The 57,501-nt window shown below is 69.0% G+C and carries 45 protein-coding genes, 1 tRNA gene and 1 pseudogene (2 of these 47 only partly in view); 19 read left to right on the top strand and 28 right to left on the bottom strand.

The window, feature by feature from the left end; translation table 11 throughout:
* Window positions 1-1,271: the 5' portion of a thioesterase family protein gene (locus tag HNR01_RS14065; RefSeq protein ID WP_183668121.1), read on the bottom strand. The gene continues 538 nt to the left of window position 1, outside the view; only the first 1,271 of its 1,809 coding nucleotides appear in the window; it begins with the start codon at window positions 1,269-1,271; its stop codon lies off the left edge, out of view.
* A 354-nt stretch (window positions 1,272-1,625) separates the two neighbouring features.
* Between HNR01_RS14065 and HNR01_RS27600 the strand changes: the two are divergent.
* Window positions 1,626-1,871 (top strand): annotated as a pseudogene (locus HNR01_RS27600) (integrase core domain-containing protein); the annotation flags it as partial.
* Between the two features lie 146 nt (window positions 1,872-2,017).
* On the opposite strand, the gene HNR01_RS14055 reads toward HNR01_RS27600, so the two are convergent.
* A complete protein-coding gene (locus HNR01_RS14055; protein WP_309236189.1) occupies window positions 2,018-2,278 on the bottom strand; it encodes a hypothetical protein in 261 nt (86 codons plus the stop codon).
* A gap of 483 nt (window positions 2,279-2,761) precedes the next feature.
* On the opposite strand from HNR01_RS14055, the gene HNR01_RS14050 reads away from it, so the two are divergent.
* The gene (locus HNR01_RS14050) at window positions 2,762-4,732 is read left to right on the top strand and encodes an alpha/beta hydrolase domain-containing protein (protein ID WP_183668117.1); all 1,971 of its coding nucleotides are present in this window, start codon (window positions 2,762-2,764) and stop codon (window positions 4,730-4,732) included.
* Window positions 4,733-4,916: 184 nt separating this feature from the next.
* Here HNR01_RS14050 and HNR01_RS14045 read toward each other — a convergent pair whose 3' ends face one another.
* On the bottom strand, window positions 4,917-6,401 hold the full coding sequence (locus HNR01_RS14045; protein WP_017485044.1) for a DUF2252 domain-containing protein: 1,485 nt from the start codon (window positions 6,399-6,401) through the stop codon (window positions 4,917-4,919).
* A gap of 327 nt (window positions 6,402-6,728) precedes the next feature.
* Between HNR01_RS14045 and HNR01_RS14040 the strand changes: the two genes are divergently transcribed.
* Window positions 6,729-7,010, top strand: coding sequence for a hypothetical protein (locus HNR01_RS14040; protein ID WP_026105608.1), 282 nt, complete (start codon window positions 6,729-6,731; stop codon window positions 7,008-7,010).
* 525 nt (window positions 7,011-7,535) lie between these two features.
* On the opposite strand, the gene HNR01_RS14035 is transcribed toward HNR01_RS14040, so the two are convergent.
* The 9 genes from HNR01_RS14035 to HNR01_RS13995 form a co-directional block, all read right to left on the bottom strand.
* The gene (locus HNR01_RS14035; RefSeq protein ID WP_183668115.1) at window positions 7,536-7,952 is read right to left on the bottom strand and encodes an ester cyclase; all 417 of its coding nucleotides are present in this window, start codon (window positions 7,950-7,952) and stop codon (window positions 7,536-7,538) included.
* 398 nt (window positions 7,953-8,350) lie between these two features.
* Window positions 8,351-8,758, bottom strand: a complete 408-nt coding sequence (locus tag HNR01_RS14030) for a helix-turn-helix domain-containing protein (RefSeq protein ID WP_183668166.1) — start codon at window positions 8,756-8,758, stop codon at window positions 8,351-8,353.
* Window positions 8,759-8,991: 233 nt separating this feature from the next.
* Window positions 8,992-9,066 (bottom strand) — tRNA-Gly (locus HNR01_RS14025).
* Between the two features lie 112 nt (window positions 9,067-9,178).
* Window positions 9,179-9,688 (bottom strand): hypothetical protein, encoded by a 510-nt coding sequence (locus tag HNR01_RS14020; RefSeq protein WP_183668114.1) that lies wholly within the window; start codon window positions 9,686-9,688, stop codon window positions 9,179-9,181.
* Window positions 9,689-9,790: 102 nt separating this feature from the next.
* Window positions 9,791-11,089, bottom strand: a complete 1,299-nt coding sequence (gene glnT / locus HNR01_RS14015) for a type III glutamate--ammonia ligase (RefSeq protein WP_183668113.1) — start codon at window positions 11,087-11,089, stop codon at window positions 9,791-9,793.
* Between the two features lie 89 nt (window positions 11,090-11,178).
* Complete coding sequence (locus HNR01_RS14010) at window positions 11,179-12,513, bottom strand: FMN-binding glutamate synthase family protein (protein ID WP_183668112.1); 1,335 nt, start codon at window positions 12,511-12,513, stop codon at window positions 11,179-11,181.
* Entirely contained in the window at window positions 12,513-13,202 is a 690-nt protein-coding gene (locus HNR01_RS14005) for a GltB/FmdC/FwdC-like GXGXG domain-containing protein (RefSeq protein WP_183668111.1), read from the bottom strand. Before HNR01_RS14005 ends, HNR01_RS14010 begins: the two co-directional genes overlap by 1 nt.
* Window positions 13,202-14,122 (bottom strand): class II glutamine amidotransferase, encoded by a 921-nt coding sequence (locus tag HNR01_RS14000; RefSeq protein ID WP_183668110.1) that lies wholly within the window; start codon window positions 14,120-14,122, stop codon window positions 13,202-13,204. Before HNR01_RS14000 ends, HNR01_RS14005 begins: the two co-directional genes overlap by 1 nt.
* A gap of 211 nt (window positions 14,123-14,333) precedes the next feature.
* Window positions 14,334-15,326: a GlxA family transcriptional regulator gene (locus HNR01_RS13995; protein ID WP_017485053.1), complete on the bottom strand. Its 993-nt coding sequence runs from the start codon at window positions 15,324-15,326 to the stop codon at window positions 14,334-14,336.
* A gap of 109 nt (window positions 15,327-15,435) precedes the next feature.
* Between HNR01_RS13995 and HNR01_RS13990 the strand changes: the two genes are divergently transcribed.
* From HNR01_RS13990 to HNR01_RS13975, 4 genes are all read left to right on the top strand, one after another.
* Entirely contained in the window at window positions 15,436-16,686 is a 1,251-nt protein-coding gene (locus tag HNR01_RS13990) for a sarcosine oxidase subunit beta family protein (RefSeq protein ID WP_017485054.1), read from the top strand.
* 97 nt (window positions 16,687-16,783) lie between these two features.
* Entirely contained in the window at window positions 16,784-17,071 is a 288-nt protein-coding gene (locus tag HNR01_RS13985; RefSeq protein ID WP_183668109.1) for a sarcosine oxidase subunit delta, read from the top strand.
* Window positions 17,068-20,097 carry a sarcosine oxidase subunit alpha family protein gene (locus HNR01_RS13980; RefSeq protein WP_183668108.1) on the top strand — a complete coding sequence of 1,010 codons (3,030 nt, stop codon included), beginning with the start codon at window positions 17,068-17,070 and terminating at the stop codon, window positions 20,095-20,097. Before HNR01_RS13985 ends, HNR01_RS13980 begins: the two co-directional genes overlap by 4 nt.
* Window positions 20,090-20,812: a sarcosine oxidase subunit gamma gene (locus HNR01_RS13975; RefSeq protein ID WP_309236190.1), complete on the top strand. Its 723-nt coding sequence runs from the start codon at window positions 20,090-20,092 to the stop codon at window positions 20,810-20,812. Before HNR01_RS13980 ends, HNR01_RS13975 begins: the two co-directional genes overlap by 8 nt.
* Before the next feature lie 107 nt (window positions 20,813-20,919).
* Here HNR01_RS13975 and HNR01_RS13970 read toward each other — a convergent pair whose 3' ends face one another.
* The 9 genes from HNR01_RS13970 to HNR01_RS13930 all read right to left on the bottom strand — a co-directional run bounded on the left by HNR01_RS13970 (window position 20,920) and on the right by HNR01_RS13930 (window position 34,421).
* Complete coding sequence (locus tag HNR01_RS13970) at window positions 20,920-22,545, bottom strand: hybrid sensor histidine kinase/response regulator (RefSeq protein WP_183668107.1); 1,626 nt, start codon at window positions 22,543-22,545, stop codon at window positions 20,920-20,922.
* Window positions 22,546-22,875: 330 nt separating this feature from the next.
* Entirely contained in the window at window positions 22,876-24,279 is a 1,404-nt protein-coding gene (lpdA, locus tag HNR01_RS13965) for a dihydrolipoyl dehydrogenase (RefSeq protein ID WP_183668106.1), read from the bottom strand.
* Entirely contained in the window at window positions 24,276-25,475 is a 1,200-nt protein-coding gene (locus HNR01_RS13960) for a DUF4241 domain-containing protein (RefSeq protein ID WP_183668105.1), read from the bottom strand. The genes lpdA and HNR01_RS13960 overlap by 4 nt, the downstream gene beginning before the upstream one ends.
* 70 nt (window positions 25,476-25,545) lie before the next feature.
* On the bottom strand, window positions 25,546-26,889 hold the full coding sequence (odhB, locus tag HNR01_RS13955) for a 2-oxoglutarate dehydrogenase complex dihydrolipoyllysine-residue succinyltransferase (protein WP_183668104.1): 1,344 nt from the start codon (window positions 26,887-26,889) through the stop codon (window positions 25,546-25,548).
* A gap of 83 nt (window positions 26,890-26,972) precedes the next feature.
* Window positions 26,973-29,963 (bottom strand): 2-oxoglutarate dehydrogenase E1 component, encoded by a 2,991-nt coding sequence (locus HNR01_RS13950; RefSeq protein ID WP_183668103.1) that lies wholly within the window; start codon window positions 29,961-29,963, stop codon window positions 26,973-26,975.
* Between the two features lie 212 nt (window positions 29,964-30,175).
* Window positions 30,176-31,060, bottom strand: coding sequence for a succinate--CoA ligase subunit alpha (sucD, locus tag HNR01_RS13945; RefSeq protein WP_183668102.1), 885 nt, complete (start codon window positions 31,058-31,060; stop codon window positions 30,176-30,178).
* An 8-nt stretch (window positions 31,061-31,068) separates the two neighbouring features.
* On the bottom strand, window positions 31,069-32,265 hold the full coding sequence (gene sucC, locus HNR01_RS13940) for an ADP-forming succinate--CoA ligase subunit beta (RefSeq protein ID WP_096484664.1): 1,197 nt from the start codon (window positions 32,263-32,265) through the stop codon (window positions 31,069-31,071).
* Between the two features lie 110 nt (window positions 32,266-32,375).
* Complete coding sequence (gene mdh, locus HNR01_RS13935; protein WP_183668101.1) at window positions 32,376-33,338, bottom strand: malate dehydrogenase; 963 nt, start codon at window positions 33,336-33,338, stop codon at window positions 32,376-32,378.
* A 351-nt stretch (window positions 33,339-33,689) separates the two neighbouring features.
* The gene (locus tag HNR01_RS13930; RefSeq protein WP_183668100.1) at window positions 33,690-34,421 is read right to left on the bottom strand and encodes a TetR family transcriptional regulator; all 732 of its coding nucleotides are present in this window, start codon (window positions 34,419-34,421) and stop codon (window positions 33,690-33,692) included.
* Between the two features lie 263 nt (window positions 34,422-34,684).
* Here HNR01_RS13930 and aroB point away from each other — a divergent pair, with 263 nt between their 5' ends.
* Both aroB and rlmN read left to right on the top strand, forming a co-directional pair.
* On the top strand, window positions 34,685-36,424 hold the full coding sequence (gene aroB, locus HNR01_RS13925; protein WP_183668099.1) for a 3-dehydroquinate synthase: 1,740 nt from the start codon (window positions 34,685-34,687) through the stop codon (window positions 36,422-36,424).
* 103 nt (window positions 36,425-36,527) lie between these two features.
* Window positions 36,528-37,805: a dual-specificity RNA methyltransferase RlmN gene (rlmN, locus tag HNR01_RS13920; RefSeq protein ID WP_017485068.1), complete on the top strand. Its 1,278-nt coding sequence runs from the start codon at window positions 36,528-36,530 to the stop codon at window positions 37,803-37,805.
* 45 nt (window positions 37,806-37,850) lie between these two features.
* On the opposite strand, the gene HNR01_RS13915 is transcribed toward rlmN, so the two are convergent.
* On the bottom strand, window positions 37,851-39,470 hold the full coding sequence (locus tag HNR01_RS13915; RefSeq protein ID WP_183668098.1) for a phosphoenolpyruvate carboxykinase: 1,620 nt from the start codon (window positions 39,468-39,470) through the stop codon (window positions 37,851-37,853).
* Window positions 39,471-39,782: 312 nt separating this feature from the next.
* Here HNR01_RS13915 and recR point away from each other — a divergent pair, with 312 nt between their 5' ends.
* The 7 genes from recR (at window position 39,783) to truA (ending at window position 46,294) form a co-directional block, all read left to right on the top strand.
* Complete coding sequence (gene recR / locus HNR01_RS13910; protein WP_183668097.1) at window positions 39,783-40,388, top strand: recombination mediator RecR; 606 nt, start codon at window positions 39,783-39,785, stop codon at window positions 40,386-40,388.
* A gap of 91 nt (window positions 40,389-40,479) precedes the next feature.
* Window positions 40,480-41,838, top strand: coding sequence for a glycosyltransferase family 87 protein (locus HNR01_RS13905; protein ID WP_312893344.1), 1,359 nt, complete (start codon window positions 40,480-40,482; stop codon window positions 41,836-41,838).
* Window positions 41,839-41,847: 9 nt separating this feature from the next.
* Window positions 41,848-43,221, top strand: coding sequence for an FAD-binding oxidoreductase (locus HNR01_RS13900; RefSeq protein WP_183668096.1), 1,374 nt, complete (start codon window positions 41,848-41,850; stop codon window positions 43,219-43,221).
* Window positions 43,221-43,955: an SDR family oxidoreductase gene (locus HNR01_RS13895; RefSeq protein WP_183668095.1), complete on the top strand. Its 735-nt coding sequence runs from the start codon at window positions 43,221-43,223 to the stop codon at window positions 43,953-43,955. The genes HNR01_RS13900 and HNR01_RS13895 overlap by 1 nt, the downstream gene beginning before the upstream one ends.
* Before the next feature lie 112 nt (window positions 43,956-44,067).
* Window positions 44,068-44,583: a peptide deformylase gene (locus tag HNR01_RS13890; protein WP_183668094.1), complete on the top strand. Its 516-nt coding sequence runs from the start codon at window positions 44,068-44,070 to the stop codon at window positions 44,581-44,583.
* A 9-nt stretch (window positions 44,584-44,592) separates the two neighbouring features.
* Window positions 44,593-45,522 (top strand): methionyl-tRNA formyltransferase, encoded by a 930-nt coding sequence (fmt, locus tag HNR01_RS13885; RefSeq protein ID WP_183668093.1) that lies wholly within the window; start codon window positions 44,593-44,595, stop codon window positions 45,520-45,522.
* A 13-nt stretch (window positions 45,523-45,535) separates the two neighbouring features.
* Window positions 45,536-46,294 carry a tRNA pseudouridine(38-40) synthase TruA gene (gene truA / locus HNR01_RS13880; protein WP_017485075.1) on the top strand — a complete coding sequence of 253 codons (759 nt, stop codon included), beginning with the start codon at window positions 45,536-45,538 and terminating at the stop codon, window positions 46,292-46,294.
* Here the strand turns inward: truA and dapE are convergent.
* A complete protein-coding gene (gene dapE, locus HNR01_RS13875; RefSeq protein ID WP_183668092.1) occupies window positions 46,279-47,454 on the bottom strand; it encodes a succinyl-diaminopimelate desuccinylase in 1,176 nt (391 codons plus the stop codon). The genes truA and dapE overlap by 16 nt on opposite strands.
* A 261-nt stretch (window positions 47,455-47,715) precedes the next feature.
* Here dapE and HNR01_RS13870 point away from each other — a divergent pair, with 261 nt between their 5' ends.
* Complete coding sequence (locus tag HNR01_RS13870) at window positions 47,716-48,540, top strand: HesA/MoeB/ThiF family protein (RefSeq protein ID WP_183668091.1); 825 nt, start codon at window positions 47,716-47,718, stop codon at window positions 48,538-48,540.
* On the opposite strand, the gene HNR01_RS13865 is transcribed toward HNR01_RS13870, so the two are convergent.
* The 5 genes from HNR01_RS13865 to rpmI form a co-directional block, all read right to left on the bottom strand.
* Window positions 48,488-49,363, bottom strand: a complete 876-nt coding sequence (locus HNR01_RS13865) for a DUF1186 domain-containing protein (protein ID WP_183668090.1) — start codon at window positions 49,361-49,363, stop codon at window positions 48,488-48,490. The two genes, HNR01_RS13870 and HNR01_RS13865, sit on opposite strands and share 53 nt — an antisense overlap.
* Before the next feature lie 27 nt (window positions 49,364-49,390).
* On the bottom strand, window positions 49,391-51,814 hold the full coding sequence (gene pheT, locus HNR01_RS13860; protein WP_183668089.1) for a phenylalanine--tRNA ligase subunit beta: 2,424 nt from the start codon (window positions 51,812-51,814) through the stop codon (window positions 49,391-49,393).
* A gap of 64 nt (window positions 51,815-51,878) precedes the next feature.
* Complete coding sequence (pheS, locus tag HNR01_RS13855) at window positions 51,879-52,958, bottom strand: phenylalanine--tRNA ligase subunit alpha (RefSeq protein WP_183668088.1); 1,080 nt, start codon at window positions 52,956-52,958, stop codon at window positions 51,879-51,881.
* Window positions 52,959-53,133: 175 nt separating this feature from the next.
* On the bottom strand, window positions 53,134-53,499 hold the full coding sequence (gene rplT / locus HNR01_RS13850) for a 50S ribosomal protein L20 (protein ID WP_153874972.1): 366 nt from the start codon (window positions 53,497-53,499) through the stop codon (window positions 53,134-53,136).
* Window positions 53,500-53,552: 53 nt separating this feature from the next.
* Window positions 53,553-53,756 (bottom strand): 50S ribosomal protein L35, encoded by a 204-nt coding sequence (rpmI, locus tag HNR01_RS13845; protein ID WP_009863555.1) that lies wholly within the window; start codon window positions 53,754-53,756, stop codon window positions 53,553-53,555.
* 440 nt (window positions 53,757-54,196) lie between these two features.
* Here rpmI and HNR01_RS13840 point away from each other — a divergent pair, with 440 nt between their 5' ends.
* Window positions 54,197-55,330 carry a glycosyltransferase family 4 protein gene (locus tag HNR01_RS13840; RefSeq protein WP_183668087.1) on the top strand — a complete coding sequence of 378 codons (1,134 nt, stop codon included), beginning with the start codon at window positions 54,197-54,199 and terminating at the stop codon, window positions 55,328-55,330.
* A 160-nt stretch (window positions 55,331-55,490) separates the two neighbouring features.
* Window positions 55,491-57,501 carry the 5' portion of an amylo-alpha-1,6-glucosidase gene (locus tag HNR01_RS13835; protein ID WP_183668086.1) on the top strand. It continues 326 nt past the right edge of the window, so only the first 2,011 of its 2,337 coding nucleotides appear in the window; its start codon is at window positions 55,491-55,493; the stop codon falls past the right edge of the window.

Genomic DNA, 57,501 nt, shown 5'->3' with positions numbered 1-57,501 from the left:
TCCGTCGCGATCGGCGCGGGCGTTGCCGGCTTGCCGCCGAAGCCGAGCAGCTCTGCCATCATCGGCAGCGCGCCGACGAGCCCGATGAGCGGGGCCAGGGTCAGATACGCCCAGTTCGGCTCGATGTAGCCGGTCAGGAAGACGAGGCAGGCGGCCAGACCGATCATGTAGCTGAGGACCGGGTCGTAGCGCCGGGACGCGCCGAGCGTCTCGCAGACGAGGCAGGCCGCTCCTCCGACGAGGAGCGTGGCGAAGGGCACCATCAGGTACATCAGCGAGAGATTGAGTTGGGTCGCAACGACCGCCGTCGCGAAGGCCGCAACCAGGATCCAGATCGGCGATGACACCAGCGAGGGCGGCACGAAGGCGAGGAGCGGCGAGTTGCTGCGCGTCGTGATGCCGGTCATGAGCCAGCGGGTCGCGCTGTAGAAGCTGTCGATCGTGGTGGCGGCCGCCACGACCGTCCAGATCAGAAAGGCGACCGTCACCCCCGCAAGGTGGCTCCGCGCCGTGGCCTGCGCCACGGCGGCGTACGCTCCGGGCAGGCCGTCGAACGACACGACCGGTTCGCCAAGTCCCGCCGCGGACGCGAGCAGGGCATTGATCGTCAGCAGGCCGACGAAGAGAACCGCCCCGATCCCATAGGCCGTCCGGACGGACGCGCCCTCGCGCTGGATCTCGACCGCACGGTGCCAATGCTGCACGTCCATCCAGGGGCCGAGCAGGAAGCCGACGAGCGAGGGAAGCACGAGGCCGTAGAAGCGCTGGTCGAAGGACGAGAGCGGAACGTCAGGACCGCTGGATCCACCCGCCAGTCCGGCGAGCGCCACGAAGCCGGCGCACACGCCCAGGATCAGGACGACGCCATGCCAGATCTTGATGCGGCGAAGTGGAACCGCATGCCCGATCGAGCAGGCGATGAGGATGAGCGCGATCGAGCCAATGATGGTGTCCCGCCCGAACAGCGGCGTCCAAGCATAGGCGGTGAAGCCGAAGATCGTGATTGCAACCGCGAGGAACTGACAGGCGAGGAACAGGACGGCGTAGGGTCCCTGAATGGCCGCCGCGATTTTGTCGGGGCTTCGCCCCGGTGCGCCGAGGACCCAACCAAATAGACCAAGCCCGACCGCGTTGGGCAAAGCAAAAGCAAGGAAGCCGAGCCAGCCATAAGTCAGTGTGACATGGATCGCGTAGAAGAAGCCGAGCCCCCAAAACCATGATAAAGCGATCGTTGGTGCCCAGATTGCTGAGCGAAGGAGCTGATTTGGCATTCTGCTTTGCGAGTCCGTTGTGCCGCCTCAAGCATAGCGAAAGGAATCAGTTGCGGGAATGAGAAAACGCCCGAGGAGGCCATGATGCGACCGGAAACGTGTTACGGCACCGAGTCGAACCGCGCCACATCCTCTGGCTGCGGGCCTCGGCGACGCCATACGACCGTACGTGGTTGCGGCATTCCGGCCGCAGTCGCGGACACGAGCCGTCGTTGTCCCGGACGTCTCCGAGCGCCGCGCCCGCCGGGCGCTCGGCCCGCATCGCTCGACGAGAGCCGCAAGTGCCGCGGGGAAGAGAGGACGAGGCCGCGCTGACAGCCGACCTCGCGGAACTGGTTCGCCCGTACGGTGCCGTCCTGGTCTGCGGCAGTCGGCAGTCAGACGGCCTGCATCGCACCGAATTCCCCATGGCAGAACGGCTGCGTCGAGAGCTGCAACGCAAGACGGCGGGGCGAGCTTCTGAACGACGAGGTCTTCGACGCACGGAGGGAGGCACAGATCATCATCGAGAGCTGGCGCCGACACTCCGACACGATGCGTCCACAGGGCGCGCTCGGCTACAGGCCGCCGGCCCCGGAGGCCTTCGTGCCAGCATCGACCGCTTGGCCGGCTGCGCGTGCCCAACCACTTTCGCCGGCCAAGCGACCCGTGGAGCAGAAGCCAACCCTGCACGAATCTGGAATTTGGACCACCGCGTCGGAGCCGATCATGGCAGGCGCTTCCGAGGAGGCTGAGGTGGCGAAGCCTCAGACCTGCCCCGGCTGACATCCGTAGGGCGGTACCGCTCGCGGAAAACGTTCCTTGATACGCGCGCAGCCCCAGTCGCGCAGGGCCTGCGGCAGCCTTCGGTTCACCTCGATCCCGACCTCATCGTAGGGTGAGGCTCCGGCTGTGACGTAGTGGTACCAGCGCCAGCCAACCGTACCGGCTGCGGCAAGTACGATGGCGAAGGCGACAGAGGCGACCAGAGCCGTCCGCGACTGTGGGCGTTGCGCTCTGTCTGTCACGTCAGCAACTCCATCAAACTCCGACCAGAGGGCCTATGCCGCGGCCCAAGCCAGAACCAGCACGCCGCTGAGGAACATGGCATAAGTCGCGAGCAGGGCGGAAATCTCGCGGTGCTTCGAAACGACGTCGCGGGAAATGGAGAGCATGGCGGCGATCAATCACGGGGTGACCGGATCAGCCTGATAGCCAAACCTTGGCGGTTTTGGAGAGGGCGATGCCCCACTTCGGAAGAATCGATGAGGTGTTGCGGCCTGGTGACTCCTCCGAAGGGCGGCCCCTACCGGGCGCCAAAGGCCTCCGTGAGTTCGAATCCCTCGCCGTCGACGAACCCACGGATTCGCGGGTGGGCAGGAATTCGAACCGAACGGCGCCCGCAAGCTGCAAAGGAGAATGCAGAGCGAGCCTCGGCATTCCTCTCGACGTCGGCCTGCCGACATGTTTGCTGAGGACACCGGCCGGAACGAGCCGGGCAGGGAGCAAACATGCGCAACGGTTGGGTTGTGGTTGGCGCACTCGGCTGCGCCCTCGGCGCTGCGCCGGTTCAGGCGGGCATCACCGGCATCGAGATCGCCAGCGTCGAGCCTTTTGCAGATGGCGCCGAGTTCGGTGCGGCCGGTAGCTACGAGCGTGTCATCGGGACGGCCCGTGGTGAGCTCGACCCGGCCGATCCGGCGAATGCCGGCATCGTCGACATCGCCCTGGCGCCCCGCAACGTCCGCGGCATGGTCGAGTACAAGACCGATTTGTTCATCCTGCGGCCCAAGGATCCGGCCCGGGGCAGCGGCACGCTCCTGTTCGAGGTCCTGAACCGGGGCCGCAAGTTTCTCTTCAACTGGGTCCTCGATGCGCCTGCGCAGGCTGTACAGGCCGTCAACGATCCGAAGTCTGCCACCGATGCCGGGACCGGTCTCGTCCTACGTCGGGGTTACACCATCGTCTGGTCGGGCTGGGAGGCCGACGCGCTGCGCCAGCAGGGCGGTATGGCCATCGACGTGCCGGTGGCCACGCGCAACGGCAAACCGATCGTCGAGATCGTGCGCGATGAGCTCGTCAGCGCGACCCGCGGCCCGCCGGAGGCTCCCTTCTATCTGACATTCAAGGTCGCCAGCCAGAACAAGGCCGATGCGCGCCTCACCGTCCGGCGCCGGGAAGCTGACCCGCCGCGGCCGGTGCCGCCTGACGCTTGGCACTACGCCACGCCGCGTCAGATCGAACTTTTGCCGAAGGGCACCAAGCCGTTGCCCGGCTCGCTCTACGAATTCACGTACCAAGCCACCGAGCCGAAGGTGCTCGGGATCGGCTTCGCCGCGACCCGGGACGTGGTGGCTTATCTCCGCGGCAACGGCGGAGACGGCGGCGGCACGGCCAACCCGGCGGGCGGCACGATCCGGCACACCCTCGCGCTCGGCATCTCTCAGAGCGGTCGCTATCTGCGCGATTTCATCCAGCAGGGCTTCAACAGGGACGAGGTCGGCAAGCGGGTTTTCGACGGCGTGCTGTCCCACATCGCTGGGGTGGGCGGCGTGTTCCTCAATGCCCGCTTCGGCCAGCCCTCGCGAACCAACACACAGCACGAAGACCACCTCTATCCCGAGAACGCCTTCCCATTCTCGGCCGGCAGCCAACACGATCCCATCACCGGGAGGACGGGCACCATCCTGCGAGATGATGGCTTCGACCCCCTGCTGATCGAAGCGAACACCGGAACGGAGTATTGGCAGAAAGGTGCCTCTCTCCTGACGACCGATCCCGTCGGCCGCACCGATGTGCGGCTGCCTGACACCGCCCGAGCCTACCTCGTCTCAAGCGGCTTCCACTATGGGCGTGCCGGTCTGGCCTCGACCAATGGTCCCTGTGCGAACCCGCGCAGCAGCCTGAACCCGGCCCCGGCGGTCCGCGCGCTGCTGGTCGTTCTCGAAGAATGGGTGAAGGAGGGTAAAGCGCCCCCGGAGAGCCGCGTGCCGCGCCTGTCCGATCAAACCCTGGTCGAGGCTGCAGATATCGGCTTTCCGTTCATGGTCGGCGTTCCCGTTCCAACGGCGCCGAATGCAATCGCGCGTTTCAGCACCTACGTCGACCCGCACCCGGAAAGTGGACCGCAATATCGTCCGCTGGTCCCACGCGTCGATGCCGACGGCAACGAGGTGGCCGGCATCCGCCTGCCGGCCGTGGCGGCACCGCGTGCGACCTTCACCGGTTGGAACCTGTATGCCGATCCGTTCCCTGCCGGGGCTTTGTGTGATCGCGAGGGCAGTCAGATACCGTTTGCGCGCACGCGTGCCCAGCGGGATGCGGCTGGCGACCCCCGCTTGTCCCTTGAGGAGCGATATCAGGATGCGGGTGCCTATGTTGCAGCCGTGACGAGGTCCGTCGATGCACTCGTGTCGGATCGACTTCTATTGCAGGAGGACGGCGACCGCATGATCGAAGCCGCTCAACAGCAGATTCCGTAACGGTCGGTCCCATGCCGCGATAGGAGATCTCGTCATAGCGAGAGCGAGCATCGGCCGCTGGCATGCTCGCGCGCCGGACGCTCGCCAAGGTTGCCCGCGCCTATGTACTTATGAGGCCGGGCACGCGTAGCAGCCCGGTGGTTCTGCGCTCGGCGATGAAGCTGTCGGTCGCCCGCTTCCTCCATCACAAGTGAGGGTCATCCGCTGCCGTGAGGCGACCTTCAGCGATTGCGGCGCAAAACATCGCGTAGTCCGCTGCATTCCGATCACCATAGGCCTGCGCCCAATCGGCCAGGGCTTCACGCAGATCAGCACGCCCGTCGTGACCGAAATAGCCCGCGATCGCCGCCGCATCTCCGGTGCGCGCATGCGCCTTCGCCAGCAGCGCACCGTACGCGTGCGAGAAGTACATCAATGAGCGGCCCGCCATACGACTGAGCGGGATATCGCCCTTCATGTTCTTCATCTGACGCACGTAGAACGGGCGACCGTCGATGCTGGTCCAGCCGAGCAGCGGATCCCCCACCGCCTGCAGCAGGCGCTGTCCGTAGATCACGCGTTCGCCCTCGTGGCTCGCATAGGGCTCGGGCATGCCGCGCAGATACGGTGCGCTTGCCGGTCGCACAGCTTCCTTGACCTGAAGGAAGAGCGCATCCTGGTCCGAATTTCCGCACAACAAGGCGACATAGGCCCGCGTGCCGACGCTGCCGACGCCGACCACCCGGTGCGCGACATCGACGACGTGGTAGCGGCTCAGCATGAACCGGCGCTCGCGCGGCAGCGTCTCGGCGTAGCGTTCCAGTCCGGCCGTGACGCTCTGGCGCGTCGCCTCATCGACACGGGTGAGGATCGGCGGCTCCTCGCGGAACCGCCACCCCCCATCCGTCCGCCGCTCGCCGACCCGATCGAGCAGGCTCTTGTTGTTCTTGCGTCTGGCCTTTTCGACGGCTCGATGGACCACCGCCTGCGACTCGGCATCGATCTCGATGCCGATGAAGTCGAGATCATCGGCCCGCGCCGCCTGCTGCCAGACATCTAGAGATCCGCGCGGGGCGAGATCGTCCATGGTGTGCTGATAGCCTGCGGCGGCGCTTTGGACCGCCTGACGCCGTTCGCTCGCAGGCACGGCAGCGTCTCGCGCCGCGACCTCGATGCTCGCGCACAGCCGCTTCAGGTCCCATTCCCACGGTCCGACCGTGACCTCATCGAAATCGTTGAGATCCAGGACCACGTCACCCTGCGGTGAGCCGAACAGGCCGAAATTCGATATGTGGGCGTCACCGTTCATGACGACATCGATCGGACCGCGCGGTCCCCGAGACAGATCCCAGGCCATGACCTGCGCCGCTCCGCGCAGGAAGGCGAACGGCGAGGAAGCCATGCGGGCGACCCGCAGCGGGATGAGGTGTTCCTGCCGGCCGGCATGCGCCCCTTCGATGAGCGAGACCGGGTCGGGTCGATCCGCGTCGGCGGTCAGGACGGCATGATCGACATGGGGAAGGTCGCGCCGAAGCGTCTTGCCCGCGGCTCGGCGCTTGTCCCACGGCTCGACACCGGTGCGCAGGTCGATGTGCGGAAAGTCGGCCAGCGGCTCCAGCACGACCTCTTCGGCAGCCTCGATGATCGCGGCCTGCTCGTCCGATCCCGGTCCTGTGACGTCGTGATCCATAGTGCGTTCCGTCGTCAGGTACGTCCGCGATGAGCCGCGGTCGATCCGCTTACGGCTTCAAGCCGTCCCCTCGCAACGCGACCGAACAGACCTCGTTCTCTTACATCCGTCTCTAAAATTTCAGCGGCCCTCGGCCCGGCCGTCGAGCACACCTACCCCTGCATCGGGGATCGGTGGCGGATGGGGGGATTGGAGGTGGCCGGCCGGCGCCAAGTTTGAGCACGACCGGCCCGGACAGCTTCACCTTTCGATCGCAGGTCCCGAGATGGAAGGAACGACCCATCGCGTCGCGCGTCTCATCCTGGAACACGCATGGAGGAAGCGACGATGTCGGTTTTCCAAATTCGGCAGAGTGGGACGGGCGCGATCCTCTGGACCGGCGCGGCCGCCAACGAGATCCAGGCCCTGGACGCGATGGCCCATGATGCCGGCTACTACGATCACTCCGATCTTCCGGAAAATATGCGTCGCGGACTGAAGGTCGAAGCGCTGTCGTTCGGGACGGCCCGCGGTCAGTCATCCGCTGGCAGAACGCAGGGCGGGCGGAGCGGTCAAATCGTGATGGGCACCGCGATCAACGACCGCAACCTCGGCCGGGCGGCCCGCTAGCGACCCTGAGGCGGCTCGTTCAGCGGCCTCCAGCCTCTGACGGCGCTCGACGGCGTCCACGAGCGCATCCGAGATGGCTTGCCGAAGAGCCGCGACAGCGCTGCCTTGCGATGTCCAGAGGTACTGCTCGACGAGGAGCTCCACCTCGTCCGCTCGCGCCGCTGCCACTGCGCGCACTGGGCCTGCCCTCTCGCTGTGACGAGGCGCGGCGTTTGATGCAGCCGTGTGACTCTGATGAGGCCCGCGGCTTCGAGCCTATCGCGGTCCGAACGATCCTCCCCCCTCACCATCCGCCTGCCCTATGGCCGCCCTCCAGTGGGTAATGCGGATCCACTGGCCCCGCCCGGTTCGCCGGCGCGGGGCTCTTCGTGCGCGAATGACACCGGACAAGGTGTGCGGGTGCCTTGCTCCGATTGCCGAGAATGGCCGCTCGGTCCAGTCGTTTACAGCACGCAACTGCCACCAATCTTCGCTCTTGAAGTTCGGGGATCAGGCAGAGCTGTTCCGAAAAGCACCCTTATCGAATCAAGCCCAACCAAATTCCTTGATGGCGCGCGTGTCGTTCCAGATTTTGGTCATATGGCTGATCTTTTCGCCATCGAATTCCATGGCATAGACGTAGTCGGTTGCAGTGCTTTTGCCGGTGGGAGGACAGGGTCCACCTTCACCGGTGTGCGTCCCTCGGAAGATGCCATACGCCAACACATTTTGGCGCTCGTCATCTGTCGCGAAGGATTTCACTTCATATCGGCCATCAGGAATGAACGTCAGCAGTCCCTTCATCCAGTTCGTATAGTCCCGCAACGTGACGATGCCCGAAAGGGCATCGGCTTGAGCTGAAAAACTGGCACTGGGTGTGCAGTATTGTTCGCAGGCTTCCCAGCCGCCGCCCGTCTCGCACGCATCGAAGAACGCTTTAGCGACGGTCGTAATCGTACTCATGAACGCTGCCTCGCTGATGTGACGAGCCAGACTAGGACGTTTGCGGATAGGCCGATATGGCAAGAGGTGCCGGATGCGTGCAGCAATTTTTGCCAGAAACGGTGCCTTCTCGGGCCTTTTGTCTACAAAATGGCTCGTCGATTGACCGCGACGCGGCGACGGGTGGCGAACGGCGCGCTCGGAATCAACGCCGGGCTGATGCGGACTATCCGCTCGCGGCCGTCCGTCTACCTCATGCCCGCTTGAACGACGGGTGCCTCCTCAGCCCCGCCGGCACCCGCCGCGCGGGGTCTTTTCGTTTCAGGTCCCGCGCCGGCCGCAGCAGCCTCTCGCCCGACAGCGTCGTAGATCTGCCGCGCGGTCGCTTCAGTTGGGCTGGGGCCGCGAGCAGCACCGGATCAACTGGCCTGATCCTGTCCGATGCGAGCCGCTCTTCGAACAATCGCCAGAACATCGCGGCGCATCTGGTCATCCTCCAGTGCGTTGAAGGCTCGCAAGAGATCGGCGGCACCATGGGCGCGCAGGATGCCGAACACCTCCGCTTGCTCCTGACCAGCGTCGCCTTCGTCGCTATCGAAGAACGTCGTGACTGGCACTTCAAGAACCCGAGCGATCTCGCTCAGGCGGCCGGCGCCGACGCGGTTCATCCCCCTCTCGTACTTCTGGACCTGCTGAAACGTTACGCCGAGGGCGCTGCCGAGCGCGGTCTGCGAGAGGCCTTTGGACTTGCGCAGCGCTTGGATGCGCTCGCCAACGATCCGGTCCTGCTCAGTCGTTTTTTTCGGCGTCGCGCCAGGAGTGTTCATGGCATTGAGCCCTGCATGGGAGAACGGCAGGGCGGGTTGATCGAAAGCCCAGCCGGAAGGTCCCAGCAACGCTCCCGGGAGGATTTCCGTTGCGTTGAGCCGCGTGGCCTCAGTACCCGAGTTCGCTCCCGTCCTGCCTCAGCCAGCCAATCAGGCCGGCGCATCATCCCGCGCGCTGGGAGCCCGAAGTCAGCGGCAGAGCGTTGAGAAGGCTGACACTTCGGTGGGTTGATTGGAGCGGGCGATCGGGATCGAACCGACGACATTCAGCTTGGGAAGCTGACGTTCTACCACTGAACTACGCCCGCATCCGGCCGCTCATGGAGCGTTGACGCTGCCTCGAGCCGGAGCGCGCTTTCCGAGCGGCAAGGCTTGGAAAGCACCTCATTTTCATAAGCGATGGCAGGCGCCTGTCCACCCCTAAAATGCGTCTGCGCCCCGTCGCGGCATCCGTGCGCCGACGCTGCGGCCGGCGACCAGCCAGTAGACCAGTCCGGACACGACGCCCGTTATCAGAAGGATCACGGCGAGCCGTGCTTCCGCGCCCGCCGCCGCCGAGCCGGCGGCGGGTGGCGGGCCGCCGCGGGCGAGCCAGGGCAGGAGCGCCGTGAGACCCCCCGTCGCGCCGCCGTACCAGAACGGGGAGCGCAGCCCGAGCGTCTCGCCGAGGAGCGCTGCCAGCGTCGGCGGCAGGATCAACAGCAGGCTGAGCGCCTGGGCGAAGAGGAGGACGGCCATCACGGCCACGTCCGGCGGAAGGCCCTGCGCGAGATCCGACAGGCCGGCGAAGAGGCCGACGAGACCGAGCTCGCCCAGCGTCTCGCGGAAGGTCGGATCGAGCAGCACCCCGACGGTGAGCGCCAGGGCGCCGGCCGGGATCGCCAGGATCAGGGCGAAGACGGCGAGGAGGACGCGTCCCAGCCCCATCATCGGCATATCAGCTCCTCGCGCTCCGTCGGGGACGGCCGAAAAACCGATAAGCTCTTGGGGCGAGGACGGGCAACCGGCCTCACAGATCGGCGCCGGGGCGGCTCAGCAATCGAGCGTGGTGTCGCGCTCCCATTGCGTCAGATGGCGGCAGTAATCGTCCCATTCCTGGCGCTTGAGCTTGAGGTAGCTCGGCACGAAGGCGCCGAGCGCCTCGTTGAGGACCGGGCTCGCCTCGAGGGCGCGCAGCGCGTCGAGCAGGTTGAGCGGCAGGCGCTTGACGCCCTCGACCGTGTGCCCGTCGGTGTACATGTTGATGTCGAGGCGCTGGCCCGGATCGCGCCGCTGCCGGATGCCGTCGAGGCCGGCGGCGAGGATGCCCGCCTGGAGCAGGTAGGGGTTGGCCGCCCCGTCCGCGAGGCGGAATTCGAACCGCCCGCCATCGGGGATGCGGATCATGTGGGTGCGGTTGTTGCCCGTGTAGGTCACGGTGTTGGGCGCCCAAGTCGCGCCGGAGGTCGTGCGCGGCGCGTTGATCCGCTTGTAGGAGTTCACGCAGGGATTGGTCAGCGCGGCGAGCGCGTCGGCCGAGTGGATCAGGCCGCCGATGAAGTGGTAGCCGATCTGCGACAGGCCGATCTCGTCCGAGCGGTCGGAAAACACGTTCTGGCCCTCGCGCCAGAGCGAGACGTGGGCGTGGCAGCCGGAGCCCGTCAGGTCCATGAAGGGCTTGGGCATGAAGGTCGCGCGGAAGCCGTGCTTCTCGGCGATCGAGCGGGTCATGTACTTGAAGAAGGCGTGCCGGTCGGCGGTGATCAGCGCGTCGTCGTAGTCCCAGTTCATCTCGAACTGGCCGTTCGCGTCCTCGTGGTCGTTCTGGTAGGGCTTCCAGCCGAGGCTCAGCATCGCGTCGCAGATCTCGGTGATCACCTCGTAGCGGCGCATCAGGGCCGACTGGTCGTAGCAGGGCTTGGTCTGCTTGTCGGCGGTGTCGGCGGGCTCCGAGCCGCAGGGCGTGATCAGGAAGAACTCGCACTCGACGCCACTCTTCATCTGCAGCCCCTCGCGGGCCGCTTCCTTGATCAGGCGCTTGAGGATGTTGCGCGGGCCCTGCTCCACCGCCTTGCCGTCCATCACGAGGTCGGCGGGCAGCCAGCCGACTTCCGGCTTCCACGGCAGCTGGATCAGTCCCTCGGGGTCGGGCATGGCCAGCAGGTCGGCATCGGCCGGGCTCATGTCGAGCCATGTGGCGAAGCCGGCAAACCCCGCGCCGTTGCGGCAGGTGCTGGCGATCGCGGCGGCCGGCACCAGCTTGGCGCGCTGGGTGCCGAACAGATCGGTATAGGAGACGAGAAAGTACTTGATGCCGCGTTCCCGGGCGGCGGCTTCGAGTTCGTGCGTCATTGCAAGAATCCTCCCGGCTTGGTGGTTCGGCCCCATCGCCACAAAAGAAAGAGGGCCGCCCTCGAAGCCTCGGGAGCGGCCCTCGCAGATCACATGCCGGTCTTGCCGGGAATCCAGCCGGTGCCGGCGAGCGGCACCTGCGCCATCGCCGCGGCCTCGATGGTGAGCGCCACCAGATCCTCGGGTTCGAGGTTGTGCAGGTGGCTCTTGCCGCAGGCGCGGGCGATGGTCTGGGCCTCCAGCGTCATCACCGCGAGGTAGTTGGCGAGCCGGCGGCCGGCGAGTTCCGGATCGAGGCGCTTGGCGAGTTCCGGATCCTGCGTGGTGATGCCGGCGGGGTCGCGCCCCTCGTGCCAGTCGTCGTAGGCGCCCGCCGTGGTGCCGAGCGCCTCGTACTCGGCCTGCCAGCGGGGATCGTTGTCGCCCAGCGCGATCAGGGCGGCGGTGCCGATGGCGACCGCATCGGCGCCGAGCGCCAGCACCTTCGCCACATCCGCGCCGGAGCGGATGCCGCCGGAGACAACGAGCTGCACCTTGCGATGCAGGCCGAGATCCTGGAGCGCCTGCACGGCGGGGCGGATCGCGGCGAGCGTCGGGATGCCGACATGCTCGATGAACACGTCCTGCGTCGCGGCGGTGCCGCCCTGCATGCCGTCGAGCACCACCACGTCGGCGCCGGACTTGGCCGCCAGCGCCGTATCGTAATAGGGGCGGCTCGCGCCGACCTTGACGTAGATCGGCTTCTCCCAGTCGGTGATCTCGCGCAGTTCCTCGATCTTGATCGCGAGGTCGTCCGGCCCGGTCCAGTCCGGATGGCGGCAGGCGGAGCGCTGATCGACGCCCGGCGGCAGGCAGCGCATGCCGGCGACGCGCTCGGTGATCTTCTGGCCGAGCAGCATGCCGCCGCCGCCGGGCTTGGCGCCCTGGCCGATCACGACCTCGATGGCGTCGGCCTTGCGCAGGTCGTCCGGGTTCATGCCGTAGCGCGACGGCAGGTACTGGTAGACCAGGGTCTTGGAATGCCCGCGCTCCTCCGGCGTCATGCCGCCGTCGCCCGTCGTGGTGGAGGTGCCGGCGATGGTGGCACCCCGCCCGAGGGCTTCCTTGGCGTTGGCCGAGAGCGAGCCGAAGCTCATGCCGGCGATGGTGACCGGCGTCTTCAGGTGGATCGGCTTGGAGGCGAAGCGCGAGCCCAGCACCACCTCGGTGCCGCAGCGCTCGCGGTAGCCCTCGAGCGGGTAACGGCTGATCGAGGCGCCGAGGAACAGCAGGTCGTCGAAATGGGGCAGCGCCCGCTTCGCCCCGGCGCCGCGGATGTCGTAGATGCCGGTCGCCGCCGCGCGGCGGATCTCGGACATCACGTCGGGGGTGAAGGTCGCCGACAGGCGCGGCTTGGTGCGCGGAGGCTGGCGATGATCGGTCATCAGTAGGCTCCGGCGTTGTCGACGTGGAAGTGGTAGAGGGTGCGGGCCGAGCCGTAGCGGCGGAACTCGCTCGGGCTCACTTCCCCGGCCAGCCCGGCGGCGGCGAGCTTGTCGGCGAGTTCCCGCAGGTGCTCGTCGCGCATGGGCTTCTCGACGCAGTCGGCGCCCAGACTCTTGACCGAGCCGCGTACGTAGAGCTTCGCCTCGTAGAGCGAGTCGCCCAGCGCCTCGCCGGCGTCACCCAGCACAGTCAGCGTCCCGGCCTGGGCCATGAAGGCCGACATGTGGCCGATTGAGCCCTTCACGACGATGTCGACACCCTTCATCGAGATGCCGCAGCGGGCCCCCGCATTGCCGTCGATGATGAGCATGCCGCCATGCGCCGTGGCGCCGGCCGACTGGCTGGCATCGCCGCGCACGTGGACGAGGCCGGAGATCATGTTCTCGGCGACACCGACGCCCGCATTGCCGTTGACGAGAACGGTGGCGAGCTTGTTCATGCCGGCGCAGTAATAGCCGACATTGCCCTCGATCTCGACGCTGATCGGCGCGTCGAGCCCCGCGGCGATGGCGTGGCGTCCGTCCGGACCGGTGACGGTCCAGTGGGTCTCGTTGGTGTCGGGCCGCAGGGCGTGCAGGGCCCGGTTCAACTCGCGCAGGGGCGCGGATCGCAGGTCAAAGCTCGGCATCAGTGGCGCTCCCCGGATTCGCGTTCCCACGCGTAGACCTTGGCCGGCTCGGGCTCGAACACCCGGGCCTTATCGATGCCGGGCAGGCCGACCAGCGCCCGGTACTCGGAGCCGAAGGCGACGTAGTCGTCGGTCTCGGCCATCACGGCGGGCTTGCAGGCGATGGGATCGCGCACCACGGCGAAGCCCGTCTCGGTGCCGACCACGAAGGTGAAGAAGCCGTCGAGATCGGTCAGGCTCGATTCGAGCGCTTCCTTGAGCGAGGCGCCCTCGCGCATGCGCCAGCTGAGATAGCCGGCGGCGACCTCGGTGTCGTTCTGCGTGGCGAAGCTCAGGCCCTCGTGCCGGAGGCGGCGGCGCAGGTCGTTGTGGTTCGACAGCGAGCCGTTATGGACGAGGCACTCGTCGGTGCCGGTGGAGAACGGGTGGGCGCCGTTGGTCGTCACCGCGCTCTCGGTGGCCATGCGGGTATGGCCGATGCCGTGGGTGCCGGACATGCCCTCCAGGGCGAAGCGCTCGGCGACGGAGGCCGGCAGCCCGACCTCCTTGTAGATCTCCATGCGCCGGCCCGCGCTCACCACGTCGATGCCGGGGGCGCTGGCCTTGAGCCACGCCCGGATCTCCTCCTCGCGCCCGGCGGGCACGGTGAGGACGGTATGGGTGTCGCGCTCCGTCGCCTCGGCGGAGAGGGACAGTGCCTTCTCCAGCCCCGAGACCGCGCCGCGCAGCTCTTCCGGGCCGGGGCCGCGCAGGGTCAGCTTGACGCTGCCCGCATCCGAGACGCCATCCGAGCCGTAGACCGCGAAGCCGGCGCTGTCGGGGCCGCGATCGGTCATCGTCTCCAGCATCTTGGACAGCATCGCGCCGAGCTGCGGTTCAAGCTTCGGATTCTTGAGGAATAGTCCGACAATACCGCACATCGGCGTCGCCCCGTCCGTTCGTTCACTGGTGAAAGGGATCGCACGCTGTGCCGGCTACGTCAACTTTCAAGCACGAAAATTTCCTCTCATGAAACGCTTTCCCGTCGATGCGAGGCGATTTGGTGCGCCGCCCGATCCGGAGAGGGAGCGGTGCTGGATCGCTTCGCGGCCGCTCGCGATGACGGAGGGACGGTATCGGCCGGCGGCCCTCTCAGATTTCCGCTCCCTGCCGCCGGCGCCGACGCTCGGCCCGCGATAGCTCGTCCGCGCTCGCGAAACCCGTCGCCGCGGCGATTTCGGCGCGGCTCAGCGCGCTCTCGCGGCCGAGCTGGTGCGCCCGGTCCAGGCGCAGGTCGAGGTAGTGGCGGTGGAGACCCTGCCCGAGCCCTTCGCGAAACAGCCGCTCCAGCTGCCGCACCGAGACGCGGGCGAGACCGGCCAGGACCTCGCGGGCGAGCGGCGCTTCGAGGTTGGCCTCCATCGCCGCGAGCACCCGCAGCAGGCGCGGGTCGCGCACGCCGAAGCGCTGGCGCAGGTCCATCCGCTGCGGGCTCAACCCCTCGCGGATCTGATTGTGCAGGAACCAGTCGCTGACCCCCGCCGCGAGCCCGGCGCCGTGGTCGCGGCCGATCAGGTCGAGCATCAGGTCGAGGGCGGCGATGCCGCCGGAGCAGGTGATCCGCTCGCCCTGGATCTCGAACAGCGAGCGGACCACCTCGATGTCGGGATAGCGCTCCTCGAAGGCCGGCACGTGCTCCCAGTGCAGCGTGCAGCGCCGGCCCGAGAGCAGGCCGGCGCGGGCCAGCAGATAGGGGCCGCCGGAAATGCCTCCCAGCGTCACCCCGCGCCGGGCGAGCCCGCGCAGCCACGCGAAGAGGGCGGGATCGTCGAACTCGGCCGGATTGCCGCCGGCGCAGACGAAGACGCGGTCGGCGGCGATGTCGCTTGAGCCGACCGCGACATCGGTGAGGATGCCGAGCCCGTTCGAGGCCTGCACCACGCCGCCGCCGGGCGCGGCGTGCCACCAGCGATACAGTTCGCAGCCCGACAGGGTGTTGGCCGCCCGCAGCGGCTCGACCGCCGCCGTGTAGGCCATCAGCGGAAAGTCCGGCACCAGCACGAAGCCGACCGTCAGGGTCGCGGGGTGTTCCACCCGCGGCGGCTTCGGCCCCGGCCGGGCGCGGGCTTCGGGCTCGGTTCGCATTTCTGCGCGATTTGCCGGAATCATGTCGCAAAACGCAAGTCGGCGCGCCCGAGATCTCGGTTAACCCTGGGACATACGGAACATCCTCCGGCGGTGAGCGGATTCCCGCATGCGCTACTCCCTTTTCAGCGTGCTCGGACAGGCCCTGCGCGGCCAGCGCGATTGGACGCCGCAATGGCGCGACGCGGCCCCGCAGGAGGCCTACGACGTGGTGATCGTCGGCGGCGGCGGGCACGGGCTCGCCACCGCCTACTACCTCGCCAAGGAACACGGGATCACCCGCGTCGCCGTGCTGGAGAAGAGCCACGTCGGCTCCGGCAATGTCGGGCGCAACACCACCATCGTGCGCTCGAACTACGGCCTGCCCGGCAACATCCCGTTCTACGAGCGCTCGATGAAGCTCTGGGAGGGACTGGAGCAGGACATCAACTACAACGCCATGGTCAGCCAGCGCGGCGTGCTGAACCTGTACCATTCCGACGCCCAGCGCGACGCCTACGCCCGCCGCGGCAACGCCATGCGGCTCGCCGGGATCGACGCCGAACTGCTCGACCGCGAGGGCGTGCGGGCGATGGTCCCGTTCATCGATTTCGACAACGCGCGCTTCCCCGTGAAGGGCGGCCTGCTCCAGCGCCGCGGCGGCACCGTGCGCCACGACGCGGTGGCCTGGGGCTATGCCCGCGCGGCGAGTGACCGCGGCGTCGACATCGTCCAGAACTGCGCCGTCACCGGCATCCGCCGCGAGAACGGCCGCGTCACCGGGGTCGAGACCAGCCGCGGCTTCATCCGCGCGGGGAAGGTGGCGCTGTCGGTGGCCGGCTCGTCGTCGCTGCTCGCCGGCATGGTCGACATGCGCCTGCCGATCGAGAGCCACGTCTTGCAGGCCTTCGTCAGCGAGGGCGTGAAGCCCCTGATCGACTGCGTCATGACTTTTGGGGCCGGCCACTTCTACGTCAGCCAATCGGACAAGGGCGGCCTCGTCTTCGGCGGCGACATCGACGGCTACAATTCCTACGCGAGCCGCGGCAACCTCCACACCATCGAGGACGTGATGGAAGGCGGCATGGCGCTCTGGCCGGGGCTCGGGCGGCTGCGGCTGCTGCGCCACTGGGGCGGCATCATGGACATGTCGATGGACGGCTCCCCCATCATCGACCGCACCGACATCGGCGGCCTCTACCTCAATGCCGGCTGGTGCTACGGCGGCTTCAAGGCGACGCCGGCGGCGGGCTTCTGCTTCGCCCACCTGATCGCCCGCGACGAACCGCATGCGGATGCGAGCGCCTACCGCCTCGACCGCTTCGCCACCGGCCACCTCATCGACGAGAAGGGCATGGGCGCCCAGCCCAACCTGCATTGAGGCTCCCCTGGTGGCGCCGGCTCCGCCGACGCCACCCGCCGCACGGGCGGCGACGCCTGCTCCAGCGGGCACCGATCTTTAATGAGGACGATACGCCATGCGCATCCGGTGCCCCCATTGCGGCGAGCGCGACAACGGGGAGTTCAGCTACCTCGGCGACGCCGCGCCCCGGCGCCCCGACGGGATGGAGGCCTCGGCGCAAGCCATGCACGACTACGTCTACCTGCGCGACAACCCCGCCGGGACGCTCCGCGAACTCTGGTATCACGCCGCCGGATGCCGCTCCTGGCTGGTCGTGACCCGCGACACCCGCACCCACGCCATCGAGGCGGTCGAACCGGCGCGCGACGTCGCGCGGGCCCGCAGCTCGGGAGAGGCCGCATGACCACGCTCGCCCTTCAGCGCGCGGAGGCGCCCGTTTCCGCGACCTCGGCCGATCAGCCGTTCCGCACCGCCACCGGCGGCCTGATCGATCGGAACCGGCCGCGCGACTTCAGCTTCGACGGACGCCGCCTCACCGGCTACCACGGCGACACGCTGGCCTCGGCGCTGCTCGCCAACGGCGTGCGTCTCGTCGGCCGCTCGTTCAAGTATCACCGGCCCCGCGGCATCCTCTCGGCCGGCTCGGAGGAGCCGAACGCCCTGGTCGAACTGCGCTCCGGCGCCCGGCGCGAGCCCAACACCCGCGCCACCATGGCGGAACTCTACGAGGGGCTGGAGGCGACGAGCCAGAACCGCTGGCCCTCCCTCGCGCTCGACGCGCTCTCGGTCAACGCGCTGCTCTCGCCGATCTTCGCGGCGGGCTTCTACTACAAGACCTTCATGTGGCCGGCCGGCCTCTGGGAGAAGCTGTACGAGCCGATGATCCGGCGCGCGGCGGGCCTCGGCCGGGCCGCCGACGCCCCCGATCCCGACACCTACGACCACGCCCACGCCCATTGCGACGTGCTCGTCATCGGCGGCGGCCCGGCCGGTCTCGCGGCGGCGCTCGCCGCCGGCCGCTCCGGGGCGCGGGTGATCCTGGTGGACGAGGATTTCGCCACTGGCGGGCGCCTGCTCGCCGAGCGGCGCGAGATCGGCGGCGTGAGCGGGGCCGAGTGGGCCGCCCGCGCGGTCGCCGAACTGGAGAGCCTGCCCGAGGTGCGCATCCTGACGCGCACCACCCTGTTCGGCGTCTACGATCACGGCGCCTACGGCGCGGTGGAGCGCGTCTCCGACCATCTCGCGGTGCCGGCTCCCCACGCGCCGCGCCAGCGGCTGTGGCGGATCGTGGCCCGGCGGGCGGTGCTCGCGGCCGGCGCCATCGAGCGCCCGCACGTGTTCGGCGGCAACGACCGGCCCGGCGTGATGCTGGCCGGCGCGGTGCGGACCTATCTCAACCGCTACGGCGTGCTGCCGGGCCGCCGCCTCGCCGTGTTCACGTCGAGCGACGACGGCTGGCGCACCGCCGCCGACGCGATCGCCGCCGGCGGCGGGCTCGCGGCGGTGATCGACACCCGCACCTCCGTCCCGCCGCATCTGCGCCGGATGGCGGAGGCGGCCGGGGCGCGGGTGGTAACCGGTGGGTACGTCGCCGGTGCCAAGGGCCATCTGGGCTTGAGCGCGATCCAGGTCGTGGACGGCTACCACAGCACGGAGACGATCGCCTGCGACGGCCTCGCCATGGCCAATGGCTGGAACCCTGTGGTGCATCTCGACTCGCACCTGTCGCGCCGGCCGGTCTGGGACGAGGCGATCCACGCCTTCGTGCCGGGCGCCCTCCCCTCCGGCATGCAGGCCGCCGGCGCCGCCGCCGGGCGCTTCACCCTGGCCGAATGCCTGGAGACCGGCGCCCGGGCCGGTGCCGAGGCCGCGACCGCCTGCGGCTTCGAGGCCTCCGCCGAGGCGGTGCCGCAGACCGACCCGGAGAGCGTCGCTCACACCCCGCTCTGGCGCGCTCCGAAGCCCCGTGGAAAAGCCTTCGTCGATTTCCAGAACGACGTCGCCGCCTCCGACGTCGAACTCGCCCACCGCGAGGGGTTCCGCGCGGTGGAACTGCTGAAGCGCTACACCACCCTCGGCATGGCGACCGACCAGGGCAAGACCTCGAACCTCGCCGGCCTCTCGATCATGGCCGAGCTGACGGGCAAGGACATTCCGAGCGTCGGCACCACGGTGTTTCGCCCGCCCTTCACCCCCGTCGCCATCGGCGCCTTCGCCGGCCATCACCGGGGTAAGGAGTTCCGGGCCACCCGCCACGTCCCCTCCCACGCCTGGGCCGAGGAGAACGGGTGCGTCTTCGTCGAGACCGGCCTGTGGCTGCGCCCGGCCTACTTCCCGAAGGCCGGCGAGACCGACTGGCTCGATACGGTGGTGCGGGAGGTCGAGACCGTGCGCACCAAGGTCGGGATCTGCGACGTCACCACGCTCGGCAAGATCGACATCCAGGGCCGCGACGCGCTGGCCTTCATCGAGCGGGTCTGCGCCAACCCGTTCGGTACGCTCCCGGTCGGCAAGGCCCGCTACGCCGTGCTGCTGCGCGAGGACGGCTTCGTCATGGATGACGGCACCGTCGCGCGGCTCGCCGAAACGCACTACGTCATGACCGCCTCGACGGCGAACGCCGCGCGGGTGATGCAGCACCTCGAATTTTGCCGGCAATGGTTGTGGCCGGAGCTTGACGTGCAGCTCGCCTCGATCAGCGAGCAATGGGCACAATACGCGGTCGCCGGCCCCCGCGCCCGCGACACCCTGCGCCGGATCGTCGATCCCGGCTTCGACATTTCGAACCAAGCCTTCCCCTTCCTCGCGGCCGCCGAGATCACCGTCGGCGGCGGTATCCCGGCGCGGCTGTTCCGCATCTCGTTCTCGGGCGAGCTCGCCTACGAGCTGGCGGTGCCGGCGGCCTACGGCGATGCGGCGTGGCGGGCCTTGATGCAGGCGGGCTTGCCCTACGGCATCACCGCTTACGGCTCCGAGGCGCTCTCGGTGATGCGCATCGAGAAGGGCCACGCGGCCGGCGCCGAGATCAACGGCCAGACCACCGCCCGCGACCTCGGCCTCGGCGGGATGCTCGCCAAGAAGAAGGACTATATCGGCCGCCTGATGAAGGAGCGCCCCGCGCTCACCGATCCGGACCGGCCGATCCTGGCCGGTTTTCGCCCGGTCGATCCCAGCGACCGGTTGCGGGCGGGCGCGCATTTCCTGGCGCTCGACGCGGAGCCGAGCTTGGAGGCCGACGAGGGCGTGATGACCTCGGTGGCCTACTCGCCGAGCCTGCGGAGCTGGATCGGCATCGGCCTGATCCGGCGCGGGACGGAGCGCCACGGCGAGCGGGTGCGCGCCTACGATCCGGTGCGCGGCGCCGATATCGAGGTCGAGATCTGCTCGCCCGTCTTCGTGGATCCAAAGGAGGAGAAGCTGCGTGTCTGATCCCGCAACGACCCGAGCGTCCTCGTCTCAAGCGTTCTCTTCCCAAGCATCCTCTTCCCAAGCGGCCTCTTCCCAAGCGGCCTCTTCCCAAGCGGCCTCTTCCCAAGCGTCCGCGCTCCTCTGGCGTCCCCGCGGCGCGTGGGAGGGCGCGACGAAGCCCGGACGGCACGGTGCGCCGGACGGGGCGGCGGGCGTCCGGCTCACGCTCCGTGACGGCTTCGGCCTTGCCACGCTCATCGCGGCGGATGGAAAGGACGCCGACCTGCAAGCCATCCTGGCGGAACGCTTCGGCCTGTCGCTGCCGGAGGCCGGCGCGGCGCAGATCGAGGGCGAGCGCGGCCTGATCTGGTCCGCACCCGGCCAGTGGCTCGCGCTGGCGCCTTCGCCGCACGTCCTTCGCGACCTGCCCGAGGCCCTGCGCGGCGTCGCGGCCGTCACCGACCAGAGCGACAGCCGCGCCCTGGTGCGGATCTCCGGCCCGCAGGCGCGGGCGATGCTCGCCAAGGGCGTCGCCGTCGATCTGCATCCCCGCGCCTTCGGGCCGGGCCGGGCGGCGGTGACGAGCATCGCCCATATCGGCGTTCAGCTCTGGCAGCGCGATGCCGGCCCGACCTACGAGATCGCGGTGGCCCGCAGCTTCGCCGGCAGCTTCTGGGGGTGGCTGGAACACGCGGCGGCCGAGTTCGGCTACGAGGTCGAACCCGGTCGGGTCTGACACGGCGCCGGTCGCAGCGGGCCTTGCTCGCTTCGGCTTCGCCTCGCACTGACGGAAGAGCGGCCGAAAGCGACCGAGACAGCGGCGCCTGACTCGATCGGGAAGCCCTATCCGACCCCCGTCGGCCCGTCGATCACCCGGCGTACCCGGCGGGCCAGCTCCATCCGCTTGTAGGGCTTGTTGATGATCTCGAACTCGGTGCCGCCGGCGTCGGTGCGCTCCATCGAGGCCTCGGCGTAGCCGGTCGTCAGCAGCACCTTGATCTTGGGCTGCCGCTCCCGCGCGGCGCGGGCCAGCATCACGCCGTTCATGCCGCCGGGCATGATCAGGTCGGTGAACAGCAGGTCGATGCGCCCTTCGCCGTCGAGGATGTCGAGCGCCGCCGTGGGACCGTCGACCACGGTAACCTTGTAGCCGAAATCCTCCAGGATGACCCCCGCGGTGGCCGCCACGTCGGGCCGGTCGTCCACGACGAGCACCGTCTCGGAGCCGTGCCGGTCGGCGGCGCGGTTCGAGGGCTTCTGCTCGTCCTCGGCCTTCTGGTCCGAGGCGGGGAAGAGGAGCCGCACCGTCGTGCCGTGCCCGACCTCGGAATAGATCTTCACCGAGCCGCCGGACTGCTTGGCGAAACCGTAGACCATGGCGAGCCCGAGCCCCGTGCCCTTGCCCTCGCCCTTGGTGGTGAAGAACGGCTCCATGACGCGGGTGAGGATCTCCGGGGGCATGCCGGTGCCGGTATCGGTCACCGAGACCACCACGTAGGCGCCGGGCGGCACGGTCTTGTAGAGGGCGGTGTCCTCGTCCTCGACCAGCAGGTTCTCGGTCTTCACCGTCACCGTGCCGCCGTTCGGCATGGCGTCGCGGGCGTTGATGAGGACGTTGAGCAGCGCGACCTCGGCCTGGGTCGGGTCGATGCGCGTCGTCCACAGGTTCGGCGCCGGCAGCACCCGCAGCACGACCTGCTCGCCGAGCGTGCGCTCGGCCATCTCGCCCATGTTCTGGACGAGGCCGTTGAGGTTCAGGAGCCGCCCTTCCAGCCGCTGCTTGCGCGAGAAGGCGAGGAGCTGATGCGTCAGCTTGGCGGCACGCTCGCTGGCGTCCCGCACCGCCTCGCCCGCCCGGCGCAGGCGCCCGGCATCGAGCGTCGGATGATCGAGCAGCGCCAGCATCACCTCGTTATGGCCGGTGATGACCTGCAGCAGGTTGTTGAAGTCATGCGCAATGCCGCCGGTGAGCTGGCCCAGGCTCTCCATCTTCTGCGCCTGATGCAGCGATTCCTCCGCGTCGCGGCGGCGGGAGACATCGAGCTGCGAGCCGAAGAAGTAGACGAGGTCGCCCGACCGGTTGAAGACGGGGCTGACGAACAGCGCGTTCCAGAACGAGGAGCCGTCCTTGCGGTAGTTCAGGATTTCGGTGGCGAATTCCCGGTGCTCCATGACGGCGTCGCGGACTTCCGCGACGGTATCTCGGTCGGTGTCGGGACCCTGGAGGAACCGGCAATTGTTCCCCATCAGCTCCTCGATCCCGTAACCGGTCATGCGGATGAAGGCGCGGTTGGCGAAGATGATCGGATTGTCCGGCTGGTGCGGATCGGTGACGATCATCGGCATCCGGGTCCGCTCGACCGCCGCGAAGAAGATGTCGTGATGCTGATCGATGACACCGGTGGGCCCGCTGCCGCTCACCGGCGTGTTGGGGCCGGGCGCGCTGGGCTTCTCGGGCGAATTGGGCATGAGGACAGACTTCCCGTGGATGTGACCCACGGGGGCCGGATCACGCATCTCAATACGATGGCACCGGACGATGTTCCCGGGAAAGCCGGCGGGAGCTCGATCACCGAACGACAGAAAGTCGCATGCACAGCAATCTGAGGGCGATCGCGATCACTTGATCGATCTTTCGCTCAAACTTGATTTGTATGAAATCATACAGAAGCGTCTCGCGCAGATCTGAAGAACGCACTTTCGAGATGGCCGCTCCTGTTTTGTCGAGCCAGCGCCTCCGATCGTCCGAACACGCTTCCCCGGACGCCGCGCCGCGGCGCGGCGTCCGGGACGTAGGGCTCAGACGTGGATCGCCCGCTTGCCGACGGCGAGCGCGGCTTCCTTGACGGCCTCCGTCAGCGTCGGGTGGGCGTGGCAGGTGCGGGCGATGTCCTCGGCGGAGGCCGCGAACTCCATCGCCACCGCGACCTCGGCGATGAGGTTGCCGGCATCGGCCCCGACGATGTGCACGCCGAGCACGCGATCCGTCTTTTCGTCGGCGAGGATCTTCACGAAGCCGTCCGTGGTGCCGTTGGCCTTGGCGCGGCCATTGGCCGTGAACGGGAACTTGCCGGCCTTGTAGCTGATCCCGTCCTTCTTCAGCTCCTCCTCGGTCTTGCCGACCGAGGCGACCTCGGGGAAGGTGTAGACGACGTTCGGGATGACGCCGTAATTCACGTGGCCCGACTGCCCGGCCAGGATCTCGGCGACCGCGACGCCCTCGTCCTCGGCCTTATGGGCGAGCATCGGCCCGGCGATCACGTCGCCGATGGCATAGATGCCGGTGACGTTGGTGGCGTAGTGGTTGTCGGTCTCGATCCGGCCCTTGTTGTCGGTGGCCACCCCCACCGTCTCCAGCCCGAGTCCCTCCGTGTAGGGCACGCGGCCGATGGCCACGAGCACCACGTCGGCCTCGAGCGTCTCGGACTCGCCGCCCTGCGCCGGCTCGACGGTGACGGTCGCGCGCCCCTTCTGGTTGACCTCGACGCCGGTGACCTTGGTCGAGAGTTTGAAGACCATGCCCTGCTTGGCCAGGATGCGCTGGAACTGCTTGCCGACCTCGCCGTCCATGCCCGGCAGCACGCGGTCGAGATACTCGATCACCGTCACTTCGGCGCCGAGCCGGCGCCAGACCGAGCCGAGTTCGAGCCCGATCACGCCCGCGCCGATCACGACCAGCTTCTTCGGCACCTCGGCGAGTTCGAGCGCGCCGGTGGAGGAGACCACCGTCTTCTCGTCGATCTCGACGCCCGGCAGCCGCGTCACGTCGGAGCCGGTGGCGATGACGATGTTCTTGGTCTCCAGCATCTGGTTGCCGCCGTCGTCCGAGATCACCTCGACGCGGCCGGCCCCGGCGATGCGGCCGCGGCCGTGATAGGTTTCGACCTTGTTCTTCTTGAGCAGGAACTCGACGCCCTTGGTGTTGCCGTCGACGCCGCCCTGCTTGAACGCCTGCATTTTCTTCAGATCAAGCTTTGGTGTTCCCACATCGATGCCCAGCTCCGAAAAGTGCTTGTTGGCCTCCTCGAAGGCTTCGGAGGCGTGCAGCAGCGCCTTGGAGGGGATGCAGCCGACATTGAGGCAGGTGCCGCCGTGGGTCGCCCGCTTCTCGACCACCGCGGTCCTCAGCCCGAGCTGGGCGGCGCGGATGGCGCAGACATAGCCCCCGGGGCCGGTGCCGATGACGACGAGATCGTAGCTCATGGTTGGGTCTGTCCTCGTGATGGCGTGTCAGTTGAGCCGGTGCGCTCCCAGGCCTCGATGACGGCGAGGAGTTGCGGCGACCGGGGTGCGGTGAGTTCGCGGGCGTAGGCCGGATAGGTCTTCCGCTCGTCGCCGATCTGCAGGTAGGGCGGCATCAGGGTCGTCGCGCCGTGGCGGACGAGGCGTTCGAGCGCCTCCGGCTTGTCGAGGCGGATCGCCTCGAAGGTGAAGGTGCCCTGGGCGGCCTCGATCGGCGTCTCGGGTGCGATCCGGCCCTGCGCCAGCATGGCCGAGAAGGTCGCGAGATCGTCGGACCTCGGCGCCTCGTAGCCCTTCGCGCTGTCGCGGCGCTGCTCCGGGGTCAGGGCGGCCAGGGCCGCGGCGAGGGCGACATGGCGCGGATCGCGCCCGTCGCCGTTCTCGATCACGCCGAAATCGGTGACGAGCCGGAGCATCCGGCCGCCCGCGTCGAGTCCCCAGTAGGAGGCGTAGACCCCGTCGCCCCAGCCGCTGGCGAAGACCGCGATCCGGGCCGGATCATCCGGCAGCGGCTGGTGCATGACCCAGTTCAGATCCGAGTCCTTCAACTCGCCTGCGAGCACGTCGTCGTAATAGTTGCCGTAGCCGCTCCGCTTCTGCTCCTGCGCATCGCGGCGCTGCATGGCATCGCGAGCGACCGGGTCCATGAAGCAGCCGAGACCGGCATCGACGGGATAGCCGAAGATCTCGCCCGCCTTCAGGGCGGCTATGTCCTGGCCCGGCACGAGGGCGAGCTCCCAGCGGTCCGGCCTCCCCTCCCCGAAGCGAAGCTCGGCCAGGGCGACGCGGTCCTGCGCGCGGTAGAGCGTGACCGGGTACTCACCCGGCGACACCTTGCGGGTGAAGGGTTCGCGGTCGGGCTGCACCAGCGGATCTGCGGCGATCACCGCGCCGCCCGGCAACGGCAGGAGGCCGAGGGTCATGCGGGTGATGCCGCGCTCGCCCAGTTCGCCCTCCGCCAGTCCGGTCACCGACAGGTTGGCGTCGTTCTCTCTGGCGTCGTAGGGCGTGTCGGCCACCGGTCGGTCTCCGTCGCGGCCCGCCCGCTGCCACGGGAAGAGCTTGGCGAGTGCCGCCGCGAGCCCGGCCCCGACCGCCACCGTGGCGAGGCCGAGGGCGGCGCGCCGGCTCGGTTCGGACAATCGAGGCATGGTCATGCGACCGGCCGCGGGGCCGAGCCCTCGGACCGGAAACCGGCGGAGGAGCCCGGCACGCGACCGCTTCGGATCAAAGATCCAGCACGAGGCGGGCCGGATCCTCCAGCGCCTCCTTGACGCGGACGAGGAAGGTGACGGCCTCCTTCCCGTCGACGATGCGGTGATCGTAGGACAGGGCCAGATACATCATCGGCCGCGCCTCGATCTTGCCCCCGCGCACGACCGGCCGCTCCTCGATCCGGTGCATGCCCAGGATGCCCGATTGCGGCGCGTTGAGGATCGGGGTCGACATCAGCGAGCCGTAGATGCCGCCATTGGTGATGGTGAAGGTGCCGCCCTGCATCTCGTCGATGGAGAGCTTGCCCTCGCGCGCCTTCTTGCCGAAGCCGGCGATCTTCTTCTCGATGCCGGCGATCGACAGGTCGTCGGCGTCGCGCACCACCGGCACGACGAGGCCCTTATCGGTGCCGACGGCGATGCCGATGTGGTAGTAGTTCTTGTAGACGAGGTCCTGCCCGTCGATCTCGGCATTGACTGCCGGCACGTCCTTGAGTGCGCCGATCACCGCCTTGGTGAAGAAGCCCATGAAGCCGAGCTTCGTCCCGTGCTTCTTCTCGAAGATGTCCTTGTACTGCGAGCGGAGCGCCATCACCGCGCCCATGTCCACGTCGTTGAACGTGGTCAGCATCGCCGCCGTGTCCTGGGCGCTCTTGAGGCGCTTCGCGATGGTCTGGCGCAGCTTGGTCATCCGCACGCGCTCCTCGCGCGCGGCGTCGTCCGGCGCGGAGGGCGCGCGCGGCGGGGCCGGAGCCTTGGTCTCCTGAGCCGGCGCCTTCGCGACGCCCCTGTCGATCGCGGCGAGCATGTCGCCCTTGGTCACGCGGCCGTCCTTGCCGCTGCCGTTGAGGCTCGCCGGATCGATGCCGGATTCGCGCGCGAGCTTGGCCACCGCCGGGCCGCTCTCGTCGACGCCACGGCCCCCGGCCGGCGGTGCATCGCCGTGGCTGCCGTAGGAGGCGGAGGATTGCTGGGCCGGCGCCTCTTCCTTGGCGGGCTTGCCCTCACCCTTCTCCTCGCGGGACTGCGCCTTGGTCTCGGCCGGCGCGGCGCTCTTCGGGGCCGGCTTGGCGTCCGACTTGCCCGCGCCCTTATCGGCCCCCTTCTCGGCAGCCTTGCCGCCCTCGACGATCGAGCCGAGCACCGCGCCGGGCTCCACCGTCTCGCCGTCCTTGACGAGGATCTCGCCGAGCTGGCCCGCGGCCGGCGCGTTCACCTCGAGGGTGACCTTGTCGGTCTCGAGCTCCACCAGGGGCTCGTCGGCGGCCACCGCATCGCCGGGCTTCTTGAACCAGCGGCCGATCGTGGCCTCACTGACGGATTCGCCGAGCGTAGGGACGAGGATATCGGTCGCCATAATCTGTGTTCACCGAAGTTTCGGGGCGCGCATCGGGCGGCGCGGCCCCGGTTGGTGGATCGATCGAGAGGGGGCCGGCGGCCTCAGACCGCCAGCGCCTCGTTGAGGAACGCCTGGAGCTGGGCGAGGTGCTTCGACATCAGGCCGACCGCGGTCGAGGCCGAGGCCGGACGGCCGACGTAGCGCGGCCGCTTCGAGGCGGAGCCGGCCTGGCCCAGCACCCAGTCGAGATAGGGCTCGACGAAGGTCCACGAGCCCATATTCTTGGGTTCTTCCTGGCACCACACCACCTCCGCGTTGCGGAAGCGGCTCATCTCGTTGGCCAGCGCCTTGAGCGGGAACGGGTAGAGCTGCTCGACGCGCATCAGGTAGACGTCGTTGACGCCGCGCTTCTCGCGCTCCTCGAAGAGGTCGTAATAGACCTTGCCCGAGCACAGCACGACGCGGCGGATCTTGTCGTCGCGCACGAGCTTCACGCCGTTCTCGTCGTGCTCGGCGTCGTCCCACAGGATGCGGTGGAAGGTCGAGCCCTCCGCGATGTCCTCGATCTTCGAGACCGCCCGCTTGTGGCGCAGCAGCGATTTCGGCGTCATCAGGATCAGCGGCTTGCGGAAGTCGCGCTTCAGCTGACGGCGCAGGATGTGGAAGTAGTTCGACGGCGTCGAGCAGTTGGCGACCTGCATGTTGTCCTCGGCGCACATCTGGAGATAGCGCTCCAGACGGGCGGAGGAGTGCTCCGGTCCCTGGCCCTCGTAGCCGTGCGGCAGCAGCATCACGAGGCCGGACATGCGCAGCCACTTGCGCTCGCCCGATGAGATGAACTGGTCGATGACGACCTGCGCGCCGTTGGCGAAGTCGCCGAACTGCGCCTCCCACAGCACCAGGGAGTTCGGCTCGGCGAGCGAGTAGCCGTACTCGAAGCCGAGCACCGCCTCCTCGGAGAGCATCGAGTTGATGACCTCCAGGCTCGCCTGCCCCTCGCGCACGGAGTTCAGCGGCGTGTAGCGCTGCTCGTTCTCCTGATCGATCACCACGGCGTGGCGCTGGGAGAAGGTGCCGCGCTCGACGTCCTGGCCCGAGAGGCGGACGCGATGGCCCTCGATCAGCAGCGAGCCGAAGGCCAGAGCCTCGGCGGTCGCCCAGTCGATGCCGACGCCGGTCTCGACCGCCTTGGCGCGGTTGTCGAAGAAGCGCTGGATCGTGCGGTGCAGGTGGAAGCCCGGCGGCGGCGTGGTGATCCGGGTGGCGATGTCGCGCAGGGTCTCGACCGGCACGCCGGTGCGACCGCGGCGGGGATCGTCTACATCCTCGCGCACGGCCTTGAAGCCGGACCAGCGCCCGTCGAGCCAGTCGGCCTTGTTCGGCTTGTAGCCGCCGGCGATGTCGAGCTCGCTCTCCAGCATCGAGCGGAACTCGGCCTTCCGGGCGTCGAGCTGCTCCTGGGTCAGGTCGCCCTGCTCGACGAGCTTCTTGCCGTAGGTCTCCAGCGCGGTCGGATGCTTGCGGATCCGCTGGTACATCTTCGGCTGGGTGAAGGCCGGCTCGTCGCCCTCGTTATGGCCGAAGCGGCGGTAGCACAGCATGTCGATCACGACCGGCTTGCCGAACTTCTGGCGGTACTCGGTCGCGACCTTGGCGGCGAAGGTCACGGCCTCGGGGTCGTCGCCGTTGCAGTGGAAGATGGGAGCTTCCACCATCTTGGCGACGTCCGAGGGGTAGGGCGATGATCGCGAAAAACGCGGGTCGGTGGTGAAGCCGATCTGGTTGTTGATGATGAAGTGGATCGAGCCGCCGGTGCGGTGGCCCTTCAGGCCCGACAGGCCGAAGCATTCCGCCACCACACCCTGGCCGGCAAAGGCCGCGTCGCCGTGGATCAGCAGCGGCAGCACCTTGCGGCGCTCGACGTTCGGCTTGGCCTTCTGGTCCTGCTTGGCCCGCACCTTTCCGAGCACCACCGGATCGACGATCTCGAGGTGGGACGGGTTGGCGGTGAGCGAGAGGTGGACGGTGTTGTCGTCGAAGGCGCGGTCGGAGGAGGCGCCGAGATGGTACTTCACGTCGCCCGAGCCCTCGACCTCGGCGGGAGAGGCCGAGCCGCCCTTGAACTCGTGGAACACTGCGCGGAAGGGCTTGGCCATCACGTTGGTGAGCACGTTCAGCCGGCCGCGATGGGCCATGCCGAGCACGATCTCCTCGACGCCGAGCGCGCCGCCGCGCTTGATGATCTGCTCCAGCGCCGGGACCATCGACTCGCTGCCGTCGAGGCCGAAACGCTTGGTGCCGGTATACTTGAGATCGAGGAATTTTTCGAAACCTTCGGCCTCGATCAATTTGTTCAGGATCGCCCTACGGCCTTCGGGAGTGAAGGAGATCTCCTTGTCCTTGCCCTCGATGCGCTCCTGGATCCACGCCTTCTCCTCGGGATCGGAGATGTGCATGAACTCGACGCCGAGCGTCTGGCAATAGGTGCGCTCCAGGATGGCGACGATCTCGCGGATCGTCGAGAATTCCATGCCGAGCACGTTGTCGAGGAAGATCTTGCGGTCCCAGTCGCTCTCCTGGAACCCGTAATGCTGCGGGTGCAGTTCCTCGTGGTCGCCGCGCGGGGCGAGCCCGATCGGATCGAGCTTGGCGTGCAGGTGGCCGCGCATGCGGTAGGCGCGGATCAGCATGATCGCGCGCACGGAATCCTTGGTGGCCTGCTCGACCGAGACGCCGGTGGCGGCGACGATCGCCGCGCCCTTGGCGGAGTCGCCGGGCTTGCCGGGCTGGGCCTTGGCCTGGATCTTCTCGCCGAGCGCCTTTTCCAGTGCGCCCCAGTTGCCGTCCAGCGCCGAGACGATCTCGCCGTTGAGCGGCACCGGCCAGTTGGGCTTGGCCCAGGACGCGCCCTCGGCGTTCTTCTTCACCAGGGCGTCGTCCTCGCCCAGCTCCCTGAAGAATTGCTGCCACTCGGGATCGACCGAGTTCGGGTCGCGGGCATAGGCCGCCTGCAGCTCCTCGATCCAGGCGGCGTTGGCGCCGTAGAGGAAGGAGGTCTGGAGAAGGGCTTCGTTCGCGTCCTGGCGTGCCATCGCTGCCTGTCCTACCGCTCGGGCGGCGCTGTTCCAGCGGGCCGCCGCGTCGTGTCCGATCCGGTGGCAGGGCTGAGCGGGGGGCTACCGCCCCGCGTCGCGCCTCCGGATCCGGCCGGGGCGCGGGCGCGCCCCGACATCGTCTTTCATATGGGTCGCAGGCGCTTGCGTGCGGTGCAACACAACCGCGCAGGACCCGGTTACAGACCCCATCAACCCTTCAGCACTTCCACGAGGGTGGAGCCGAGACGGGCCGGCGAGGGCGACACGCGGATGCCCGCCGCCTCCATCGCCGCGATCTTGTCCTCGGCGCCGCCCTTGCCGCCGGAGATGATGGCGCCGGCATGGCCCATGCGGCGGCCCGGAGGCGCCGTGCGGCCGGCGATGAAGCCGACCATCGGCTTCTTGCGGCCGCGCTTGGCCTCGTCGGCCAGGAACTGCGCCGCCTCTTCCTCGGCCGAGCCGCCGATCTCGCCGATCATCACGATCGACTCGGTCTTCGGGTCGGCGAGGAACAGCTCCAGCATGTCGATGAACTCGGTGCCCTTGACCGGGTCGCCGCCGATGCCGACCGCCGTGGTCTGCCCGAGCCCGGCATTCGAGGTCTGGAACACCGCCTCGTAGGTCAGCGTGCCGGAGCGCGAGACGATGCCGACCGAGCCCGGCTTGAAGATGTTGGCCGGCATGATGCCGATCTTCGATTGGCCCGCGGTGACGACGCCAGGGCAGTTCGGCCCGATCAGGCGCGATTTCGAGCCCTCCAGCGCGCGCTTGACCCGCACCATGTCGAGCACCGGAATGCCCTCCGTGATGCAGACGATCAGCGGGATCTCGGCCTGGATCGCCTCGCAGATCGCGTCCGCGGCGCCGGGCGGCGGCACGTAGACGACCGAGGCGTCGGCGCCGGTGGCCTCGCGCGCCTCGGCCACGGTGTCGAACACCGGCAGGCCGAGATGGGTCGAGCCGCCCTTACCCGGGCTCGTGCCGCCGACCATCTTGGTGCCGTAGGCGATGGCCTGCTCGGAGTGGAAGGTGCCGTTCTTGCCGGTGAAGCCCTGGCAGATGACCTTCGTGTTCTGGTCGATCAGGATGGACATCGGTCAGCTCAGCCCTTCTTCACCGCGGCGACGATCTTCTGCGCGGCGTCGTCGAGATCGTCCGCGGGGATGACGTTGAGGCCGGAGTTCCGGATGATCTCCTTGCCCTCCTCGACATTGGTGCCCTCCAGGCGCACGACGAGCGGCACCTCGAGGCCGACCGCCTTCACCGCCGCGATCACGCCGCGGGCGATGACGTCGCACTTCATGATCCCGCCGAAGATGTTGACGAGGATGCCCTTCACCTGCGGGTCGGCGGTGATGATCTTGAAGGCCGCAGTGACCTTTTCCTCACTCGCGCCGCCGCCGACATCGAGGAAGTTTGCCGGCTCTTCACCGTAGAGCTTGATGATGTCGAGCGTCGCCATGGCGAGGCCGGCGCCGTTGACCATGCAGCCGATCGTGCCGTCCAACGCGATGTAGGCGAGGTCGTACTTCGAGGCCTCGATCTCCTTGGCGTCCTCCTCGGTCTCGTCGCGCAGCGCCACGATGTCCGGGTGGCGGTAGAGGGCGTTCGAGTCGAAGGAGATCTTGGCGTCGAGGCACTTGAGGCCACCGTCGCCGGTGAGCACCAGCGGGTTGATCTCCAGCATGCTCATGTCCTTGGCCGTGAAGGCCGCGTAGAGCTTCTCGGTGAGCGCCCCCGCTTCCTTGGCCTGAGGGCCCGAGAGACCCAGCGCCTTGGCGACGGCGCGGCCGTGATGGGGCATGATGCCGGTGGCCGGATCGACCGAGAAGGTGACGATCTTCTCAGGGGTGTCGTGGGCGACCTGCTCGATATCCATGCCGCCTTCCGTCGAGACGACGAAGGCGACGCGGCCGGTCTCGCGGTCCACCAGCATCGACAGGTAGAATTCGGCGGCGATCGAGGCGCCTTCCTCGATGTAGAGGCGGTTGACCTGCTTGCCGGCCTCGCCGGTCTGCACCGTCACCAGGGTCGCACCGAGCATCTCGGACGCGAACTGCACCACCTCATCCTTGGACTTGGTGACGCGCACGCCGCCCTTGGCGCCCGCGGGCGCGCCCTTGAAGGTGCCCTTGCCGCGCCCGCCCGCGTGGATCTGCGACTTCACCACCCAGACCGGGCCGCCGAGCTCGTCGGCCGCGGCGGCCGCCTCCTCCGGCTTGAAGATCGCCACACCGCGGGAGACCGGCAGGCCGAACTCCTTGAGGACAGCCTTGGCCTGGTATTCGTGGATGTTCATCGAAACCCCTCGAAGCGAGTAGTGAGTGGCGCCTGGCGAATGGATCCGCCGAGCGGGCAGAGGCCGCCGCGGCCTCCCCTTCGCTCCCGGTCATGCGCCATCCGCTCTGATCAGGCGAGCTTGTCGTTGATGCCTTGGCAGGCCGCGATCAAGCCCTTCACGGAGTTGGCCGACTTCTCGAACATCGCCTTCTCGGCTTCGTCGAACGTCACTTCGAGGACCCGCTCGACGCCGTTCTCGCCGATCACCACCGGCACGCCGACATAGAGGCCGTCGATGCCGTACTGGCCGTCGAGATAGGCGGCGCAGGGCAGCACCCGCTTCTTGTCGCGCAGATAGCTCTCGGCCATGGCGATGGCGGAGGCCGCCGGCGCGTAGAAGGCCGAGCCGGTCTTGAGCAGGTTGACGATCTCGCCGCCGCCCTTGCGGGTCCGCTCGACCATGGCGTCGAGCCGCTCCTGGGTCGTCCAGCCGAGCTTGACCAGATCGGTCAGCGGCACGCCGGCCACCGTCGAGTATCGGGTCAGCGGCACCATGTCGTCGCCGTGGCCGCCGAGCACGAAGGCGGTCACGTCCTCCACCGAGACGCCGAATTCTTCCGCGAGGAAGTGGCGGAACCGCGCCGAGTCCAGCACACCCGCCATGCCCACCACCTTGTTGGTCGGCAATCCGGAAAACTTCTGCAGCGCCCACACCATCGCGTCGAGCGGGTTGGTGATGCAGATCACGAAGGCGTTCGGGGCATGTTCCTTGATGCCGGCGCCGACCGCTTCCATCACCTTAAGGTTGATGCCGATCAAATCGTCGCGGCTCATGCCGGGCTTGCGCGGCACGCCCGCGGTGACGATCACCACGTCGGCGCCGGCGATCGCCGAATAGTCGCTGGCGCCCGAATACTTGGCATCGAAGCCGTCGACCGGGGCGGATTCGGCGATGTCGAGCGCCTTGCCCTGCGGCACGCCGTCGACGATGTCGAACAGCACCACGTCACCGAGTTCCTTGAGGCCCGCGAGATGGGCGAGCGTGCCGCCGATCTGCCCGGCTCCGATGAGCGCGATCTTGCTGCGTGCCATGGATGGTCTAGCCTCCGGTCGGAATTCGCGACGGTTCGAAAAAACGTGTCGGCGATGTCGCGGATGGTGCGCTGCGGCCGAACCTTCGCCGATCAATTCTGATGGGGGCGGTGTTTGGCGGAAAAGCCACAGGGCTTCAACCCGACGAAGGTTCAGGTGGGTGAGGCTGGATCAGGGCCAGTGAACGTTTCGGCGCGCCAATTGCTCGAGAAAAGCTTTCAAAATCAGTCGTTTGCACTCGGGGCGGACGACGAAGGACAGTCGGCAAGGGTTTGGTGACAGGATTCCCAATCTGTCATTGTACGCGGGTACGGCCACGCCGCGATGCAGCGCCGGAAACATATTCGTAATTCAGAAAGTTCCGGTCCGCAGGGCGCGCTGGATCGACTGGATAACGGCGCTGAGCCGGGCATCGAGCAGGTCGCGGGGCACGTCCGCGTCGTGCTGGATCGCCACCGGATGAGTGAAGCGGTAGCTGGCATCGAAGATGACGGCGATGGCGCGCTCGCGGTCGCGCGCGGCGAAGACCCCGGTGCCGATGCCTTCCTCCACCACGCGCTCGACCAGGGCGCGCAGCCGCACGCGGTGGCGGCGGGCGATCGGGCGGGAGGCGACGGTGGCGTCGAGATGCACGGCGAACAGGTTCGGCTCGCGCGACAGCATCTCGCTCTGGGCACTGGCGAGCGCGCTGATGAAGCGCTCGATCTTGTCGTCGGCCGGATCGGGCGCGTCGGCGATGCCGGCGAGCTTGGTCTCGAGGTCGCGCAGCCAGCGCCCGGCCACGGCGTCGAGCAGGGCGTCCTTGGAGGGGAAGTAGCGGTAGACGTTGGCATGGGTCATGCCGGCCTCCGCCGCGACCGCCACCACGGTCACCCGCTTGGGGCCGAGCCGGGTCAGGTGTTCCGTGGCGATGGCGAGCAGCCGCGCATCCGTCGAGACCGGCGTGGGTCTGGCGCGGGCGGCCGGGCCGCTGAGGCGCTGAGGGCGGGGCGGGCCGATGCGCGGATCGGAGACTGGATCGCTCGCCTCCCTCTCGCTGTCGGTCAGGGTGACGGGAAGGGAAACGGATCCGTACGGCAACATGACTTTCCTGGCACAGAGACATTAAGCGTGGGGGCACTCGACCCCGCACACCTGCAGGCATGCCGAGTCGAGAGCGGTGCCGTCCCACGCGCTCGCGTACGAGCCTTCCTGCCCACGCGGCACTTTGCAACCCCTGCCGGTCCGGGTTTTTGTGCGGATCCCGCTCGGAATGCACGCAGGGCGCGATTTAGGGACTTCCGGCCGGGCGTGGACGGCGATACCCGACGCTTCGCCGCATCCGCAAAACCGTCTATGACCGCCCGATGACCGTCCCCCTGCTGCCGGCGGCGCCGCCCGGTGAACCGATTGAAGCACGCCTGCGCCGCGGCCTTGGGACCCGGTCGATCGTGCTCGTCGGTCTGATGGGGGCGGGCAAGAGCACCGTCGGGCGCCGTCTCGCCAGCCGCCTCGGGCTGATGTTCAAGGATGCCGATCACGAAATCGAGGCGGCGGCCAAGCTCACCATCGCCGACATCTTCGCGATCTACGGCGAGGCGAGCTTCCGCGAGGGCGAGGAGCGCGTGATCGCGCGCCTGCTGCGCGAGGGGCCGATGGTGCTGGCGACCGGCGGCGGCGCCTTCATGCGCGAGGCGACGCGGGCGCGGATCGCCGAGGGCGGCATCTCGGTCTGGCTGAAGGCCGATCTCGACGTGCTGATGCGCCGCGTGCGCAAGCGCAACACGCGCCCCCTGCTCCAGACCGAGGATCCGGAGGCGACCATGCGCGCGCTGATGGAGGTGCGCCATCCGGTCTACGCCCAGGCTGATGTCACGGTCCTGTCCCGCGAGGTGTCCCACGACCGCGTGGTGGAGGACGTGATGGAGGCTCTCGACGTGCACATCAATCCGTCCAGCGTGCCCCGAAAGCAACATTTGACATTTTCCATGCAGAAACAACCCTCGCGCGTGAATGTTCCCCTCTCGGGAGGGCGCGAATACGACATCCGCATCGGCCGCGGCCTCATCGACACGGTGGGGGCGGAGGCGCGGGATCTCGGCGCCCGCGCCGCCGGCATCGTCACCGACGAGACGGTCGCCGGCCTCTACAGCGAGCGCGTGCGGGCGAGCCTCGAGGCCGCCGGTCTGCGCTGCGGGATTATCACGGTACCGCCGGGGGAGGCCTCGAAGAGTTATTCCGAGTTTGCCCGCGTCTGCGACGGTTTGTTGGCCGCGAGGATCGAGCGCGGCGACCTCGTGGTGGCGCTCGGCGGCGGCGTGGTCGGCGATCTCGCCGGCTTCGCGGCGGCCTCCCTGCGCCGCGGCGTGCGCTTCGTCCAGGTGCCCACGACTTTGCTCGCTCAGGTTGATTCTTCCGTCGGCGGCAAGACCGGAATCAACTCGCCTCTGGGAAAGAATCTGATCGGGGCCTTCCACCAGCCGCGCCTCGTTCTCGCCGATACGGCGACCCTCGACACGCTCTCGGAGCGCGAGATGCGGGCGGGCTACGCCGAGGTCGCCAAGTACGGCCTGATCGGAGACGCCGAGTTCTTCGAGTGGTGCGAGGCGAACTGGGCCGGCATCTTCTCCGGCGGTCCGGAGCGCGACGAGGCGGTCGCCGCCTGCTGCCGCGCCAAGGCCGGGGTCGTGACCCGCGACGAGCGCGAGGACGGCGAGCGGGCGCTGCTCAATCTCGGCCACACCTTCGGCCACGCCCTGGAGCGGCTGACCGGCTACGACGCGGCCCGCCTCGTCCACGGCGAGGGCGTCGCGATCGGGCTGGCCCTCGCCTTCCGCTTCTCGGCGCGCCTCGGCCTCTCTCCCGGCCAGGATGCGGGGCGGGTGGCCAACCATCTCGCGCTGACCGGCCTGCCGACGCGCCTGCAGCAGGTGCCCGGCGGCTGCGGCGACCCCGACGCGCTCCTCGACGCCATGGCCCAGGACAAGAAGGTCCGCGACGGCCAGCTCACCTTCATCCTCGCCCGCGGCATCGGCCAGAGCTTCATCGCGCCGGGAATCGACGCGGCCGAGGTGCGGGCGTTCCTGGAGGCGGAACTGGGGGGCTGAACCTCCCCAGCCCCATGCACGGGAGGTTTGGAGCGGGCGCAGTCGCGTTCCCGCCCGAATGCGCCTATATGGGAGCCGTTCCAGCTTCCTAAGGTCCTGAGCCATGGCGACGGCGTCGTTCGACTCCGCCCCGGGCGCACCGCGCGCCCTCCCCGCAATCGAGAAGGCCCCCGAGGTCACCGCCCTCTCGACCGTGCCCGGCCGCAAGGCCTCCCTCGTCGGCCTGACCCGCGAGGGGCTCAAGCAGGCGCTCATCGGCATCGGCGTGCCCGAGCGCGAGACGCGGATGCGGGTGAGCCAGATCTGGCACTGGCTCTACGTGCGCGGCGCCCGCGACTTTGCCGAGATGACCAATGTCGGCAAGGGGCTGAAGGCGCAGCTCGCGCAGCACTTCACCCTCGACCGGCCGGAGGTCGTCACCGAGCAGGTCTCGCGCGACGGCACCCGCAAGTGGCTGCTGCGCATGGCGCCCACCGGCGCACACGACCACAACCGCGGCGCCGAGATCGAGTGCGTCTACATCCCCGGCGACGATCGCGGCACGCTCTGCGTCTCGTCCCAGGTCGGCTGCACCCTCACCTGCTCGTTCTGCCACACCGGCACGCAGCGCCTCGTGCGCAACCTCTCGACCGCGGAGATCGTCGCGCAGCTCGTCGTCGCCCGCGACGCGCTCGGCGACTTCACCGGCCAGATGCCGGGCAAGGACGGGGGTGAGGCCGGCCGGCTCGTCACCAACATCGTGTTCATGGGCATGGGCGAGCCGCTCTACAATCTCGACGCGGTCATCGACGCCATCGCGGTGATGTCGGACCAGGAGGGCCTCGGCCTGTCGCGCCGGCGCATCACCGTCTCGACCTCCGGCGTGGTGCCGCAGATCGAGCGGCTGGGGCTCGAGGCCAACGCCATGCTGGCGATCTCGCTCCACGCCGTGCGCGACGAGCTGCGCGACGAGCTGGTGCCGCTGAACCGCAAGTACCCGATCGCGCAGCTGCTCGACGCCTGCCGCAACTATCCGGGCCTCAGCAACGCCCGGCGCATCACCTTCGAGTACGTGATGCTGAAAGGCGTCAACGATTCGGACGCCGATGCCCGCGCCCTGGTGCGGCTCCTGAAGGGCATCCCGGCCAAGATCAACCTGATCCCGTTCAACCCCTGGCCCGGCTCGAAATACGAGTGCTCGGACTGGGAGCGGATCGAGCGCTTCTCCGAGATCGTGTTCAACGCCGGCTACGCCTCGCCGGTGCGCACCCCGCGCGGGCGCGACATCCTCGCGGCCTGCGGCCAGCTCAAGAGCGAGACGGAGAAGCTGCGGGCGCGGGCCCGGATGATGCTCGAAGAGGGCATGGGCGCCGAGGCCGTCTACGCCGATCAGGTCGATTGAGGCCCTCGTTCCCTCCCCGCTCGCGCGGGGAGGGGCGGTGATCGCTCAGGCCGCGATCGGCGCGGTGACCGGCTCGGCGGCGCGCACGTCGGCATCGACGTGGTTCTCGAAGCGCTTGAAGTTCTCGCGGAACATCGTGACGAGGCGCGTGGCGGTCTCGGCGAACGCCGCCTTGTTGGTCCAGGTCTCGACCGGCGAGAGCACCTGCGTCTCGACGCCGGGCACCTCGACCGGCACCGAGAAGCCGAAATACGGGTCACGACGGAATTCGGTCTGCGCCAGCGAGCCGTCGAGCGCCGCCGAGAGCAGGCGGCGGGTGACGCGGATCGGCATGCGCCGCCCGGTGCCGACTCCGCCGCCGGTCCAGCCGGTATTGACGAGCCAGCAATCGACGCCGTGCTCGGCCATCAGCTCCCGCAGCAGGTTGCCGTAGACGCTCGGGTGGCGCGGCATGAACGGTGCGCCGAAACAGGTGGAGAAGGTCGCCTCCGGCGCGGTCAGGCCGCGCTCGGTTCCGGCCACCTTGGCGGTGTAGCCCGAGAGGAAGTGGTACATCGCCTCGGCGCCGGTGAGCTTGGCGATCGGCGGCATCACGCCGAAGGCGTCGCAGGTCAGCATCACGATGTTCTTCGGATGCCCGGCCCGGCCGGTGGCGCTGGCATTCGCGATGAAGTCGAGCGGGTAGGCGCAGCGGGTGTTTTCCGTGAGCGAGGCTTCGTCGAAGTCCGGCACGCGGGTGAGCGGGTCGATGACGACGTTCTCCATCACCGTGCCGAAGCGCTCGGTGGTGGCGTAGATCTCCGGCTCGGCGTTGCGCGAGAGCCGGATGGTCTTGGCGTAGCAGCCGCCCTCGAAGTTGAAGATGCCGTCCCGGCTCCAGCCGTGCTCGTCGTCGCCGATCAGCTGGCGCGAGGAATCGTTGGAGAGCGTGGTCTTGCCGGTGCCCGACAGGCCGAAGAACAGGGCCGAATCGCCGGTCTCATCGAGGCTGGCATTGGCCGAGCAGTGCATCGGCATCACGCCCGCGCCGGGAAGCACATAATTGAGGTAAGTGAAGACCGACTTCTTCATCTCGCCGGCATAGGCCGAGCCGCCGATCAGCACGATCTTCTGCGAGAAGTCGATGGCGATCACGGTCTTGGAGCGGCAGCCGTGCCGGGCCGGGTCGGCCTGGAAGCTCGGCAGGTCGATGATCGTCAGTTCCGGCACGTAACCGCTCAGCGCGTCGCGCTCCGGGCGGATCAGCAGGTTGCGGATGAACAGGGAGTGCCAGGCGAGCTCGGTATAGACCCGCGCCTGCACCCGGTGGGCCGGATCGGCGCCGCCGTAGAGATCCTGGGCGAACAGCTCCTTGCCCTGCGCATGAGCGCGGAAATCCTCGAGCAGGGTCGCGAACTGCTCCGGCGTGATCGAGCCGTTGTTGTCCCACCAGATCTCGTTCTCGGTGCCGGCGTCGCGCACCACGTACTTGTCCTTGGGCGAGCGGCCGGTATGGCTGCCGGTGGTCGCGACCAGCGCACCGCCGCGGGCGAGCTGCGCCTCGCCGCGGCGCAGGGCCTCCTCGTAGAGGCGGGGCGCTTCGAGGTTCCAGTGCACGGCGGCGAGATCGGTCAGGCCGATCGCCTCCGGACCGTGGGCCGCGTTGAATTCGCCGATGGTCTTCACGGGTACTTCCTCCCTCACGGCCCCTGATCGCGCCGTCGCGCCGGTCTGTCCGGCTGTTTCGCGTGTTCTGGCGGGGCGTCCGTGCGGTCGGTCAGGGCCGCCGCACGCAGGTTCACCGCCCCGCCCTCAATGGATCGGTCTCCGGCTTGGCCGTCAACTAATCCTTGGTATGGGTTCAAATAAAATTTGCACGCCGGCTCTTCATGGGACGGCCGGGCTGTCGCGATCCTGAACGGGCAAAATCCCGGCGGAAGGCTTATGTGAGGGCGTGCGCCCGCCGCCCTTCCTCAGCCACAGCCGTATCGTCCCCGCATGCCCCAAGCCGTCGCCGGCCCCGAGATCGAGCGCCTGATCCAGCTTCTGGGACGGATGCCGGGCCTCGGGCCCCGCTCCGCCCGCCGCGCCGCGCTCCAGCTCATCAAGAAGCGCGAGACCCTGCTCGCCCCCCTGGCCGACGCGATGCGGATCGCGGCCGAGCGCATCGTCGTCTGCCGCTCCTGCGGCAACCTCGATACCAGCGAGCCCTGCACGATCTGCCGGGACGAGACGCGCGATCCCACCACCCTCGTCGTGGTCGAGGACGTCTCCGATCTCTGGGCGCTGGAGCGCTCAGGGGCGGTCAAGGCGCGCTACCATGTGCTCGGCGGCGTGCTCTCGGCGCTGGACGGCGTGCGGCCCGAGCACCTCACCATCGGCCGCCTCGTGGAGCGGGCGAGCGAGCCGGGAGTGAAGGAGATCATCCTGGCGCTGAACGCCACCGTCGATGGCCAGACCACGGCCCACTACGTCACCGAATCGCTCAAGCCTCTCGGATTGACGATCACGCGCCTCGCCCACGGCGTGCCGGTCGGCGGCGAGCTCGATTACCTCGACGAGGGCACGCTGACGGCGGCGATCCGCAGCCGCACGGCGTTCTGAGGACGGTCTTCGCGCAAACGAAGCCGGCCTTTCCTGAAGGCTGGGCGCTCTTGGCTCGGAAGGAACCCGTAACGGCTTCTTAAATCGCGCCGTGACAAGTCTGGTCGCGGACCGGCGCGGCTGTGCCGAAGACAGTCTTTCCCGCACCGACCGCCTCGGCTCGACCATGATGGATCTCCGACCGGAACAAGATCCGGGCCGCGCACCGAGACTTCACGAGAGGCTGGCCACGCCCTTCGTGGTGCGGATGCTCCTCCTGAGCCTCGCCGCGGTCATGCTCAGCAAGGCGCTGCGCTACGCCGGGCTTCTTCCCGCCCAGGAACTGACGGATTTCGACGCCTTCCACATCGCCGGCCGGATGGTGTGGCGGGGCGATATCGCCCAGGCCTACCATCTCCCGGCCCTGCTGGAGGCGCAGCAGGCGCTCACCGGCGATCAGGCCTTCCTGCCCTGGACCTATCCGCCGCCCTTCAACCTCGTGGTGGCGGCCCTCGCCCCCCTGCCGATCGGCCTCGCCTACCTCGTCTTCGCCGGCGCGACCCTCGCGGCCTACCTGCTCGTCCTGCGCCGGATCGCCGGCCCGCTTTTCGCCACGGTCATCGTCGCGCTCGCGCCGGCCCTGTTCGTCGCGGTGGCCGGCGGCCAGAACGGCTTTCTCACGGGCACGCTGATCGGGCTGGCCAGCCTGGGGCTCCTCGGCGAGCGGACGCTGGCCGGCCTGCCGCTCGGTCTGATGGTGATCAAGCCGCATCTCGCGGTCGGCCTCGCGGTCGGCGCCCTCGTGCTGCGCCGCTGGCGATGCCTCGCGCTGGTCGCCGCGACGGCCGCGCTCGCCCTGGCCCTCTCCACCGCCGTGCTCGGCCCCGCGATCTGGCCGGCCTTCCTCGGCGGCGTCGACGAGGCCAAGGCGTTTCTGGCCGCGGGCGCCTACCCGCTCTTTCGGATGGTCTCGGTCTATGCCTGGCTGCGCAGCCTCGATCTGCCGGCCGCCCTGGCGCTCGCCGCACAGGGCGCGACCGCGGTCGCGGTTCTCGGCCTGATCCCGCTCGCCCTCTGGAAGGGGATGCCGCGGCGGCAGGTCGTCGGTCTCGCCGTGCTGGCGAGCCTGTTCGTCAGCCCCTACGCCTACGACTACGACCTGCCGCTCTACGGCGTCGCCCTCGCCCTGCTGCTGCCGGACCTCCTCCGGCAGGCGCGCCGCGGGGAGACGCTTGTCCTGCTCGGTCTCGGCTGGATCGTGGGCGGCTACGGCCTCGCGGCGACGCCGCTGCATGGGGGGCTGGATGGAACGGCCCTGACATTCCCCGTCGGAATCTCGCTGGCTGCCCCGCCCTTCCTTCTCCTGCTCGCGCTGATCTGGCGCATCCTGCGCCGGGAGCAGGCTGCGACCACGACCGTGACCGCTGCGGTCGGGACCGGGGTCGGGCCGGCCGGTCCGGTCCCCGCCTGAGGGTCGGTCATGCTCGCGACCCCTGCCCTCGCCGAAGCCGGCCCGGAGGCGCAAAGCCTGCGCACGCTCTCCGGCTGGGGCCGCTATCCCCGCGCGGCCAGCGAGATCCTGGCGGCCGATGCGCCCGGGACCCTGCCCATGCTCCTGCGTGGCCGGCGCGGCGTGATCGCCCGCGGTGCCGGCCGCGCCTATGGCGACGCGGCCGTCGGCCAGCGCACCACGGTCCTGACCGGCGCCCTCGACCGGCTGCGCGGCTTCGATCCCGCCACCGGGCGGCTGCGGGCCGAGGCCGGCGTGACGCTGGCCGACATCGTCCGCACCTTCCTGCCGCGGGGCTTCTTCCCGCCGGTCGTGCCCGGCACGCAGTTCGTGACGCTGGGCGGGATGATCGCCTCCGACGTCCACGGCAAGAACCACCACCGCGAGGGCGGCTTCGGCGCCCATGTCGAGGCCCTGACCCTGCTGACGCCCGACGGCGTCCCGCGCCGCTGCTCGCGCGACCAGAACCCCGATCTCTTCGCCCTCACGCTCGGCGGGATGGGGCTGACCGGCACGATCCTCGACGCGACCTTCCGCCTGCGGCCGGTGGAGAGCGGCTGGATCTGCCAGCAGACCCGCGTCGCCGCCGACCTTTCGGCGATGCTGCGGGCGCTGGAGGAGGACGACGCGGCGACCTACTCGGTCGCCTGGATCGACTGCCTCGCCCGCGGGGCCTCCCTCGGACGCGGCCTCGTCTATCGCGGCGAGCATGCCGGCCGGCAGGCCTGCCTCGCTGCCGGACGCGACCCGTTTCCGATCCCGGCCCACGGTCGGCTCACGGTGCCGCCGGGATTGCCGGCCTGGACCCTGAACCGCGCCTCGGTCACGGCCTTCAACGCGCTGTACTTCCGGCGCGGGGCGGCGGCCGGCGCCTCGGGCCTCGTGCCGTGGCACAGCTACTTCTTCCCCCTCGACGGGCTCGCGGCCTGGAACCGCCTCTACGGGGCGCGCGGATTCGTGCAGCACCAATGCGTCGTGCCCCGGCGCGGTGCCGAAGCCGTGCTGTCCGGGATGCTCGACCGGGTCGCCCGCCTCGGCACCGCCTCGCCGCTGGCGGTGCTCAAGCGGCTCGGTCCCGGCGGCGGCGGGCTGTCCTTCCCGATCGACGGCTACACCCTGGCCCTCGACCTGCCGGCGAACGCGGCGACCTTCGCCCTGCTCGACGAACTCGACCGGAGCGTCGTCGCCGCGGGTGGACGGCTCTACCTCGCCAAGGATGCCCGGCAGAGCCGCGAGACCTTCGAGGCGGGCTACCCGGCCCTCCCCACCTTCCGAGATCTCCGCCGGCAGCTCGGCGCCGAAGGAGTGCTCGCCTCCCGCCTCTCCGTGCGCCTGGGAATGTGATGGCCGGAACCCTGCTCCTCGTCGGGGCCACCTCCGATATCGGCCACGCCGTGGCCGCGCGCTACGCGCAGGCCGGCTGGCGCATCCTGCTGGCGGCGCGCGACCCGGAGCGGGCGCAGCGCAACGCCGACGACCTCGTCGCGCGCCACCGGGCCGAGGTCGGGCTGCTGCGCCTCGACATCCTCGAGACGGACTCCTTCGCAGCATGGCTCGACGGGCTGCCGGCGCTGCCCGACACCGTGGTCTGCGCGGTCGGCGAGCTCGGCGACCAGGGGCGGGCCGAGGTCGATCCCACCCATGCCGAGGGGGTGATGCGGACGAATTTCCTGGGACCATCCCTGCTGCTCGGCCTCATCGCCGAGCGTTTCGCCGCGCGTGGAAGCGGCGCCATTGTCGGGATCAGTTCGGTGGCCGGCGACCGCGGCCGCGGCTCGAACTACGTCTACGGCGCCGGCAAGGCCGGCTTCACCGCCTTCCTCTCCGGTCTGCGCAACCGCCTGGCCAAGAGCGGGGTGCGGGTGGTGACGGTGAAGCCGGGCTTCGTGCGCACCCGGATGACCCGCGGCCTGCGCCTGCCGCCCCTCCTGACCGGCGAGCCCTCCGAGGTCGGGCAGGCGGTCTACGCCGCCGCGCAAGGGGGCGGCGATGTCGTCTACGTGCGCAAGATCTGGCGCCTCGTCATGGCGGTGATCGCAGCGATCCCCGAACCCGTCTTCAAGCGCCTGAATCTCTGACCGCGCACCGTCCGTCGGCATTTGACCGTCCCCGCGCCGCCGCCTATCTCCGGCTGAGGGACGCGTTTTCGCACGCGTTCGAACTCCCCTACCCATTTTCGGCCCGGAAGCCATGACCGTCCGCCCTCTCGTCATCCTGCCCGATGCGCAGCTGCGCCTCATCTCCGAGACGGTCAGCGCGGTCACCGACGAGATCCGCACGCTCGCCCGCGACATGATCGAGACGATGTACGACGCCCCCGGCGTCGGGCTCGCTGCGATCCAGATCGGTGTGGCCAAGCGTGTCGTCACCATCGACACCTCGAAGGACGAGAACGCGAAGAACCCGACCGTCTACATCAACCCGGAGATCGTCTGGTCTTCGGAAGAGAAGCGGGTCTACGACGAGGGCTGCCTCTCGATCCCCGAATTCTACGGCGAGGTCGAGCGGCCGGACCGCGTCCGGGTGCGCTACATGACCCTCGACGGCGAGACGGTGGAGCAGGAGGCCGACGGCCTGCTCGCCACCTGCCTCCAGCACGAGATCGACCATCTTAACGGCGTGCTGTTCATCGACCACCTGTCGAAGCTCAAGCGCGACCGGGTGATGAAGAAGTTCGCCAAGGCGGCCAAGCGCGACGCCGCCTGACGGGATCCGATGCGCATCGTCTTCATGGGGACACCGGACTTTGCCGTCCCCACCCTGGACCGTCTCCACGCCGACGGCCACTCCCTTGCGGCCGTCTATACCCGCGCCCCGGCCAAGGCCGGCCGCGGCATGGCGCTCAAGCCCTCGCCCGTTCATGCCCGCGCCGAGGCGCTCGGCATCCCCGTGCTGACGCCGGCGACGCTGAAAAGCGGGGAGGCCGCCGAGACCTTCGCCGGGCACGGGGCGGAGGTCGCGGTCGTCGTCGCCTACGGCATGCTGCTGCCGCAAACGATCCTCGACGCGCCGCGCTTCGGCTGCCTCAACCTGCACGGCTCGCTGCTGCCGCGCTGGCGCGGGGCGGCGCCGATCCAGCGGGCGGTGATGGCGGGCGATGCCGAGAGCGGCGTCGGCGTGATGCGGATGGAGGCCGGGCTCGATACCGGGCCGGTGGCGATGGAGGCGCGGGTTCCGATCTCCGAGGGCATGACCGCGGGCGAGCTGCACGACGCGCTGATGCCGCTCGGGGCCGACCTGATGGGGCGGGCGATCCGGGCGCTGGGGCGGGACGGCCTGACCTTCACGCCGCAGTCCGAGGAGGGTGTGGTCTACGCCCACAAGATCACCAACGAAGAGGCACGGATCGACTGGTCGCGCCCAGCGGCGGAGGTCGCGCGCCACATCAACGGGCTGTCGCCGTTTCCGGGCGCCTATTTCGAGGCCGATCTCGGCAAGGGACCGGAGCGCGTGAAGGTGCTGCGGGCGCTTGCCCATGATGGCTCCGGCGCGCCGGGCACGCTGCTCGACGCTGCCTGCACCGTGGCCTGCGGCACCGGCGCGGTGCGGCTTCTCGAACTGCGCCGGGCCGGCAAGGGCGGGGTCGCCACGGGCGAAGACTTCCTGCGCGGGGCGCGGCTGGCGGCGGGAGCGTCCTTCGCGTGAGCGCGCACGCCTGATGCCCCGCTACAAGCTCGTCATCGAGTATGACGGCGGACCGTTCTGCGGCTGGCAGCGGCAGGCCGACGACCCGACCGTGCAGGCGGCGATCGAGACCGCCGTCACCCGCTTCTCCGGCGAGGCGGTGCGGCTGACCTGTGCCGGCCGCACCGATGCGGGCGTGCACGCGATCCATCAGGTCGCCCATCTCGACCTCGCCAAGGACTGGCGCACCGACACCGTGCGCGACGCGCTCAACGCGCATCTGCGCCCGCAGCCGGTCTCCATCCTCTCGGCCGAGGTCGTCACACAGGCGTTCGACGCGCGGCATTCGGCAATCCGCCGCCACTACCGCTACCGCATCCTCAACCGGCGCAGCCCCTCCGCGCTCACCCGCGCCCATGTCTGGCACGTGCCCTGGCCACTCGATGCCAACCTGATGCACGCCGCTGCGCAGCGCCTCCTCGGACGCCACGACTTTTCCGCCTTCCGTGCTGCCGAATGTCAGGCGAACTCGCCCGTGCGCACGCTCGAACAGCTCGACGTGACGCGCCAGCCCATGGGCCTCTTCGAGGAGATCGTGATCGCGACCTCGGCCCGCTCCTTCCTGCATCATCAGGTGCGGGCCATGGCCGGCACGCTGATGCTCGCCGGCTGCGGTCGCCTCTCCGCCGACGACGTGGCGGAGATCTTGGCGACCAGGGCCAAGCATCGCTGCGGCCCGCTGGCGCCGGCCTGCGGGCTGACCTTCGTCGGCGTGGACTACGACGGGAAGTAGGCCGACAGCACCCGCCCGTAGATCGCGGTCAGCCGGTCGAGATCCGCCACCGCCACCCGCTCGTCGGTCTCGTGCATGGTCCGCCCGACGAGCCCGAACTCGATCACCGGGCAGGCATCCTTGATGAAGCGCGCGTCCGAGGTGCCGCCCGTGGTCGAGAGCGCCGGGCGCCGTCCGGTCTCGGCCTCGATCGCCCCCGCCACGAGATCGACGAAGGCGTCGGGCTGGGTCAGGAAGGCGGGAGAATTCGAGGGCTGGAGGTCGAGGCTGAAGCGCACCGCGTTGCCGGCCGCCGCCTCCAGGCGCCGCCGGATCTCGGCGCCGAGCGAGTCCGCCGTCCAGTCGTCGTTGAAGCGCACGTTGAACACGGCTCTCGCCGAGGCCGGGATCACGTTGGTGGCGGGGTTGCCGACATCGACCGTCGTGAATTCGAGGTTCGAGGCGTCGAAATGCGCGGTGCCGTCGTCGAGCGGCTCGGCGACCAAGGCCGAGGCGAGGCGAAGCAGGCCGGGGATCGGGTTCTCAGCCCGGTGCGGATAGGCGACGTGGCCCTGGCGCCCGTGCACGGTGATGCGCCCCGTGAGCGAGCCGCGCCGGCCGATCTTGATCATCTCGCCGAGCGTTTCCGGATTCGTCGGCTCGCCGAGCAGGCAATGGTCGAAGCGCTCCCCCCGGGCGCGCGCCCAATCCAGCAGCTTGACGGTGCCGTTGACCGCCGGCCCCTCCTCGTCGCCGGTGACGAGGAAGGCGATGGAGCCGCCGAAATCCGGTCCGTGCCGGTCGAGAAAGGCCAGCGTCGCGGCGAGCATGCAGGCGATGCCGCCCTTCATGTCCACGGCGCCGCGGCCGTACAGGAAGCCGTCCGCGACCTCCCCGGAGAACGGCCCGTGGGTCCAGGACGTGACCTCGCCCGGCGGCACCACGTCGGTATGGCCGGCGAAGACGAGAACTGGCTCTGCCGTGCCGATCCGCGCGTAGAGGTTCTCGATGGCCGGCGTGCCGGGCTCGGAGAAGACGGGGCGCTCGACGGAGAAGCCCGCACGCGAGAGAACGTCCGTCAGGAACGACAGCGCGCCGCCCTCCTCCGGGGTGACGGAGGGGCAGCGGATCAGCGCCTGGGCGAGGGCGAGGGGGGTGGTGTCGGACAAGGGCGGCCCCATGGCTCGGATGGACGGCTCCTCCCATTCTGTCCCTCATCCTGAGGTGCCCGCGTCAGCGGGCCTCGAAGGATCCTCCGGAATCCGCGCGATTCCCGGAGCACCCTTCGAGGCCTTCGCTACGCTCCGGCACCGCAGGATGAGGGATTGGGACGGGAAGCAGCGACTCGTCGTCGAAGCGCGAGCCGTAACACGGGCCTGCCCTTCGCGCAGCAGAGCCGCCGCCGCTTCCGCTACCCGCCCGAGGCGCCTACATGGCTTGGCATGGCCCTCTCCTCCGAAGAAGTCGAACGCTACGCCCGCCACCTCGTCCTGCGCGAGGTGGGCGGCCCCGGTCAGGCCCGGCTGAAGGCCGGGCGCGTGCTCGTCATCGGCGCGGGCGGGCTCGGCGCGCCGCTGATCCAGTATCTGGCCGCCGCCGGCATCGGCACGATCGGCATCGTCGACGACGACACCGTCTCGCTCTCGAACCTGCAGCGGCAGGTCATCCACGGCACGCCGGATGTCGGCCGGCCGAAGGTCGAGAGCGCGGCCGACGCCGTCGGCCGGCTCAACCCGCATGTGCGCGTCGAAATTCATCCCTGCCGCCTGACGCCGGAGAACGCCCCGGCCCTGCTCGCGGATTACGATCTCGTCGCCGACGGTTCGGACAATTTTTCGACCCGCTACGCCGTCTCGGACGCGTGCTTTGCCGGCAAAAAGCCGTTGGTGACGGCGGCGCTCGGCGCCTTCGATGGCTCGCTCACCACGATCCGCGCTCATGAGACCGGCCCTGACGGGCGGCCGAATCCGACCTATCGCTGCCTGTTCCCGAGCCCGCCGCCGCCGGGCAGCGTCGCCCCCTGCGCCGAGGCCGGGGTGCTCGGCGCGCTCGCAGGCGTGATGGGTTCGCTGATGGCGATGGAGGTGATCCGGGCGCTGGCCGGCTTCGGCGAGCCCCTGGTCGGGCGGCTACTGATGGTGGATGCCCGCTCGATGCGGTTCGAGACGCTGCACTATGCCTGGGATCCGGACAACCCGTTGAACGGGGATGGGGTCAGGACTGGCCCGGCAGTCGAACCGGCGGGGCACCCGCCTCAGCCGCGTTGAGGCAGCACTTCTTGTACTTCTTGCCCGAGCCGCAGGGGCAGGGATCGTTGCGCCCGATATCCTTGAACGGGTTCTTGACCGGCTGGCCGTAGGATTCCGCGGTCCAGGCGAGTGCGGCCACCGGATCGTCGAGATAGCAGTAGCGGTGGGCATCGAAGGCCCCGAGATCCGGCGGCTCGGCGCTGGCCTGCCTGAGCGCCTTGCGGAACCAAGGCAGGTCGCTGAACTCGTCGGTGATGCGCCCGTCCCGCCGAGCCGCCTCCACCCGTGGGGCGAGACCGGTCAGGCCGAGATAGGCGACCGTTTCCTCCCAGCCGATCCAGGCGGGGGCTTCCTCGACCGCCGCCCGCGCCTCGTCGAAGCGCACCAGCAGGGCTTCCGCCTCGGCGAGGGGAATCCGGCCCTGCCGCGTCAGGAAGCCCAGCGCGTTGAAGGCCGAATTGCGCAGGAAGTCGTCGGCGGTGCTGTCGAGGATCAGCCGGGTGAGCGCCCCGGTGTCGCCGTCGAAGGTGGAGGCGATCACTGCCGGCAGGGTCTCGGTCGCGGCGTCGCCGAGAAGCCCGTCGACCGCCTCGCCGTCCTGGCGCATCAGACGCATCAGAGGCGGGAAGACCCGCGTGTCGCGCGCGGCCGCCAGAGCGTGCAGCCCCCAGAACAGGAGGTTGGTCTCCTCGTCCTCGATCGCGTCGGCATCCTCCGCCGCCCGCTCGAGGAGGGCGAGAACCGGTTCGGCGACCGTCTCGGGGTTCCGGGCGGCGCGCTTCAGGGCCTCGGCCGGGAGATGGGTCTCCTCGGTCAGGACCGCGACGAGTTCCGCATCCATGGCCACCTCTCCCTCGATCGGCCTCGGTCAGGACCGAAGCGTCGCCCCGGTCTTCTTCGACACCTCGGCGACGATCCGGGCGCTCACCGCCTCGATCTCAGCATCGGTGAGCGTGCGCTCGGAGGGCTGAAGCCGCACCGCGACCGCGACCGACTTCGATCCTTCCGGGATGCCGGCGCCCTCGTAGAGGTCGAACACCTCGACGCCGGTGATCATCTTGCGCTCGGCGCCTTGCGCCGCCTTCAGGATGTCGGCGGCGGGCACGTCGCGGGGGACGACGAAGGCGAAGTCGCGGGAGATCGCCTGGAGGTCGGAGAGCGCCAGCGCGGGCTTCGCCTTGGTCGGGCGGTGGCGCGGCAGCGGCAGGGCGTCGAGGGTGATCTCGAAGGCCACCAGCGTGCCCTTGAGGTCCATCGCCTTCAGGAGCCGCGGATGCGGCTCGCCAAAATGGCCGACGACGTTCTTGGGGCCGAACTGCAGCGTGCCCGAGCGGCCGGGATGCAGCCAGTCGGGGCCTCCGGCCACGATCTGGAGCCCGCCGGTCGGCACGCCGAGTGCGGCGAGCAGCGCCAGCGCGTCGGCCTTCGCCTCGAACGCATCGACGGCCTCCGCGGCCCCGCTCCAGTGGCGGCCGGCGCCGGCATGCCGGGCGGTGCCGCGGCGCAGGCCGGCGGCGCGCAGGGATTGGCCCTCCGGCTCGTCGCTGGCGAAGCACTGGCCGACCTCGAACAGGGCGGTGTCGGGGAAGCCGCGGTCGGCATTGCGCTGCGCCGCCCGCAGCAGGCCGGGCACGAGGCTCGGGCGCATGTCGGAGAGGTCGGCGGCGATGGGGTTGGCGAGCGCCAGATCCGGCTTGCCGCCGCCGAACAACGTCGCGTCCTCGTGCGGGATGAAGGAATAGGTCACCGCCTCCAGCATGCCGCGGGTCGCCAGCGCCCGCTTGGCGAGACGCCCGCGCCGCTGCAGCACGGTCAGCATCGGCTCGACCGCGACCGTCTCGATCCGCGGCAGCGGCTTCGGCTCGATCCGGTCGAGGCCGGCGATGCGCACGATCTCCTCGACGAGGTCGGCCTTGCCCTCCACGTCCGGCCGCCAGGACGGCGGCAGCACTTTTACGCGATCACCCGAGCCGGAGATGTGGAAGCCGAGCGACTCCAGGGTCACCTTCATCTCGGCCCGCGACAGCTCGATGCCGGCGAGCCGCCGCACCTCGGTCCAGGGGAAGTCGATGACGCGGTCGAGATCCGGAATCTCGCCGGCGATGGTGGCTTCGCTCGGGCTACCGCCGCACAGGTCGACCACGAGGCGGGTGGCGAGGTCGAGCCCCGGCAGGGCGAAAGCCGGATCGACGCCGCGCTCGAAGCGGTAGCGGGCGTCAGTGATGATGCCGAGGCGCCGGCCGGTGCGGGCGATGTTGCGCGGATCCCAGAGGGCCGATTCGATCAGCACGTCGGTGGTGCTCTCGTCGCAGCCCGAGGCTTCACCGCCCATGATGCCGCCGATCGACTCGACACCGTTGGCGTCGGCGATGACCACCGTGTCGGAATCGAGCCGATAGGTCTTGCCGTCGAGCGCCACGAGGCTCTCGCCCTCCGCGGCCCGGCGCACGGTGAGCCCGCCCGCGACCTTCTTCGCGTCGAAGACGTGCAGCGGCCGGCCGCGGTCGAAGGTCATGTAGTTGGTGATGTCGACGAGCGCGTTGATCGGGCGCAGGCCGATCGCCCGCAGGCGCTTCTGCATCCATTCGGGCGAGGGGCCGTTCTTGACTCCGCGCACGAGGCGAAGCGCGAAGAGCGGGCAGAGGCCGCGGTCATGCGCGTCGAACTGCAGCGTGACGGAGGTCGGGCAGGCGCCTTCGCCACGCACCGGCGGCATCGGCTCGCGCTTGAGAGTGCCGATGCCGGTGGCGGCGAGATCGCGGGCGATGCCGTGGATCGAGGCGCAGTCCGAGCGGTTCGGCGTCAGGTTGATCTCGATCACCGGGTCGTCGAGTCCGGCCCAGAGCGCGTAGGGCGTGCCGACCGGCGCGTCGGCAGGCAGGTCGAGAATGCCGTCATGGTCCTCGCTGAGGCCCAGCTCCGCCCCGGAGCAGAGCATGCCGCGGCTCTCGACGCCCCGGATCGTGCCGACCGAGAGGGTGATGTCCTTCCCCGGCACGTAGGTGCCGGGGGGCGCGAAGACCGAGAGCATACCGGTGCGCGCGTTCGGCGCGCCGCACACGACCTGGAGCGGCTGGCCGTCGCCGGCATCGACCTGGCAGACCCGAAGGCGGTCGGCATTGGGGTGCTGCTCGGCCGAGATCACCCGGGCGATGACGTAGGGACGGAGCGCGGCGGCCTTGTCCTCGACGCCTTCGACCTCGAGGCCGATCCGCGTCAGCGTCTCGCTGATCGCGTCGAGCGAGGCCTCGATGTCGAGGTGGTCCTTGAGCCAGGAGAGGGTGAATTTCATCTCAGAACATCCTCGCGGCCGCCGGAGCGGGCCGGGCCGGGATCGAAAAGCGGGGCGGCAGGGCTCAGGCGGTCAAGCCACCGACGAGGCTCGGCACGTCGATCGGCCGGAAGCCGTAATGCTCCAGCCAGCGCACGTCCGCCTCGAAGAAGGGGCGAAGGTCCGGCATGCCGTATTTCAGCATGGCGAGGCGGTCGATCCCCATGCCGAAGGCGAAGCCCTGGACCTGGTCCGGGTCGAGGCCGCCGCTGCGCAGCACGTTCGGGTGGACCATGCCGCAGCCCAAAATCTCCAGCCAGTCGGTGCCCTCGCCGAAGCGCAGCTCGCCACCCTTTCGCGAGCACTGGATGTCCACTTCCGCCGACGGCTCGGTGAAGGGGAAGAACGAGGGGCGGAAGCGCATCGTCACCGCCTCGACCTCGAAGAAGGCGCGGCAGAACGATTCCAGCACCCATTTGAGATTGGCGATGTTGGCCGAACGGTCGATGACGAGGCCTTCCACCTGATGGAACATCGGGGTGTGGGTCTGGTCGGAATCGTGCCGGTAGGTGCGGCCGGGCATGATCACGCGGATCGGCGGCTGCTTGGCCCGCATGGTGCGCACCTGAACCGGCGAGGTGTGGGTGCGCAGGAGCTTGCGCCGCCCGAGATGGTCGGGGCGTAAGAAGAACGTGTCGTGCATCTCCCGCGCCGGGTGTCCCTCGGGGAAGTTCAGCGCGGTGAAGTTCAGCTCGTCGGTCTCGATGTCCGGCCCTTCGGCGACGGAAAACCCGAGATCGGCGAAGATCGCGGTGATCTCCTCGATCACCTGGCTGATCGGATGAATGCGGCCGCGGATCTCCGGCGCCTCGCGCAAGGGGAGCGTCACGTCGATGCGCTCGGCGGAGAGCCGCGCGTCGAGGGCGGCCTGGGCCAGCGCCTCGCGCTTGCCGGCCATCGCACCCTGCACCCGGTCGCGCAGGCCGTTGATGAGCGGGCCGCGCTCCTTGCGCTCGTCGGGCGTCATCGTGCCGAGCGTCTTCAGCAACTCCGAGACGCTGCCCTTCTTGCCGAGCGCCGCCACGCGCAGGGCCTCGAGGCCCGCCTCGTCCCCGGCCCGCTCGATCTGTCCGAGAAGATCGCGTTCGAGAGCGTCGAGATCCATCACCGCTGTCCTTAGAGGTCGCCGGAGTGCTGCTTCGGGGCTGCTTTTGCGCGTCGCCGGGCAGCGCGCAAGCACCGGGAAACGAGACGGCGCGCACGCACCCGGAAAACAAGAAGGCGCGGCGCTTGCCGCGCCGCGCCTTGTCAAAACGTCTCTCCGCCGTGCGGCGGAGCGATCAGGCGGCCTTCGGCAGGGCCGACTTCGCCTTCTCGACCACCGCCGCGAAGGCGGCCGGCTCGTGGATGGCGAGCTCGGAGAGCGCCTTGCGGTCCACCTCGATGCCCGACTTGGCGAGCGCATCGATGAAGCGGGAATAGGTCAGGCCATGCTCGCGCACCGCCGCGTTGAGCCGCTGGATCCAGAGAGCGCGGAAGGTGCGCTTCTTGTTCTTGCGGTCGCGGTAGGCGTATTGCAGACCCTTCTCCACCGCCTGCTTGGCGATGCGGATCGTATTCTTGCGCCGGCCGTAATAGCCCTTGGCGGCCTTCAGAACCTTCTTGTGCTTCGCGTGACTGGTCACGCCGCGCTTGACGCGGGCCATGGGAGATCTCCTGGAACTTTAAGACAAAAACAGATCGCGAGGGGTGGAAGAACTTACCGCTGGTTCGGCAGGAAGTACTTCTTCACGTTGGCGGCATCGCCCTCGAACAGGGTCGTCGTGCCGCGCAGGTTGCGGATCTGCTTGTTGGTCCGCTTGATCATCCCGTGGCGCTTGCCGGCCTGGGCGTAGACCACCTTACCGGTGCCGGTAACCTTGAAGCGCTTCTTGGCGCCCGACTTCGTCTTCAGCTTGGGCATTTGGCTCTCCTGAACGCGACAGCGATCCGACCGGCGGCCGGCACCTCGCGCTTGAATGCTGCTGGAGCAACGGGAACCGCCACGGCAGCCCTGATCGGCCGGGCGGTTCAACGCGGGCGGCTTATGGCAGAAACCGTTCGCCGTTTCAATCGTCGGGGAAACGGACGGCTTCTTGCATACGGTCGGGCAGGCATACAGCCGGGCAGGTTCGGGAGCGCGCTCGCTGCGAGGCAGACCGCTCGTGCGGACGATTCCTGCCGGTTAGCGAGGTGGGCCGCTGTGGAAAGGGTGCATTCGGTGGGGTTGCAAAGATTGCCGCTCGCCCCAGTCCCGGGGCGGAACCATAAACCTTGGCTGTCTGTTTCGTTCATGTCCCGCTCAGGCCGCGTCCCCCATTACTCTCTCCAACATTCCTATTTCCTGTCACAGGAGACGTCTTCGTGCGCATTGCCCAGGTTGCCCCGCTCGCGGAAGCTGTGCCGCCGAAGTTCTATGGCGGCACCGAGCGTGTCGTTTCGTGGATCACGGAAGAACTCGTCCGCCAGGGTCACGACGTGACCCTGTTCGCGAGCGGTGACTCCCAGACTGCGGCGAAGCTCGCCGCCTGCCATCCCGAGGGCCTGCGCCTTCTCGGCTACCGCGACCACACCGCGGGCCACCTCGCCATGCTGCACCATGTGCATCGCCGGGCGCACGAGTTCGATGTGATCCACTTCCACATCGATCTTCTGCAGTACCCGATGTTCGAGGACCTGTATCACAAGTGCCTGACGACCATGCACGGTCGCCTGGACGTGCCGGACTTCATGCCGGTCTACAACACGTTCACCGGCATGCCGCTGGTCTCGATCTCGGACAACCAGCGCGAGCCGATGCCGGAGAACTCAAACTGGCTGGCCACGATCCATCACGGTCTGCCGAAGGAGAACTGCCCGTACTACCCGGAGGCCAAGGGCGGCTACCTCGCCTTCCTCGGCCGCATCTCGCCGGAGAAGCGCCCCGACCGCGCGATCGAGATGGCGATCCGTTCCGGCACGCCGCTGAAGATCGCCGCCAAGGTCGACAAGGCGGACCAGGAGTATTGGGACGAGACGATCGAGCCGATGATCCATCATCCGCTGGTGGAGTATATCGGCGAGATCAACGAGGAGCAGAAGAAGGACTTCCTCGGCAACGCCCTGGCGCTCGCCTTCCCGATCGACTGGCCGGAGCCCTTCGGCCTCGTGATGATCGAGGCGATGTCGGCCGGTACGCCGGTGATCGCCTTCGGCAACGGCTCGGTGCCGGAAGTCATCAAGGACGGCGTCTCCGGCTTCATCGTCAATTCGATGGACGAGGCGGTCGAGGCCTGCCGCAAGGTCAAGGATCTGCCCCGCGCCGGCGTCCGCGCCCATTTCGAGGGCCGCTTCACGGCCGAGGTGATGGTGCGCAAGTACGTGTCCGCCTACGAGCAGCTCCTGGCCGGCCAGGGAAACGTGATCAAGATGCCCGCCGCCGGCGCGTTCTCGCCCCAGTACGGTGAGCTGAACGGGTCCGCCCACGGCCCGATCCACGTCGCCGCGATGCCGGCCTGAAAGCCTGACGGAAACTCTTTCTCGGCCCCTCGTCGGGGCCGGGAGAGCGCCTAACTGAACGGGTCCGACAGGGCCGCCGGTCGCTGCGAGGCAACCGGCGGCCTTCGTTTTGCGAGGGCGACCTCGCTCGCATCGGATCAACGGCAAAAAGGCGCTTCGCATGGCGGCACAGGACGACGCAGCCCATCTCCACGCCGAAAACTCCGAGGAGCGGACAGCCTCGAAATTCGGCCTGCTCGACGCCGACGAGAACCTGCCGCAGTACCATATCGAGGCTCAGGCTTCCCTGGTGGACCGCCCGCTTCGCGCCCTCAAATACGGCGAGGCCTTCGCCGTCCTCGACAGCTACGGCGATATCGGCTGGCATCCGGGGCCGGAGGGCCTCTACTTCCAGGACACCCGCTACCTCTCGCGCCTTGCGCTGACGATCGAGGACGAGCGGCCGATGATGCTGTCCTCCTCGATTCAGGACGACAACGGGGCGCTCAGCGTCGATCTCACCACGCCCGACATCCGCCTCGATGCGGGCGACGAGACCGCGATTCCCCGCGAGCTGATCGCCATCGAGCGCACCAAGTTCCTGTTCAAGGGCGCCTGCTACGACCGCATCGGCCTGCGCAACTACGACACCCGCCGCCGCCGCCTGCGCATCGGCGTCACCTTCGACGCCGATTACCGCGACCTGTTCGAGGTGCGCGGATCCGACCGGACCAACCGCGGCAAGCGCACGGTGGAGCGCCGCAGCGGGACCGAGGTGCAGTTCCGCTACGCTGGCCTCGACGAGATCGTGCGCACCACCTCGGTGCATTTCGGGCCCGAACCGCGGACGCTGGAGCCGGGCAAGGCCGAGTTCGTGGTCGAGTTGGAGCCCGGCACCAACACCTCGCTGTTCATCCGCGTCGTGTGCCAGTCGCACCGCGCCTATACCAGCGCTCCGGGGCCCGAGAAGCCCGGCGAGTCCACGGCGCTGGCCCTGTCGCGCGCCGCCGGCAGCCTCGCCGAGCAGCCCGACCGGCGCCTGAACGAGGGCCGCATCTTCGCCCGCGCCTATCGCGACAACCGCCGCGACCAGCGCCAGATCACCGCCGGCATCACCACGATCATCTCCTCGAACGACCAGTTCAACGAGGGGCTCTGCCGGGCCACCGCCGACCTCTACATGCTGGCGACCCGGACGCAGGAGGGGATCTACCCCTTCGCCGGCATCCCCTGGTACTCCACGGTGTTCGGCCGCGACGGCATCATCACGGCGATGATGGCGCTCTGGATCGATCCGAATTTCGGCAAGGGCGTGCTGCGCTTCCTCGCCGCGACCCAGGCCAAGGCCGTCGATCCGGCCGCCGACGCCCAGCCCGGCAAGGTGCTGCACGAGACCCGCCGCGGCGAGATGGCGATGCTCGGCGAGGTGCCCTTCCGCCACTATTACGGCACCATCGACGGCACGCCGCTCTTCGTGATGCTGGCGGCGCAGTACCACGAGGTCACCGGCGACCTCGATACGATCCGGGCGATCTGGCCGCAGCTCAAGCTGGCCCTGGACTGGATCGACACCTATGGCGACCGCGACGGCGACGGCTTCGTGGAATATGCCCGCGAGACCGAGCAGGGCCTGGCCAACCAGGGCTGGAAGGACAGCCACGACTCGATCTTCCACGCCGACGGCGCCATGGCCAAGGGGCCGATCGCGCTTTGCGAGGTCCAGGGCTACGTCTACGCCGCCAAGCGCGGCGCGGCGCGGCTCGCGAGCCTGCTCGGCGAGGACGACCTGTCGGTCCGCCTGACGGGCCAAGCCAACACCCTGCGCGAGAATTTCGACAAGGCGTTCTGGTGCGAGGCCATCGGCACCTACGCGCTCGCCCTCGACGGCGCCAAGCGGCAATGCGCCGTGCGCTCCTCCAATACCGGCCACGCCCTGTTCACCGACATCGCCCTGCCGGAGCGAGCCCCGCGGGTCGCGGCGCAGCTCCTGTCCAACGACGGCTTCAACGGCTGGGGCATCCGCACCATCGCCAAGGGCGAGGCGCGCTACAACCCGATGTCCTACCACAACGGCTCGATCTGGCCGCACGACAACGCGATCTGCGCCCTCGGGCTCGCCCGCTACGGCCTCAAGGAGGAGGCGGCGCAGGTGTTCCAGGGCATGTTCGACACCAGCCTGTACTATGACCAGA

It is taken from the genome of Methylorubrum rhodesianum, from assembly GCF_014199985.1.
Lineage (GTDB): Bacteria > Pseudomonadota > Alphaproteobacteria > Rhizobiales > Beijerinckiaceae > Methylobacterium > Methylobacterium rhodesianum.
The sequence above is the reverse complement of the archived record's forward strand: the minus strand, read 5'-3'. Positions and strand labels throughout refer to the sequence as shown.

What these genes read in the sequence shown, in the direction of transcription:
- fmt (WP_183668093.1), top strand. Translation starts at nt 44,593, where the DNA reads ATGCGCATCGTCTTCATGGGGACACCGGACTTTGCCGTCCCCACCCTG.
- lpdA (WP_183668106.1), bottom strand. Translation starts at nt 24,279, where the DNA reads ATGAGCTACGATCTCGTCGTCATCGGCACCGGCCCCGGGGGCTATGTC.
- HNR01_RS13980 (WP_183668108.1), top strand. Translation starts at nt 17,068, where the DNA reads ATGACCACGCTCGCCCTTCAGCGCGCGGAGGCGCCCGTTTCCGCGACC.
- sucD (WP_183668102.1), bottom strand. Translation starts at nt 31,060, where the DNA reads ATGTCCATCCTGATCGACCAGAACACGAAGGTCATCTGCCAGGGCTTC.
- recR (WP_183668097.1), top strand. Translation starts at nt 39,783, where the DNA reads ATGCCCCAAGCCGTCGCCGGCCCCGAGATCGAGCGCCTGATCCAGCTT.
- HNR01_RS14005 (WP_183668111.1), bottom strand. Translation starts at nt 13,202, where the DNA reads ATGCCGAGCTTTGACCTGCGATCCGCGCCCCTGCGCGAGTTGAACCGG.
- odhB (WP_183668104.1), bottom strand. Translation starts at nt 26,889, where the DNA reads ATGGCGACCGATATCCTCGTCCCTACGCTCGGCGAATCCGTCAGTGAG.
- HNR01_RS14045 (WP_017485044.1), bottom strand. Translation starts at nt 6,401, where the DNA reads ATGGATCACGACGTCACAGGACCGGGATCGGACGAGCAGGCCGCGATC.
- HNR01_RS13995 (WP_017485053.1), bottom strand. Translation starts at nt 15,326, where the DNA reads ATGCGAACCGAGCCCGAAGCCCGCGCCCGGCCGGGGCCGAAGCCGCCG.
- HNR01_RS14050 (WP_183668117.1), top strand. Translation starts at nt 2,762, where the DNA reads ATGCGCAACGGTTGGGTTGTGGTTGGCGCACTCGGCTGCGCCCTCGGC.
- HNR01_RS14000 (WP_183668110.1), bottom strand. Translation starts at nt 14,122, where the DNA reads ATGTGCGGTATTGTCGGACTATTCCTCAAGAATCCGAAGCTTGAACCG.
- rplT (WP_153874972.1), bottom strand. Translation starts at nt 53,499, where the DNA reads ATGGCCCGCGTCAAGCGCGGCGTGACCAGTCACGCGAAGCACAAGAAG.
- HNR01_RS14030 (WP_183668166.1), bottom strand. Translation starts at nt 8,758, where the DNA reads ATGAACACTCCTGGCGCGACGCCGAAAAAAACGACTGAGCAGGACCGG.
- HNR01_RS14010 (WP_183668112.1), bottom strand. Translation starts at nt 12,513, where the DNA reads ATGACCGATCATCGCCAGCCTCCGCGCACCAAGCCGCGCCTGTCGGCG.
- truA (WP_017485075.1), top strand. Translation starts at nt 45,536, where the DNA reads ATGCCCCGCTACAAGCTCGTCATCGAGTATGACGGCGGACCGTTCTGC.
- HNR01_RS14020 (WP_183668114.1), bottom strand. Translation starts at nt 9,688, where the DNA reads ATGATGGGGCTGGGACGCGTCCTCCTCGCCGTCTTCGCCCTGATCCTG.
- sucC (WP_096484664.1), bottom strand. Translation starts at nt 32,265, where the DNA reads ATGAACATCCACGAATACCAGGCCAAGGCTGTCCTCAAGGAGTTCGGC.
- HNR01_RS13960 (WP_183668105.1), bottom strand. Translation starts at nt 25,475, where the DNA reads ATGACCATGCCTCGATTGTCCGAACCGAGCCGGCGCGCCGCCCTCGGC.
- HNR01_RS13895 (WP_183668095.1), top strand. Translation starts at nt 43,221, where the DNA reads ATGGCCGGAACCCTGCTCCTCGTCGGGGCCACCTCCGATATCGGCCAC.
- pheT (WP_183668089.1), bottom strand. Translation starts at nt 51,814, where the DNA reads ATGAAATTCACCCTCTCCTGGCTCAAGGACCACCTCGACATCGAGGCC.
- HNR01_RS13890 (WP_183668094.1), top strand. Translation starts at nt 44,068, where the DNA reads ATGACCGTCCGCCCTCTCGTCATCCTGCCCGATGCGCAGCTGCGCCTC.
- HNR01_RS13930 (WP_183668100.1), bottom strand. Translation starts at nt 34,421, where the DNA reads ATGTTGCCGTACGGATCCGTTTCCCTTCCCGTCACCCTGACCGACAGC.
- dapE (WP_183668092.1), bottom strand. Translation starts at nt 47,454, where the DNA reads ATGGGGCCGCCCTTGTCCGACACCACCCCCCTCGCCCTCGCCCAGGCG.
- HNR01_RS13990 (WP_017485054.1), top strand. Translation starts at nt 15,436, where the DNA reads ATGCGCTACTCCCTTTTCAGCGTGCTCGGACAGGCCCTGCGCGGCCAG.
- aroB (WP_183668099.1), top strand. Translation starts at nt 34,685, where the DNA reads ATGACCGTCCCCCTGCTGCCGGCGGCGCCGCCCGGTGAACCGATTGAA.
- glnT (WP_183668113.1), bottom strand. Translation starts at nt 11,089, where the DNA reads ATGACGCACGAACTCGAAGCCGCCGCCCGGGAACGCGGCATCAAGTAC.
- HNR01_RS13870 (WP_183668091.1), top strand. Translation starts at nt 47,716, where the DNA reads ATGGCCCTCTCCTCCGAAGAAGTCGAACGCTACGCCCGCCACCTCGTC.
- HNR01_RS13950 (WP_183668103.1), bottom strand. Translation starts at nt 29,963, where the DNA reads ATGGCACGCCAGGACGCGAACGAAGCCCTTCTCCAGACCTCCTTCCTC.
- HNR01_RS14040 (WP_026105608.1), top strand. Translation starts at nt 6,729, where the DNA reads ATGTCGGTTTTCCAAATTCGGCAGAGTGGGACGGGCGCGATCCTCTGG.
- HNR01_RS13985 (WP_183668109.1), top strand. Translation starts at nt 16,784, where the DNA reads ATGCGCATCCGGTGCCCCCATTGCGGCGAGCGCGACAACGGGGAGTTC.
- mdh (WP_183668101.1), bottom strand. Translation starts at nt 33,338, where the DNA reads ATGGCACGCAGCAAGATCGCGCTCATCGGAGCCGGGCAGATCGGCGGC.
- HNR01_RS13900 (WP_183668096.1), top strand. Translation starts at nt 41,848, where the DNA reads ATGCTCGCGACCCCTGCCCTCGCCGAAGCCGGCCCGGAGGCGCAAAGC.
- HNR01_RS13865 (WP_183668090.1), bottom strand. Translation starts at nt 49,363, where the DNA reads ATGGATGCGGAACTCGTCGCGGTCCTGACCGAGGAGACCCATCTCCCG.
- HNR01_RS13970 (WP_183668107.1), bottom strand. Translation starts at nt 22,545, where the DNA reads ATGCCCAATTCGCCCGAGAAGCCCAGCGCGCCCGGCCCCAACACGCCG.
- rpmI (WP_009863555.1), bottom strand. Translation starts at nt 53,756, where the DNA reads ATGCCCAAGCTGAAGACGAAGTCGGGCGCCAAGAAGCGCTTCAAGGTT.
- rlmN (WP_017485068.1), top strand. Translation starts at nt 36,528, where the DNA reads ATGGCGACGGCGTCGTTCGACTCCGCCCCGGGCGCACCGCGCGCCCTC.
- HNR01_RS14035 (WP_183668115.1), bottom strand. Translation starts at nt 7,952, where the DNA reads ATGAGTACGATTACGACCGTCGCTAAAGCGTTCTTCGATGCGTGCGAG.
- pheS (WP_183668088.1), bottom strand. Translation starts at nt 52,958, where the DNA reads ATGGATCTCGACGCTCTCGAACGCGATCTTCTCGGACAGATCGAGCGG.